This is a genomic window from Chlorogloeopsis sp. ULAP02 (assembly GCF_038404745.2).
GTDB lineage: Bacteria > Cyanobacteriota > Cyanobacteriia > Cyanobacteriales > Nostocaceae > Chlorogloeopsis.
Genome location: NZ_JAYKTT020000006.1, coordinates 1 through 57,671, shown reverse-complemented (window position 1 = coordinate 57,671; position 57,671 = coordinate 1). Strand labels below are relative to the sequence as shown.

Here is a 57,671-nt window from a genome sequence, read left to right as displayed (position 1 = left end):
TTTAATCACGCCATTTAAAATCGGATCGTTGCCACAATTGTACGCGCCGTTGACTTTGTTGTACGCTCCCATCAGCGAACCCGGATTGCCGCGCTCGATACCGATTTGGAACGCGAGTAAATCAGATTCTCGATGGGCGATCGGATCGATGATCGCATCTAACCAAAACTTGTTAATCTCATTGACATTGAGCGAAACGTGCTTGAGCATCGAGATCACACCTTCGGACTGTGTGCCAATGACATTCTCAGCGCCCATCACACCAGAAAGCCAAGGATCTTCTGAGATGTATTCAAAGTTGCGTCCGTGGCGCGGATCGCGGGGCAGATTGATGCCACCGCCGCAGATCACATTGTAGCCGTGTAGTCTTGCCTCTCGACCGATCACCGCACCCGCTTCCCGTGCCAATGTCGGGTTAAAGGTTGAACCCATACACAGCCCACAAGGTAGGGCGGTTGCCGTATCACCGACTCGACTGCCGAGCGGATTGGTGACGCCAATTGGGCCATCAGTAATTTTCTGGGGTGAAACTCCCAATCGCGGCACCCCTGGAACATAGCCTGCAATCCGTCCAACCTCTTCAGGTAGTCGCTTTTCTCTAACACCCCGCAGCACCACCATCAGACTGAGGATCAGCGAGAAGCGTTCATCATCGGTCATCTGCGCTTCAATCTCAGCAGCCCAGCGATCGGCTTCAGAATCATTCAGTGCTTGTGAAACGGGATGTGATGAAACAGAATCTTGTACCATTCTGATCTCCTTTAGTCGATTAGTAAGCGCGAACTCGCTGAGATTGATAGTGTTGCAATTCCAATCACTCAACCAACCTGGTAATCGCTGAACAAAACGAGCAATTTATACGATTTCCCTAAATTTTGGCTACAGATGGAAAAAGGTTTGTAATTACACTTCAGCGCCACTACAAACTATGTGTAGCCTTAATTTGGAGCATTGGTATTAGATAACGATTAGACAACAATTATTAAGTTGATGTACAGAACAATATCTAAGGCTAAATCAAAGTAAAAATGATTTTGTTAATTCTTATTTAAGAAAGCGAAGTATATGCTTGTTCGTCAATACTCCAGATTGAGATAGCGAAAGCTTTAATGACTTGTTGCTCTATTGAACTCAATGTGTAATTATCAATTTTATAAATGGAAAAGTTGCTTCGTTGCGCCATTTCTGATGACATTGTTTTGAAATTTCTGGGTGTGTTGCTTAGTTTTACATCTACTCTACAAAAATTATTTTACTTTGCAGTCTCAAAATCAAATTACAGAAAAATTGTTTAATAATTGGTGGTATTTACTCCAACCTTTTGGAGTAGAGCAAGTTGCTGCTGAAAAAGCTTTTACTCAACTAGTTACAGCTTACTCAAGTCCAGGTCGTTATTATCACACCCTGGAACACATTGATCATGTTTTAAACACTATACAAACTTTACAAAACCAAGTTCAAGACTTACCAGCGGTTCAATTTGCCGCCTGGTTTCATGATGTTATCTATGATGCTCAAGCACAAAACAATGAAGAGAACAGTGCCATTTATGCTGTTGAAGTCTTAAAATCACTTACTATTCCCTCTCATACAATTACCAAAACCTCCACCCTGATTTTGCACACCAAATATCATCAGGCCCAATCAGATGATTTTGATCCTCAGGTATTGTTGGATGCAGACTTAGCAATTTTAGGTACTCACCCATTAAAGTATCGTCAATATGCCCTGGCAATTCGTCAAGAATATGCTTGGTTACCAGATGCAATATATCTGGCAGGTAGAAAGAAGGTTTTGCAGCGATTTTTGCAACGGCATCGCATTTACTTCACAGATTTGATGTTCGCAAATTTTGAACTCTCCGCTCGTCACAACTTAGAGGCAGAAATTCAGTCTATCGAGCAGATTTCATAATCAAGTCAATCATCGTATCAAGAATGCGATCGCCTTCCATGGATATGATGTCTTTACCGTGCAACACGTCCTGAGTAATATGAAAATGAACTAATGATCCAACTATAATTCTTGCTACAGCCTCTGGGTCGGCGATTTTGAGTTCCGGATGAGAAGCTAGATATTGACTCAGAGTTTCAAATATTGGCTTCATCATGGCACGAACGCAAACTTTTGCTAATTCTGGAAAACGAGCCGACTCTCCAATTAATACGCGCATAAATGCACAATGCTCTTGATCCTCGCCCATCTGCTCCAAAGCTTTGCTGCCTACCTGACGCAGCACCTGAGATGGCTCTCCTTCCAGGGGTTCATTACCAAAAATAGAATCAAATTTTTTACGTGCTAGCCGCTCAATTAAAGCCTTAAATAGTCCTTCTTTATCTATAAAGTGGCTGTAAACTGTAGCCTTGGAAACACCAGCTGTTGCTGCTACCCTATCCATACTTGTACCTGCGAAGCCATGCGTTAAAAACTCCTGCATTGCTCCCTGGAGAATTTGTTCAACTTTCTCAACCGAATTCTCACGTTCTATATCAGTTATTTTTGCACGTACCATTTTTTACTGTTTCCTGCTACTTACCAACCTTTAGCACACTCCAGACACTTTTAATATCCTAGATGATCTAGAGAAACCCGTAGGATTTACGCAAAACTTATATTTAGAAGGTTGGTACTAAGGTCATTTGTCATTGGTCATTTGTAGGGGCGGGCTGATTTAGATCTTTCGTCATCTAGAAAGATTGTTGTTAAAACCCGCCCGTACAGTGGTTAGTAGTTATTCTTCCCCTCTGCTCCCCTGCTCCCCTTGTCCCACTATTAAGGAGAGACACGGACACGATGTATATCGTGTTACCGTGTCGGGCAAAGAAAACTGCAAGGAACGAACTAAACTGTATAGTCTAGTTTTTTCTATTGTAGTACTTGTCAAACTAAACTAATCGGTTTAGTCTAGTAATAACAGAAAACTAAACAGTTTAGTTTAATAACTGAGGGATGCCATGCTGCAACACTCCAAGTTTGAAGGTTCCTTTCCCCCAAAATCAATTTTTCGCCCCTCTATAGCGATCGCAGCAATTGCAGTTTTGAGTGCAGTCGGAATGGGTGTGTATACAGTAAAGCAGTCTCGCAGTGCTGAGATGAAGGCGCAACAAAAGTTAGTTCAACTGCCAGAAGTCAAAACCGTGACAGCCTTAGGGCGACTTGAGCCAAAGGGAGAGGTAATCAAGCTGTCTGCACCTACCTCAGTTGAAGGGAATCGAGTGGAGCAACTACTGGTGAAAGAAGGAGATACAGTCAAGGCAGGGCAAGTAGTTGCAGTATTAGACAATCGCGATCGCCTCTCCTCAGCCCTAAATGAAGCCAAAGAAGCGGTAAAAGTAGCGCAGGCAAATCTGCAAAAGGTGGAAGCTGGTGCCAAGCAGGGTGAAATTCAAGCCCAAAAAGCCGGGATTGCACGCCTGCAAGTAGAACGAGGCACAGAAATAACAGCCCAAAAAGCTACCATCGCTCGCCTACAGGCAGAAAAAGACACAGAAATGGAGGCACAAAAAGCAACTATTGCTCAGTTGCAAGCAGAACTAGATAACGCTCAAGCAGAATACCAACGCCATCAAAGCCTATATAAAGAAGGAGCAATTTCGGCATCATCACGAGATAGCAAGCGTTTAGTTTGGCAAACTGCACAGCAACAGGTAAATCAAGCAAAAGCCAACCTCAGACGTATTCAAACATCTCGCCAGCAACAGTTAAGCGAGGCAAAAGCCAACTTAGAGCGTATCCAAGCATCCCGACAACAACAAATTAAGGAAGGGGAAGCTACGTTAGATCAGATTGCCGAAGTTCGTCCCGTGGATGTAGCAGCAGCCCAAGCCGAAGTGAATCAAGCCATTGCTGCCGCTAAAAGAGCAGAGGCAAATCTGCAACAAGCTTACGTGCGATCGCCACAAGATGGGCAAGTTTTCAAAATATATACCCGCCCAGGTGAATTAGTTGCCAACGACGGTATTGCTGAGATTGGGCAAAGCCAGCAGATGTATGCGGTAGTAGAAGTTTACCAAAGTGATGTTAATAAAGTACGTCCAGGGCAAAAAGTGCAGATAGATAGCGATTCTCTCCCAGGTAAATTATCCGGAACTGTGGAAAGAATTGGTTGGCAGATCCAGCGACAGAATGTAATCAACAGCGATCCTTCCAGCAACATAGACGCCAGAGTCGTGGAAGTTCACGTTCAACTAGATCATGCATCAAGTCAGAAAGCTGCCAAGTTCACCAACCTGCAAGTACAGGCAGTAATTGAAATGTGAAGAATTTTTTGACTCTAACCTTTAACTTGGAGCGAAGCGACAGTGATTGGATTTATTCAGCAACTACAACAACGCACACCACTGGGATGGTTGCAACTGCGCCGCCACAGAAGCCGTTTTTTAGTCGCACTATCGGGTATCGCCTTTGCGGATATGCTGATGTTTATGCAAACGGGGTTTCAGAATGCTTTGTACAACAGCAACACTAGAGTGCATAGCAGCCTAGAGGCAGATATTGTCTTGATTAGTCCCCAGGCGCGGAACTTAGCCTATTTATCTACATTTACTCGGCGGCGACTGTTCCAGGCAATGGATGTACCGGGCGTGAAATCAGCAGAACCGATGTACGTCAACACCGTCTCTTGGAAAAATCCCCAAAGCCGTAAAGAAACAATGGTTTTGGTGATGGGTTTAAATCCTGACAAACCAGCCTTGAATTTACCAGAAGTTAATAGCCAATTGAATACCATCAAGCTACCGGATACAGTCTTATTTGATCGCGGTTCTAGAGGCGATTACCAAGAAGCGATCGCTCAAATTGAAGCAGGAAAAACTGTTACTACCGAAATTGAACGACGAACTATTACTGTTAGCGGCTTATTTCAAGTAGGAGCTTCCTTTATTGCTGATGGCACCTTAATTACCAGCGATCAGAACTTTTTACGACTATTTCCCAGACGAGAAGCAACTAGCGTCAACTTGGGGTTAATTCAAATTCAGCAAGGCTATGACTCAAACCAAGTAAAAACAGCTTTAAAAAGTTATCTTCAGAATGAAAAAGATGTTCAAGTTTTAACTAAAGAAGAGTTTATTAACTTTGAAAAGCATTATTGGCAGACAAACACCGCGATCGGTTTTATTTTTAGCTTGGGTGTATCGATGGGGTTCATGGTGGGAGTAATTATTGTCTATCAAGTTCTTTCCACCGATGTCAATGCTCATATGAAAGAATATGCTACTTTCCGAGCTATGGGCTACCAAAATCGTTACTTATTAAGTGTGGTATTTGAAGAAGCCATTATTATGGCAATCTTAGGATTTATACCTGGATTTACTGTTTCTTTGGGATTATACACCCTAACGAGAAATGCCACCAATTTGCCACTATATATGACTTTAGGACGAGCATTGATGGTGCAGTTACTGACTGTAATTATGTGTATGATTTCTGGAGCTATTGCCACTCGTAAAGTTCTAGAAGCCGATCCGGCAGATATGTTTTAAAAAATGATTAACAGTGCAATTAACTATTAACAATTAACTAATTAATATGGAACCTGCGATCGCTATCCAAAATCTCAATCACTATTTTGGTAAAGGACAACTCCGCAAACAAGTACTATTTGATATCACCCTGGAGATTCACGCTGGGGAAATTGTGATCATGACAGGGCCCTCTGGTTCTGGTAAAACTACACTACTAACTTTAGTAGGTGGTTTGCGTTCTGCCCAAGAAGGTAGTCTGCGGGTATTGGGAAAAGAACTTTGTGGAGCCAACGACAAACAATTAACACTTGCAAGACGCAGTCACGGCTATATTTTCCAAGCCCACAACTTGCATGGCAGCTTGACAGCAATACAAAACGTCAAGATGGGCTTAGAACTGCACCATAGTCTTTCCCCGCAAGAAATGTATACCAAGGCGGCCGAGATGCTGGAGTTGGTAGGATTGGAGAATCGTCTTAATTATTACCCAGATGACTTGTCAGGAGGTCAAAAACAACGGGTTGCGATCGCCCGTGCATTAGTGAGTCATCCCAAAATAGTGCTTGCAGATGAACCCACCGCTGCATTGGATAGTAAATCAGGACGAGATGTGGTAAACCTTATGCAAACACTGGCAAAAGAGCAAGGTTGTACGATTCTTTTAGTAACCCACGATAACCGGATTTTAGATATTGCCGATCGCATTGTGTATATGGAAGACGGCAAGCTAGCGAATGCACATGTTGCTGTTGCTAGTGTTGGATAGAACAAGTGACGATCGCCTAAAAACAAAACAAAGATATAGAGATTGGGGTATGCCTAAAATTGCAATTGTGGGTGCGGGGTCAGGCGGTTTAGCAACGGTAATGCGACTAGCTGCTCAAGGATATACCAGGCTTAAAGTTGACATCTTAAACTATTTAAACTCAAACCTGGGGTTGAAGTTGTTGCTTTATAGTTAAGTCAATAGTTAAGTCATCATCCATACTTAGCTGTCAATTGTTAACATAACTTTTTATGGCAGTTTTTCAAACTTCTGCCCTCAATATTCGGCCGCTGTGTCACACTGGGAGGTGAGAATTAATTCGGCGACCACGTTTGTTTTTAGTATTGACAGGCTTTTTCCTTTTGGTATTTACAGACTTTTCTCCGAAATCTAAATCTCTACACCTTAATGATTTTGGAGACAGTCTATGTCAGTTTACGTAGGTAATCTTTCTTATGAAGTTACAGAAGATACTCTCAATGCTGTATTTGCAGAATATGGTTCTGTAAAGCGCGTTCAGCTCCCCGTTGATCGTGAAACAGGTCGTGTACGGGGCTTCGGATTTGTAGAAATGGGTACAGATGCTGAAGAAAACGCTGCCATTGAAGCTTTGAATGGTGCTGAGTGGATGGGACGTGATCTCAAAGTAAACAAGGCCAGACCTAGAGAAGACAGAGGTTCCTTTGGTGGTAATCGGAGCAACAACAGCTACCGTAATCGCTACTAAAGGTTTGCTTTATAGATCTAGGTGTTTAAGCTAACCTATTAGCCCAGCAAATTAATTGGGTTTAATCGCGGCTCAGGCATTAATGCTTGAGCCTTTTTTATGCAAAATTTATTTCATTTATTTGAATCAAAATTTCTCGTGGAGAGGCAGCGTGTTTTTGGTGGTTCCACACTAGATGACGGCAGGTAAGTGACAAAATAGCTGTAAGCTTTAGAAGTAAAAACCCATTCCTGGAAATTTCTCATGTCAGACTCATCTCCTCCCGTCCAACCCGCTGTTTTAATCACCATCATTACTGAAACAGTGCTACAAGACCGTATAGTCAAGCTATTGAAAAGCCATAATGTTAGTGGTTATACCATTAATCAAGTGCAGGGTGAGGGCAGCCACGGAAAACGCATGGGAGACATAGCAGGCTATAACACTAATATTGAAATCAAGACAATTGTTTCGTTAGAAGTATCTGATGTTATCCTTTCAGGGCTGAAAGAGGTGCAGGGCAAGCACGCTTTGATTGCTTTCCGACACAATGTAGAAGCCTTCTTGTGAAACACAATCTACTACGAACACCAATTTTTTCTGCTTCTATCAACACAGTTTTACATTCCATCAGAGCGATCGCCCTTAGTGCAAAGTGTGGATGTTTTGGCAAAAGAGGATTCTCCAATCAGGCGATCGTTCACTGGGAAATGACTGATTGTGAGTTTTTTTGTGACTAGCTGTTTTGAAACATCGGTGTACTAAGGTAACGTTCCCCAAAGGAAGGCTGAATCATCACAATTAAGCGATCGGCGTTTTCCGGGCGTTTCGCTACTTGTATTGCTGCGCATAAATTGGCACCCGAAGATATACCAGATAACAAACCTTCTTCCTTTGCCAAACGCCGCCCAAATGTCATTGCCTCTTCGTCGCTGACTTTGATCACTTCATCAATTAAATCTGTGCGCAGAACTTGCGGCACAAATCCGGCACCAATACCTTGAATTTTATGTGCTCCTGCTTGACCACCAGATAAAACAGGACTGTTTTTAGGTTCGACTGCGATCGCCTGGAAATTAGGTTTACGTGATTTGATAACTTCGGCGATGCCAGTAATCGTTCCTCCAGTTCCTACCCCAGCTACAACAATATCCACTTTCCCATCTGTATCCGCCCAAATTTCTAGGGCAGTGGTTTCTCTGTGAACTTTTGGATTTGCTGGATTGCGAAACTGTTGCAGCATATAGGCATTAGGAGTACTAGCCACAATTTCTTCGGCTTTACGAATTGCTCCCTGCATTCCCTCAGCCTGGGGTGTTAATTCCAAGGCTGCACCATAAGCTCTCAACATTGCTCGTCTTTCCAAGCTCATGGTTTCAGGCATAGTCAAAATCAAACGATAGCCACGTACCGCCGCTACCATTGCCAGCCCAATTCCCGTATTGCCAGATGTTGGCTCGACTAAAATACTTTTTGCTGGCTCAATTAACCCTGCTGCTTCCGCCGCCTGCACCATGCTTATAGCAATACGATCTTTTACCGAAGCGGCTGGATTCATGCCTTCCAACTTGACAACAATTCTACCCACACATCCTTCAGCTTGGGGAATTTTATTTAATTGAACTAAAGGAGTTCGCCCAATTAGTTCGCTGATGTCACGAGCAATGCGCATTAATTAGCTCCTAAAATACTGCTAGATCGGATACAGAAGAAAAGGATTAGGAATATCTCTTTTTCAATATTTAGTATCTAATCCCTACTTTTTCTGTTACCTATTTAATTTGACAATATAAAATTTTTCTCTTATATTTTTAACTCTATTGTAGGGTGCATTACGGCTAATCTCACTCTCTTAAAAGCTCAAATCCCTACATAGCCGTAACACATCTTACTCTTACTATACAAACTTTCACCATACAAGAAAATATATTTTTTTCAAATTATTTTTACTAGAGTTCAAAACTTGAGAAAAGCCTTATTTATCGCTTCTTCTAGTTTCTAATGAGTACATCAATGCCAGCACCCTACCTCAAAAATAAGGGTACCTACACCCCTAAAATACTAGTACCCATACCCCAAAAAATTTTTTGAGTGTAGATGAGGTAGAAGTTACAGGTTTTGAGTACAAGCTTAATTAATTTAATAATTCTTGATCCAGGGATGAAAAACTATTCCCTTTTGAGGTGGCTGCTATAAAACCTATAGGATTTACGCAGAGATTCCCCTCTATCCCCCCTGCAAAGGGGGGACTTCTTAAGCCCCAACAACTACAAGATCAGATGAAAGGCTTTGAAGGTGTAAGTTCAGTTCTCAAGTTGTAGCTTTGTTATGAATTGAGATGAATTTTGTTAGTAACGTGTATATCAAAAGTTCGTCTCCTATGTGAAAAGATGCTATCTGAGTACACAATGGCTTAACTTCTGGGTGTGCATACCTGAATTAAGATTTCTGAGGCATAGCCTACAGATGTAAGCAAACTTACATTAATTCTAAAAGAGTCTAGCTGACAGGGTGCATACTGCCGAGTTCAGGAGAGCCAAAATGAAATTAAAAATTTTAAAGTTTCTAACAGTTAGTTTGTTGACATTAATAGTGCTTTCTCCAGAGCTAGTCGTATTGAGCGTGGTTTGGGAGCAACATATGCAGCTAGTAGAAACACGAGATTTCATGTATGAAAATAATTCTAGCATTGCTTCCAGTCAAAACGCTCCCACAATGATTTTTCAAAAAAAAAGTGAAAAATATACACAAGATTTAGTTGGTATTAAAATATTTGATGCTAACTTCTTAAAATCACAATTATTTCTTATTCAATTATATAAATATAAAATTATCAGTTTCTTTAAGTGGTTCTTTTTACTGTTCCCTATTTGTCTGGGTATATTAATTTTTTTATATGACAGGTACTTGGTTTATCGCGCTACAGTTTTTCAACGACAAGTAGATATACTAGAGAAATTGTGGCATGAAAGTATTGAACAATAGTTTATTTGCAAGAAAAAATGACACTAACAGAAGAACGCCAAAATCAATATTTTGAATTGATTGATAAATTGCTCAAATGTCCTAATGGAGAAGAACCAGAAATTTTGGAAGCTCAACCAGAATTAATTGATGCAGGTTTAATACAAACAATACTACAAGTGGCAACTGTATTTGCACATCAAAGTAATGAAGAAGGAGCAAAATTTTTAATTCACATTGCTCGTGAATTATCTAAGGAATTGGGTTTGTATCCTGAAGTTCCAAATAAGGAGTAAAGTATAGGAGTAACAATGCTACTGACCGCAACTGATGCAGGACGAATTGCTTTAGAATTTATCTTAGCTGAGTGGAATATCTTAGAAGAAGATAGGGAGTGGTTTGTAATTATTAGCTCTCGTCTCGTTGGTCAGAGTTGGTACATTGTAGAGTTGGCTATTGAAGGCTTTCCTGATCGATGGTATGTCCAAGTCTACGATACAGGAGAGTGCGATCCAAATTATACATTTATCTCGCCTATCTCTGGGTCAGAAGGATATATAGACCTGACAAATATTCCGCATCTAGTGGCAGAAGTTTTAGTATCTGAGCGCAATTCTCGATAAGGAAAATTTACAACCTAATCATAAAATTCACAATTGGTGTTTGCTAAAAAACATTCCTGAAACTTGTGAATTTTATTTTCTAAATATAATGATAAGTAGAAGGCAGATGGCAGATGGTAAAAGGTTGTTTTCGTCTGCTTTTTAGAATTTGACATTTTACGTTTAATTATCTCCATCTCCTTAGTAATTTAAAAGTGCAAAATATACAAAATTAGATTATTTTAAACACTGGTTTATGATTAATTCAATCAAAAATTAATAATTTTCTCTCTTTTTTCGCTAAGATTAAAATATATAAAAATTAGCTTAATTCGCCTAAAAAGTCAAATTTGTATGACAATTTTATGCTATATTAAAATATGTAATTAACCCTACAAAATGTAGATTTTGTCATGATTAGAGAGGATATCTTGGCAAAAGAATTTATCAGGGTAGTCGGTAAATATTACCCAAAAATTGGAGAATTATTGGATGGCTGTCATGTCAAAGTCATTACCAATTATTGGGGACGACCTCCTAAACGCTTGCGATATATAGGGATTTATTGTTCTGATGAAATGATGCCCCACGTGCAAGTTCACAAAGAAGTACTACGAGAATTAGCAGACAACATGGGGTTAGTTCAGGTAGTCTTCTTAAATGCCTCGCGATTGTTGCGCGATCCGATGTCGAAGATTAAGCAAGCAGATCCACGCTTGTGGTTAGATTTGCACTGGGTTGCAACATAGAAATATAAGGCGATCGCAATGAAGACCGGACTATTTTGCAACTACGAAAATCATTACCAAGATGCTCGTCGCGCCATTCAAGAACAAGTCGCCCTCGTAAAACACGTGGAAAGCTTGGGTTTTGATGAGGCGTGGGTGACGGAACAACATTTCAATGAATCCAATCTCAGTCCATCAATCTTAGTATTGATGGCACACCTAGCGGGCGTGACTTCAACGATCCGGTTAGGCTCGGCGGCAGTATTGCTGGCTTTTCACAACCCTATTCGAGTGGCAGAAGACATTGCTACACTCGATCATCTGTGTGGTGGGCGACTTGCCTTCGGAATAGCCAAAGGAGGGCCTTTTCCCGAACACAACAAGCATTTTGCCATACCTATGAGTGAATCTCGCGCCAAAACTCTAGAGGCGATGGCATTGATTCATAAGCTGTTGTACGAAACTGACGTATCGTTTGACGGGAAATACTATCATTGCGATCGCGTCACCATTTTCCCCAAACCCTTGCAGAAAAACATACCAGTGTATGTAGCAAGCGGTGATGAACAGGGCATAGCCTTTGCTGCCCAGCATTGCTTTGGTTTAATGGGAGGGCCACCATTTTCACTAGAGAGATTGAAACATACTATTGCTAAGTATCGGACAATTAATTCGAGTGGTTCGGAAAAACTAATGTTGGCACGCTTCTTTTTGGTTGCTAAAACTTATGAAGAAGCTGTGAGCGAGGCTTTGCCCTTCATCCGCAAATTCAGCCAAAAAATGAAAGCCAATGCTGCTGTGGTGATGCAAAATAACGGCAATCAACAACAAAAACCGTTTGACCGCAACAACATTTGTTTTGATGAGGACTATTTGATTGAAAATTCAATAATTGGTGATGTAGCAACTTGTCGTGACAAAATCAAACTCTTTCAGGATGAACTAAATTTAGATGCAATAGCACTCAAACCCTCATCTTTTAATGTGCAAAAAAACCTGGAAAGTTTGACACGCTACAACCAAGAAATACGGAATTATGTCTGAAATGGTTAGTAGGGGAGCCAGTGTGCCCTTGCGGGTTTCCCGCGTTGTCGCAACTGGCGTGCGGGTTTAAAAGAGAAATTATCGGTTTTAACCGAATAATAATCAATGAAACCCACCCCTACTAACAAATTTGTAAATAGAAAGTGCTGGTATTATGAATAAATCCTTCTTGCATCCAGATGATAGACCACCTACAGAGGTGACGCAACAAGATAGAATGCTACATCTGGAACTAGAACAATCTATTGGTTCATGCTTTTATCAGGCGTGCGATCGCATTACGCAAGTACTGTTGTCTCAATGTCAGTGGTATCTCATGGCAGATGCTAGCAGCATGAAATTAGTAATTGACTGCCCCGACATAGTAACTTATTGGCACATCGTCAACAATATTACCCAAATCGGAACAAAGCTAGAACAATATAGTAGTGACGCAAAAATCCGCGTTTATCCGCCATCTGGCAAAGGAATGCCATTTGAAATCAGCGTCAATGAAATTTCGGCTTATCGAGATTGGCTGTAATTTAACCTGTTTTTGCTCTTAGGTACCTAAACAAAATTAATTACACATTCTCTATGCTGTTCCCTGTTCCCTTGCCTCCACCCGTAACTTTAATTTTGCAAACCACTTAACTTGCTAAGTCTTGTTTTCAAACGTTACAACTTTTATTAAATTTTGCATTTCGTACTAGCAGGATTCTAAGATCGCCATCTAAGACTGAGAATTTGGGAGGGGGCAATTGACTGAAGTCGTAGTTGGCTTAGATCTGGGTACAGGAGGAGTCCGGGCGATCGCGGTTGATTTGCAAGGGCAAATTATCGCTCAGACAACGAGAAGCTATCCCCTGTTAACTCCACAGCTTGGTTGGACGGAACAGAACTCATCAGATTGGGTTGAAGCTAGTCTGGATGCCCTGTTTGATGTTGTTCAGCAGCTAGATGGACACCAAGCGATTGCCCTCGGTTTGTCTGGACAAATGCATGGCATGGTTCCTCTCGATGCAGACGGCACAGCTATAAGACCAGCAATTTTGTGGAATGATCAGCGTACGGGTAAAGCCGTTGAAGCAATTGAAGCCATTATTCCCCGTCAGGAGTTGATCCAGCGCAGTGGAAATCCTGCAATTACTGGGTTTCAACTGCCCAAGCTTGTCTGGCTGCGGACTGAAGAACCGCAAGCCTATGCTCGGCTTTGGCAGGTTCTGTTGCCAAAAGATTATCTGGGATATGTGCTAACTGGTGAACCAGTGACAGAGCCATCTGATGCATCCGGTGTCGGATGTTTGAACCTAGCAAATCGGCAATGGGATACGGATATTCTCAATGCTCTCAATATTAATCCAGCGTTGTTTCCCCCGTTAGTTGAGTCTACCGCGATCGCTGGACAACTGAAATCAGAAATAGCCACCCGCGTGGGACTACCTGCCGGATTACCTGTGGTTGCAGGCGGAGGCGACAATGCGGCAGCGGCGATCGGTTTAGGCATTTCATCGAGCGATCTTAACCGGGGTAGTTTGAGTATTGGCACCTCAGGGGTTATTTTTGCACCCTGCGATCACCCAATTCCCGATCCAAAAGGTCGGGTACATTTGTTCTGTCATGTGGATGGCGGCTATCATCTCTTGGGAGTGACACTGGCTGCGGGTGGTTCGCTGCGTTGGTATCGAGATACATTGGCACCGCATATTCCCTACACCGATTTGATGGATTTGGCACAGCGATCGCTACCTGGTGCGCGTGGTGTTCTATTTTTGCCCCACCTCTCAGGAGAACGTAGTCCCCACCTCGATCCAGATACTCGCGGTGCCTTTGTGAATCTGTCATTAGCTCACACGCAGGCAGATACAACTCGTGCTGTTTTGGAAGGGGTAGCATTTAGCTTACGGGCAGCATTGGAAGTCATCAGTGTGATCACTCCCGTTCACCAACTGTTAGCAACAGGTGGAGGCGCAAGATCCACCATCTGGTTACAAATTTTGGCAGATATTTTACAAACAGAACTCATTGCCCCCAAAGCCGAAGAAGGAGCCGCTTACGGAGCAGCAATTCTGGCAATGGTGGGGGTTGGTGCATATCCCAATTTAGCAGCTGCATTCAAGATGTTGCCACAGGATAGCAATGTAGTACAACCGCAAGCAAATCCTGTGTATGAAGCAGGGTTTGAGCGATTTAAGTTATTATATGATGCGCTTAAAGCTGTTCGTTGATATATAAAGTGTATTTCATCGCGTTTTTGTAAAGGGCGATCGCTGTATAACCTTACAACTAAAATCTGTAACAAAATAATTTTGTTGTCCTACAGCCAATGCGACCGACTACAACCTATGATTTCTACCATCAAGCACCCGCTATCAAAGATCACGAGTTTGTTGTCTTTGTAGGGCCTTCTGGGTGTGGGAAATCGACTTTGCTCCGCATGATTGCTGGACTAGAAGAAATCACCTCTGGTGATCTGCTGATTGATGGACAGAAGGTCAATGATGTGCCTCCGGATAAACGCGGTTTAGCAATGGTGTTTCAAACTTACGCTTTATATCCTCACATGACTGTGGCGGAGAATATGGCGTTTAGCCTCCGGCTTGCGGGTATGCCGAAAGCCCAACGGGATGAAAGAGCGCGTGAAGTCGCTCGTATCTTGCAACTGGAGCCGCTTTTGAACCGAAAGCCCAGAGAACTATCGGGAGGACAACGTCAACGAGTGGCGATCGGTCGTGCTCTAGTTCGCAACCCCAAAGTGTTTTTGTTTGATGAGCCGCTGTCTAACTTGGATGCTGCTTTGCGGGTGCAAATGCGGATCGAGCTTGCTAGTTTACACGATAGCTTGCAAGCGACGATGATTTACGTAACTCACGATCAAGTTGAAGCAATGACCCTTGCCAACAAGATTGTGGTGTTGCAAGGCGGCGTTATAGAACAAGTGGGTTCCCCGCTGGAACTATACCACCATCCCCGCAATCTATTTGTCGCCGGATTTATTGGTTCGCCCAAAATGAACTTTCTCCCGGTGACAGTGACAGCCGCTCATGGCTCTGGTACAACGATCAGATTACCTGGTGACGCAACGGTGATGATTCCGGTTAAGCCCGCCAGCCTGTCGGTTGGGGATAGAGCAACTTTGGGGATTCGTCCCGAACATCTGCGACTCGATCACACTAATGCAACCATGAATGGTGAAGTGTTAGTTGTAGAGCGATTGGGCAAAGAAACCTATCTCTACGTCAAGATTGCGGGTGGTGACACCATAGTTGTACAAACAGACGGAGATAATCCTGCCCAAATACACGATTTTGTTCCTATTTACATTAACGGTGAACTTTGCCATTTGTTTGCTCAAAACGGTGAAGCCATTTCCAAAGCTCGCCGTCATCACCTCACTATGAATGAACCTCATGAACAGCAATATCAGCAAAGGTTCAGCAATCAAGCTGAATGAAGCATCTTTATCTCGTTTAGCGAGTAACGTTCGCGTACCCAATTACGATCGCCACCAAATTACCAATGGAATTGTGCATATCGGTGTGGGTGGGTTTCATCGAGCACATCAAGCATTATACCTTGATAATTACTTTCATCAGTTTCCCGATAATGAATGGGGAATTTGCGGGGTTGGGCTACTGGAATTTGACAGGCGAATGCGGGATGCACTGAATTCTCAAGATTGTTTGTATACCTTAGTTGAAAGGTCGCCAGAAGGCGATCGCGCTCGTGTGATTGGTGCTATTACAAAATATCTGTTTGCCCCAGATAACCGACAAGCAGTAATTGACACCTTAGCAAACCCCAAATGCCGCATCGTCACGCTCACCATTACGGAAGGAGGTTACTACTATATTGAAGGCAGCGGTGAATTCGATGTCAATCACCCGACGATCCAGTACGATTTGCAGCATCCTCATCAGCCAATAGGAGTATATGGCTTTTTAACGGCAGCACTCGATCGCCGCCGCAAACAGGGACTAGCGCCGTTTACGGTATTATCCTGCGACAATCTCCAAGGTAACGGCAACATTGCCCGCAAAATGTTAACCGCATTTGCACAAATGCAGAATCCAGAGTTGGGACGTTGGGTTGCCAAGGAGGTGGCGTTTCCCAATTGCATGGTTGATCGCATTACTCCCGCCACAACCCCAGCAGATATCAAAATGGTGGCGAAACAGTTTAACATCGATGATGCTTTTCCAGTCGTTGCCGAACCATTTCTTCAGTGGGTAGTCGAAGATAATTTCAGCGCAGGTAGACCTGATTGGGAAGCTGTTGGCGTCCAGATGACGAGCGATGTTCATCCCTACGAGATGATGAAAATTCGGCTGCTCAACGCCAGTCACTTGTTAATTGGCTATCTCGGCTCTTTGGCAGGCTACACCTATGTCCATGAGGTGATGACCGATCCATTGCTCCGGCAAGCTGTCGAGCATTTGATGGCAGAAGTAACACCCACACTTCAACCTGTACCTGGGATTAATTTAGACGATTACAAAAAGACCTTAATCGAACGCTTTGCTAATCCTAAAATTCAGGATCAACTCCCGCGTCTTTGCCTCAATAGCTCCGCCAAAATGCCAAAATTTGTTTTAGGCTCAGTCCGTGACGCATTGCAGCAAGAAGGGGCAATTGACTGCATGAGCCTAACGGTTGCTGCTTGGTTCCGTTACCTCAAAGGACAGGACGATCAAGGTAAACCCATTCCCATTGATGACCTAATGGCAGATATCCTGACTCAACTAGCTTGTTCTAGTAGTTCCGATCCCAAACCATTGCTCAACCTAACTGAGATTTTTGGCGATTTGTCGCGATCATCACGTTTTGTCAATGCAGTTACGAACCATTCACATAGTTTGTATGAGTTTGGAGCGAAACAAACACTAGTTCAATTTCTACCTAAAGACGGCGAGAAAGCCAATTCCACGTGCGGGATGGGATAAACACCGCTCGCTGTGTTGGTCATTAGTCATTAATCATAAGTTAATCTACTCTCTTTGCGATCGCTTAAATTGGGTTGTAGGCGATCGCTTTCTGTAAAATATCTGCTATTGATTGCGCTTGATTTACACAGACTTGCATCATCTACTAGTTTTGCGATCACACGATTTTCTAACTCAACCCAGCAAATGGCTATTAGCTTTTCACAATCATCTATCCATACTCCGGTTCATCGTTAAGATTTTCTCTTGTTCTTTCCAACGGTATAGGAATTTTGTTAAACAGTAGTGCAAATATCGTAAATTATGAGCGCTGCCAAACACCCAGCCAATCTCCACTGTATCCGTAAAGTTAATACAGTTATGGATACATTTATACATACTTCCGAGATAGGCTGGCGATCGCGTAACTTAATAACTGCCAGCGTAGCGTTCCCGATAGTTGTGCAAGAAACTAAAGTGTTTAACAAAAGTAGGGATGCTGACTATGAACCAAACAACACAGAATACATTTGGCTCTGGAATGACTGATGAAGATTGGTTTAACTTAGGGAAATCTGATGCTTGGGCTGGAAAACCTAAAGTGCCACCAGAACAAGATTCTCAAGCTGCGAGTATGTATGAACTAGGTTACAGCGAGGGAGAGATTAAACATCCGCCTACTGAAACTAAACAAGTAGATCCTTAGAGTAGCAAGAGTTATCTGATATTTTGGGCAATTGATCGCTGTTTGGGGGCTTAATCCAGTCAGAGGATGATGTGATCAATCACACAACGAGGGCATGAAAATTTGGCTCTTCCTACACCTTTACACCCTTACACCGCCAAACCCATTTTCAAGACAGGATTTATGCACAAAGTTGGCTTATATATATTGGGTGTAAGGGAATCTTCTCGCCTGCAATCTGCGTTACACATAGATTGCCCAGACTATAAAAGATGAATTATGGTTAACTGCCTTCATTTTAGTGGGAACGAGTACTAATTTTGAGATGATTGGTGGGTGTAGTTCAAGTCTGTAATTGTTTGTGAAATTTCAGCTAGAATCGTTACGTTGCAGTAAGTATGAGTGAGATTTTATGGGCAAGACAGGTGATTATATTGACGTGTCTTGTTTACAAGGCGTATCAGAAACGCTTTTAATTCCGTTTATAGCACGGGCGCAGGCATCTACTCTTTTCCCAGATCTCCAATTTCAAGACGCGATCGCAGAAGACATTCTGCCTAAATTAAATATTGATTTCTCTACTTTGCCGCTTGATACAGATTCACTCCGAAAAAATATTATTAGAGGACGCATTTTTGATCAACAATTGCGGCTTTTCTTTGATGCTTATCCAGATGCGACAGCAATTAGCTTAGGGGCAGGTTTATCGACACAGTTTTATCGGGTCGATAATGGACATTTGAAGTGGTTTGATATTGATTTATCAGAAGTAATTAAGATTAAGTCTACTCTTCTTCCGCAGAATAATCGCTACCATTTGAACGGTTGTTCCTTGACTGATCCACAGTGGTTAAATATAGTTTCTTGGTCTACTAATGAGCCAGTAATTATTATTTGTGGGGGTGTTCTCAACTTTATTGAATCGGCAGAAGTTAAAGTATTCTTCCAAATGGTTGCAAAGCATTTTACAACACAAACACAAATTATTTTTGATTATGTTCATCCTTTATTAATTAGAACTGCAAATAAGTCAAAATATGTGCGTAAAATGTCTGCAAAGTTTAGATGGGGAATAGGAAATATTCAGGAAGTTATTGAATGGAGTGAGCGGTTTAAGCTAATAGATGAATTTTCGATTATGAGTGAAATTGGTGGAGCGAAAGGTTGGCTGTCAATGCTGTTTCATCGAATTACTGGAAGTCATCTTTACGCTATTGCTCAATTAGGCTTACATCCTATACCAACCAGCTAAAAAGTCTTTTGGAGCAGGCTGGCAAAGTTTTCTACTGCTGAGTTCTAGATTATTAGTCGCTCCTTAATAGAATCTTATACAAAAATTTTCTAGATGTTTATACACAAATTATATATACAGAATAATTCTATAGTATTACACACAATGAAACTATATAAGCTTTAATATTTATCCTTTTTTATGACGATGAACCTTGACGCGTTTATCAGGATTTTGCTTTCTTACCCAAGCTAGAAATTTCTGCATTTGTGGTTCATTTCTTAATTTTTCTACTGAATTTAACTCCTGTGCCAGACGGGTATTATCAAACAAATTGTGAATTTGCCTATGACAGGCAGAACATATACTTATTTTCGGGCCGTGATGACCTTTTTTCTGTCTAGGAATTAGGTGGTGAACAGTTAAGTGTTCCACCTCTCTTGCACACAATTCACAAGTCATATAAATGTTAGATTTAAAATTTATAATTTAATTTTTCACTGTGTGTGGTTCAAAGATGAGATATGTTCCGCCTAACCCTTCTACAATTGTGCGGGTATTAGCAGTGAGCATTTTTTGATAGGTATCTCCATCACTTCCTAATTCTCCTAAGTTATCAGCAAATAATTGCCTTTTTGAGACTTTTACTTTTGCTTGTTGAATAATAGGATTCAATACACTAGGATTAGTTGTAGTCTCTATAAAAATTCGTGGTACTCTTGCTTGCTTAATAGTTTGAACTAGTGTTTTAACTCTTGTAGCTGGAATTTTTTCTTGATTATTAACACTTTGTAAAGCACTTGTCCATGAAAGATTATAAGCTTTTGCATAATAACCCATTGTGTTATGGACTGTAATTAACTCACGATTTTTAGGAGGAATACTAGCTATTCTCGATTTAATCCAGGTATCAAGTTGTGCTAGTTCTTGTTTGATTTTTTGAGTATTACTTTTGTAGATAGACGCATTCTCAGGAGATACTTTACTAAGATTGGTGCTAATTACTTCTACCATCCTCATCCCATTTTTGGGATTGTGCCAAACATGAGGATCGGGTACGATTCTTCCATCTTTTCTATATTGTAGTGGTTTGGGAACAGCACGTTGAGCAACTGCGATTTTTGCTGCACCATTTTTACTTGCTTTTATAACTTTGAATAAATTTGGTTCAAAATTATAGCCATTAAAGAAAATGATATTTGCTTTATTGATAGCTTGGCGGTCTTCCGTTTTTGGTTGATAAAGGTGAGGATTAACCTCAGGAGGTATTAAGCAGGTAAGAGCTACAGTCTGTGCTGCCACCTGTTTGATTAAATCACATAAAACACTAGTGGTTGCAACAACTCTAGGTAAATTACTGTTTAATTCATCCGAGGTAATAGTAGTTGTAGAAGAAGTGTTGAGCAAATTACTGACATTACTACAGCCAACACATCCAGCAGTTAAAGTAATGAAAATGAGACTTAGAAGTTGGTTATGTTGTAATGTTTTTAACATAAAACCCCGATTAACAGTTGAATTAGAAGTTAGGGGCAGAAAAGATAGTGGGCGTTACCTGAAAGCCAAATTTGCTTATTGATGGATATATATTATTGTTTAGTAGTAGGATTTTTTATAAATATTACTATTTATTCCAAATCAAAATTTAGACTATAAGAAAAATTGGTGATTATTAATAAATGGATTTAGTAATAAATATTAAAAACGCGAAAGTGAGGAGTGAACTAAAAAGTTACTCCTCACCCTTTTACAGAAAAGATTAAAAGTACTCTCGATTAGGGTTAATATAAAAGGTTTGTAAGTGTTAGCTTACCTTCCATTTGGAGTTTAGCTTTAACACAACTAGCACAATTACAACCGAGTTGATCCATGATTGATTTGGAATCACTAGACACCTTTGATGCAACTAATTGGTGAATTGGTTGTGTCGAACTCAGGGTGAAATGGGGTGTAACAGGTGTAGATTGGAAACCTGATGCAACTGCGGGACTGGCAATTAGCAGTATAGAGGCAGTGACTACAGGAAAAGCCAGTAAAATTAGTTTGATTATTTTCATAGTTGAAAAAAAGACGCTATAGCATTACAGCATACCCAATTATTACTGATTGGTCATTAGTTGCTGTTGTTCCCGCTAGTTTAAAAAAGGCTGTCTCGATGAAACAAGTTTCATCGTCAATAATAAAAGTGGAATTTTTACTGTTTCCTGCTATACATTTACTTTGACCAAATTATCAATTCACCATTTTCAGCACCTGCGGCAATTTGGTTACCTTGGGGATGCCATGCTAGACAAGAAAAGCCTTCTGAGTCTCCTGTGAGAATTTGCAATACTTGCTTGGCTTGTTGCCATAAACAAATCCAGCCATCAGCACCAGCAGAAGCAAGCAGCAAGCTGTTGGGTGCAAAAGCGATCGCATTAATTACATCTACATGATTAGTTAACACCGTTGCTTCCCAACCCAGTGATTCATCAGGCGACTTTTCCCACACGATAATACCGTCAACACTACAGCAGGCTAAAAGAGGCGCATTGTTTTGGTTACTAATGTTTGACCATGCAATTTGGCGAATTTTTCCAGGAAAACCCCGCATTACCCAAGGCTGGGGTTCTTTGCCAGAGATTAAGAGCTGAGTTTCAACAACAGTCAGCGTGCGATCCATATTAGCAGAAGCGAGATACTTGCCATCTGGCGACCAAGCCATAGTAATACAAGCAGAAGGTATATCTAGTATGTACGGTTCTTCATACCAATCTTGGCTATTCCATACCTTTACTCCCCGATGACCGCAAATAGCAAGGTACTCCCCGTCGCTAGACCAGTCAATACCCAGTGCTGAAGACGACTCAAAATTTAGGGTAACAACAATCTCACGAAAATCAGCATCCCAAACTTGGACGTAGCGCCCCAAACTAAAAGCTAGCTGGTTGCTGGTAGGGTGCCAAGCCAGTTTGTCAATCCAAGCGGTAGCATTTCCTAAAGTGCTGATTAATTGACCTTTTCGCCATATTTTTACTCGTCCGTCTTGCCCACCTACAGCTAAGAACTGCCCATCATAGGAAAAGGCAAGGCAGTTGAAAGATACATCATTACCAACTTGCAGAGTAGTCAGCTTTTCATTTTCCCATAGTGCAACTTCTCCAAAAGCAGAAGCGGCTGCTAAAGTTTTACCTTGTGGTGACCAAGCGATCGCTGTGATGTAATCTGAAAGTGTCGTGAAAAATAACTGTTCAAACTCTTTAGAGTCAATAGTAGAGGGATTCATAACAATTAAAACTTTAAAATTTTTGAGAAAAAAGTAAAAAGGCTTAAGCCTTTTTACTTTTTATCTTCGCTTACGCCATACAAGCGAGAAAATCTTGTCTAAGTTTGGCTTCATCAAGGTTACGCCCAATGAACACCAGTTCGTTTTTCCGGGTTTCGTTTGCTTTCCAAGGCCGATCAGGTTTACCTTCAAAGATCATATGCACTCCTTGGAAGACAAAGCGATCGTCTTCTCCAGCAATGTTCAAAATTCCTTTCATACGGAAAATATCAGCCCCCTGGGTTCGCAGTAATTCCCCTAACCAACTGTTTAATTTCTCTCCATCTAATGCCCCTTGTTCTACTAAAGCCACAGAAAATACAGTTTCATCGTGTTCGTGGGCGTCTTCCTTCAAGAAATTTGGATCGATTTCCAAAGCACGATCCAAATCAAAGGCTTTCACGCCTAAAAGAGCATCCATTTCTACCTCAGAGTTACGAGTACGATGGATTTTTGCCATCGCATTCATTGAGCGAATCCGCCTCTCTAACTCATCTAGCACGTCTGGTGTCACCAAATCCGTTTTATTTAGTAGGATTACATCGGCAAAAGCAATCTGTTCTTGTGCTTCGTCCGCTTCCCAATGCTCCCAGATATGCTTGGCATCCACAACCGTAACTACCGCATCTAGCTCTATTTTGTCCCGCATATCTTCATCAACAAAGAATGTTTGAATCACAGGTGCAGGATCTGCTAGTCCAGTAGTTTCAATTACTAAATGGTCAAATTTATTACGGCGTTTCATCAAATTGCCGATAATGCGAATTAAATCACCCCGCACCGTACAGCAAATACAGCCGTTGTTCATCTCAAAAATTTCTTCATCCGTATCGATAACCAATTGATTATCGATACCTACTTCCCCAAATTCATTCACGATCACAGCAACTTTCTTACCGTGTTCGTAGGTGAGAATGCGATTGAGCAGAGTAGTTTTTCCTGCTCCCAGATAGCCGGTGAGAACTGTTACTGGAACTACGTCTATTGTCGCAGCACTGACCATATCCCAGATGCCTCTCGCGTTTCAAAATGATAATCAATTTCAATTTAACCACTGATGCCCAGATAGAGAAAAGCAGGGCAACAAATGATTTAAAGAATATAACGGATAAAGACAATAAAGCAGAGGGGCAGGGGAGAACTACATAACCACTGTACGGGCGGGTTTAGAACAAAATTCTCAGTTTGAAAGGCAAGATGATCAACAAAACCCGCCCCTACTAACCACTAACTATTGACTAAAAAGGGTAATATTACCTCTGCTACAGCTTGTGGGTATTCTTCATGCATTCCTAAGGAACCAGGAACAACTGCTGCTTGCACTCCGTTTAACGCTGCCAAAGCATCCATGTCAGCACGTGATTTTGCGGGAGAAGATTCTCCAATTACTACCATCAATGGCACAGACAAATTCCGAACTAGTGCCAGAAAATCAGTTTGGTTATGTACGGCATCAAGAGAACCTGTTACGAAGGCAGCAGGGGCAAATCTACCTCCTGGCTGTTGGGTATTTTGCCACTTGTGTTCGATAAAACTAGGAGTAAGCTTGTTTGCGTCAACGTAAACGTGACGACGGTACATAAAACTTAAAAAAGATGGTACGGTGTTGAGCTTATAGAGAATTTGACCGAGGATAGGCGATCGCACTATTTCCCTAAAAATTCCAGCTAACTGCCGATTAGCTCCCATTGTCGGTAAAGGGCCACGCCAAGTTGGTGCTACTAAAACTATGCGTGAAATTGCGGTTGGATTTTCTTTGGCTAGTTTCAGAACATAAGCTGCACTGTGACCAGCAGCAACTATTGCGATCGGGTTATTAAATACAGAGGTAACAAAATTTTCGAAAAAACTCTGATATAAATTAGGGTCATAACTTACAGGCAAACGCGAAGAGTCGCCAAATCCGGGCCAATCTACTGCTACTACTTGAAAATAGGGAGCTAGTAGCTTTGCAATTCCACTCATTTCCTCTCGTGTGGAAACTGTACTGAAAGCTGGTAGCAGCAGTAGTGGCGAACCACTGCCAAGAGTTTCATACGCAATTCGCAATTGCTGGTTTTTCCAGTTCCAAGAAAGTTCTTTTACTTCTCCACCTAGACCGAAAGTTGTAGGAGTTGATAATAAATTGGTAGACATTGGACAAAATTTTGTAGTTGTTTTGTTATTGGTTGTTGGTTATTAGTTATTTACTCTTAACGCTCCTACTCACCATTAACTAGTTAACAACAGCGGTGAATCTCCTCAAAATATTCATTCTAGATTCTTTAATTTTTAATTCTTAATTCTTAATTTTTAATTCATCTGTAGGGGGTTGACATTCCAAAGCTTTTTTTTGCATGGTTTTGAAAATATTATAAAAACCATTAGCGCGGGAAGGCGTTAAGCTAACATTTAAACCAGTTTCTTGAATAAAATCTGGGGTAAGTTGAACAATTTCATGAGATGTGAGTCCATTTAAACCTTCAATCAACAAACCCACTAATCCTTTGGTTAATTGAGAATCAGAGTCACCCTGAAACACTACTTTCCCATCTTCCAAGATAGCTGTGACATAAACTTGGGAAACGCAACCAGGAACTTTGTTTTCTGGTTGTTTATCAGCTTCGGGAAATTCTTTTAACCGCTGACCGTACCAGATTAGCTGTTCATAACGGCGTTTGGGATCTGTAGCGCGTTTAAAACGCTGGACTATTTTGGCAAGATTAGGTGGTAGTGAATCTATGCTAGAGGACATAACACGACAAGGTAATCAACGCTCCCACCTTGAGTGTAGATTATCTTGAGGGTTGATTGCGCTTTGATTGGACTATTAGGCTAGTAGTTTGCCATAAAAATACAAAATAGAAAACTCAAGACAATTAGACAAGAGCATTCAACACAAGAGTATATAAAATCACAATATGAAAGAGTGGTATAAAGAAGACTTAGCCTATATTCATGATGTAGGTCACAGTGACTTCGCTCTCAAATCTGCCCCTGGAATCTTAGAAATCTTTACTCAGAACAAAGTATGTAATGGTCTAGTAGTAGATTTAGGTTGTGGAAGCGGATTATGGGCGCAAGAACTCTCCAAAGCTCATTATCATGTTCTGGGAGTGGATATCTCTGAGGCGCTAATTGCGATCGCACGAACAAGAGTACCAGATGCTGAGTTTCGAGTCGAATCGCTGTTCAAGACAGATATTCCACCATGTAATGCCGTTACTTCGATTGGTGAGTGTCTCAACTATCTATTTGATCCAGATAATAATTGGCAAATGTTAATTCAGTTGTTTCTTCGTGTATACAGTGCTTTAACTCCAGATGGTGTCTTCGTCTTCGATATTGCGGAACCTGGACAAGTATTACCAGAAAACGTAACTAAAGGGTTTTCTCAAGGAGAGGATTGGGTGGTACTAGTCGAAAAGGAGGAGAACCGAAATCTTCAGACATTAACCCGTAGGATTACTAGCTTTCGGAAAATAGGAAAATATTATAGACAGGCTGATGAAATACATCATCTGCAATTATATAAGTCTATAGATATAGCAAGAGAACTTTGCCGATTAGGTTTCCAGGTTAGCAGGATGAGTAGTTATGGAAGCTACTATCTGCCGAAAGCTCATACGGCGTTCGTTGCACATAAAATAGTATAAGGTAGCAAAAATAACAGGTTGACGACTTGAACAAGCAGATGAGATTACAGGTTTTTTCGTAAATCAGTCAATCACGGGAATATTCCACAAACCTTGCCATGAAAATATCTTTTCCTGTTAAGAGTTCCCTATTTTCAAGTTAGACTCTCATGTAATAGATTACACAACGAGAAAATGAAATCTTTTTCTCTAGCCCCTAGCCTCTAGTCCCTAACCTCTATTTTTAAGTTAGGAATTACGTTGCGTAGGTAATTCTTGTTGCAATTGATGCCGTCCATTGCGGACAATGCGCAACATATCGTGAAGTTGCTCCTCAATATTTTGTAAAACGCTGTCCGCATACTCATCAGCCCCATCTTGAATTGCTTGAGCTTCTGCGATCGCAGTTCTTCGCATTTCTTCTATTTCTTGCTGACATTGGCGACGTTTACGATCAATATCTTCGAGAGTTTCTTGCATCATAGCTTCGCACTCTTGCTGCACTTGTCGCCGCAATTCGGAGGCTTCTCGCTCTGCCTGCTTGAGGATTTCGCTATTATCTAAAATTTGCGCTCTTTTGGCTTGTGCAGCTTCTACAATCTGCTGTCCGTACTCTTCAGCTTGTAGGATAATTTCCTCTTTGTGTATGAGAATTTCTGCTGCTTCTTGAAAAGCTGGTGGCAGAGACAGCCGAACAAAATCAAGCTGTTCGAGCAATTTTTCTTCATCCACTAACGTATATTGCGTCAGTGGAATATGTAAGCTAGTAAGGATAATTTCCTCAAGATGATTGAGTTCCTGGTTAATATCTATGCTTCCTGTTCGCGTAGAGTCTTCAGAGATTCCATCGCGGAACTCTGGCGGGGCGGGAATGCTTCCGTTGCGATCGGATTCGATATGGGCTGGTTTTGGGCGTAGCATTGGTAAATATCCAGGGCGACGTGCGGGGGAACAAGATGATCGACAGAACCACCAAACCTTGCGATCTCTTTTACCACACTACTACTTAAAAAACTATACTCGTTTGATGTTGCTAGAAAAACAGTTTCTATATCGGTAGAAAGAGTTTTATTTGTGTGAGCCATTTGTAGCTCGACTTCAAAGTCTGAAATTGCTCTTAGCCCGCGCAACAGAACAGAAGCTTGCCGCATTTGGGCATAATTAACAGTCAAACCATCAAAGGCATCTACTTCTATATTAGTTAGATGTTTAGTACATTGACGAATCTGTTCTAAGCGTTTTTGCACTGTAAACAGAGGCATTTTGTTAGGATTTCGCAGTACGGCAACAATCACCTGTGAAAATAGCCGACTGCCGCGTTCGATGATATCAAGGTGTCCCAAAGTAACAGGGTCAAAGCTACCTGGATAAATGGCAATCACAATTTTTTGCCTCACAGTTATTTAGGTGATTATATCCAAGCATAGTTTATTCATTGCAATATGCATTTTTACTTTACAATTAACAGTCTATTAATTATTAGCTAATCAAAATTGACAAGTCTACTGCTGCAACAGTGGCATCACTATATCCTCAAAGATTTAATTGGCGATGTCAATATCTTAATCAATAGGTGAGCATGGCAAAATGTTGATGGGGCGATCGCTTCCAGAAGTTATTCTTTGAATCCATCTATCAAAGTATCCTGGGGCAGCGTTAGCACTCCCTTTAAGCCACCCTACTCTGCCTTGAAGGGCTACGCCCAACCACGAAGAGGTACCAACTAGGTACCCTACAAAGACGCCTCTGGCGTCTACAGTAAGGCACACCGTAAGTAGCTTAATCAGTTTTCGGCTGTCTGAGAAGCCGCCAAATTCTATTTGTTTAATGAAGTGTCACAATCAATTTTGTGGCTGTTGCAGTTGCAGCGTGACAGTTTAGAGTTATGAGTGCTGAGTTAGGTACTTCTGCATGGTATTGGATCTTTCCGTCTTACCTTTGGCATTTCAATTTACATCTCCTGGGCCGATTTTTGTGAGAATAGGGCCGATCGCTATCCGCTGGTACGGCTTGTTGATTGCTACAGCAGTATTAATTGGTGTTGCTCTCTCCCAGTACCTGGCAAAGCGCCGTAATGTAAATCCAGAGTTGATCGGTGATTTGTCAATTTGGTTGGTAATTGGAGCGATTCCAGCAGCGCGGCTATATTATGTTTTGTTTGAATGGTCAGAATATGCTCAACATCCAGAGCGAATCATTGCCATTTGGCAAGGAGGTATTGCTATTCATGGAGCAATTCTCGGTGGTCTAGTAGCATCTATAATTTTTGCCAAACTTAAGCGTGTTTCTTTTTGGCAACTGGCGGATTTAGTGGCTCCTTCACTGATTTTAGGACAGGCGATCGGACGTTGGGGCAATTTTTTCAACTCTGAAGCTTTTGGCGATCCCACCAATTTACCTTGGAAGCTTTATATTCCCCCAGAACGCCGTCCCCCAGAACTTGCCAACTTTGAATATTTTCATCCCACCTTTCTATATGAATCTTTGTGGAATTTAATGGTATTTGCTTTGCTCATCACGTTGTTTTTTAGAGGTTTGCGGGGCAAGCCACCATTAAAAACAGGTACTTTGTTTACGTTGTACTTGGCAGCCTACAGTTTAGGACGCTTGTGGATTGAAGGTCTTCGGACTGATAGCTTAATGCTTGGGCCTCTTAGAATTGCACAAGTGGTGAGTTTAGTCGGAATCTTCTTAGGATTAGCTGGATTAGCCTGGCTTTATATTGCTAACCGTCCGTTGCCTGATGTGGTTTCTACCCCTCAAAAGGAAGGACAGAAGGGGAGATAGGAAGAGGGGGAGTGGGGACACGGGGAGGTGGGGACAAGGAGCAGGGGAGCAGGGGAGAAGGGAAAAGACTAATGACTATTGACTAATGACCAATGACTATCCCAATAAAAAATGCCCCAGAGTGTTCTCCAGGGCTTAACCAGGGTGCATCTACCAATCACCTCTACTAGATATAGAGGGTTCATCCGGAAAGATACTGAGAAAAACTCAGAAAAATTTTTTGAAAGATTAATTTCTGCCCATTATATGCGTGAAAATACTAGTAATTTTAGTAATGATAAACATCTTGATTTTATAAAACCATCTGTGTACATTGTGGGGGCAGGGCCGGGTGATCCAGATTTATTAACAATTAAGGCACAAAAACTGCTAATGGCTGCGGATGTAGTTTTATTTGCTGATTCTCTAGTGCCACAACAAATTTTAGAATTTTGCCGGGAAGACGCGGAAATAATTCGGACAGCAAACAAGACTTTAGAAGAAATATTGCCGATGATGATAGAACGGGTACGATTGCAAAAGTCTGTCGTTCGTCTTCACTCCGGTGATCCCAGTCTTTATAGTGCTATCCACGAGCAAATGCAATTGTTAGTTGAAGCAGAAATCCCCTTTGAAGTTGTTCCTGGTATTAGCGCCTTTCAAGCTGCCGCCGCCAAACTGAAAGTAGAACTGACTGTTCCCGGTTTAGTTCAAACAATTATTCTCAGTCGCATCAGCGGACGCACCGAAGTTCCCCCCAAAGAGGAATTAGCTTCCCTGGCTGCCCATCAAGCAAGCCTGTGCCTATACTTGAGCGCTCGCCACATTGAAACAACTCAAGCCAAATTACTGGAACATTATCCAGCCGATACCCCCGTGGCAATTTGTTTCCGTCTGGGCTGGCCTGATGAAAAAATATGGATTGTCCCTCTCAATCAAATGGCAGATTGTACTCAAAAAGAAAAGTTAATTCGCACCACGCTTTATGTAATTAGTCCTGCACTAAAAGAAGCAACAGCGAATTTACCAAACATAGATATAGCGCGATCGCGTTTATATCATCCCGAACACAGCCATATATTTCGTCCTAGAGGATAAATCAGACGCCTGCTTTTCAGTTCCCGCTGTTCGATACACTTAGCAATGGAACACTTAAGTAGATTAATTTATGCTCGACGAACAGGCTAAAAAAACAATGCTACAGAAAATTCCCCACGGATTGTATATATGTGGTGTCAAAGATGGGGAAGAAGTCAACGGTTTCACTCTTAGCTGGTTAATGCAAGCTTCATTTAAGCCTCCCTTAGTCGTAATTTGTGTCAATCAAAATTCCATATCTCATCAAATGATTAAAAATAGCGGCTTCTTTGCTGTCAGCTTTTTGGAAGAAGGACAAAAAGACTTAGCGCAAAAGTTCTTCAAGCAGATGCGCCGGGTTGGTAATAAATTTGAGGATGTAGAATTTTATCTGGGCAAAACTGGCTGTCCAATTATTTCGGACTCCTTGGGATACATTGAGTGTCAGGTTGTCGATGTAGTGGCTCGTGGTGATCACACTATCTTTGTTGGTGAAGTCACAGCTGCTGGCGTTCACCGTGAAGGTAAACAGATGCTACTGGAAACTACAGGCTGGCAGTATGGTGGCTAAATAGTTAGGAGTTAGTAGTTAGTCATTAGTCTTTTCCCATCTCCCCTGCTCCCCTGCTCCCCCTCTCCTTGTCCCCGTGTCCCCTTGTCCTCTTCATTCCCCTCTCCCTAGCCCCTGTTCAAGATTGAGCAGTGCTTCTTTACGACTAACTCCCCAACGGTAACCTCCTAATCCACCATCTTTTTGAACTACGCGATGGCAAGGAATAACTAGTGCGACTGGGTTAGTAGCACAAGCTCTTGCCACAGCCCGTACAGATTTTGGTTGTGCGATCGCTTGAGCAATGTCACTATAGCTAGCTGTGCTTCCGATTGGTATTTTTCGTAAAGCCTCCCAAACTAGAAGTTGAAATACTGTAGCTTGCACGTCTAGGGGTAGACTGGGACAAATGCTTCTTCCGCTGAGGTAGTCCACTAAAGCCTGAGTCCAAGCATAAAGCTCATCGTCACCAGACTGAAGTGATGCACCTGCAAACTCTTGTTTTAACTCCTCTAGTAGTGCTGTTGCTGTTTCCCCCAGCCGTACACAGCATAAACCCCTTGTAGTGGCTGCCACTAATATCTCTCCCAGAGGTGAGGAGGCGATCGCATAACGAATAGTTTCGCCCTGCCCATGTTTTTGATAGGAAGCTGGTGTCATACCTAACTGTTGCGGTGCTTTTTCGTAAAGACGGCTACTTGCTCCATACCCAGTTTCATAAAGTGCATTAGCGATCGTATCCCCTTGTTTCAAGCGTTTTTTAAATCTTTCCATTCGGCAAACATCTGCATATTGAAATGGCGTTACACCAGTTATCTGCTTGAATATTCGTTGCAAATGCGCGGGACTTGTAGACACATGAGCGCCTAATTCGGCAAGTGTAGGGATATGCTCTACTTGCGCTTCAATATAACGACAAGTTGCTAACACTTTAGCATAAGCAGAATTTGGTGCTATTGAGTATTGTGGTTGACAGCGTTTGCACGGTCGATAACCTGCTGCTTCAGCTTCTTCAGACTTTCTAAAAAAGATAACTTGATTGCGGTTAGGTTTGCGACTAGGGCAACTTGGGCGGCAGTAGATGTGAGTGGAGTGTACACCATAGAAAAACACTCCATCCAAACTTGTGTCTCGACTATTGATAGCCTGCCAAAAAATTTCCTCAGATAATGAAACTTGCTGCATTTTATACTTTATCCTTCCACTATCTTTAAATTTCTGAAGTCGGATGCCATAGACGAGAAATCAACCTTCCATCAATTACGGCAAGGCTAGCAAAAATTAACACCATGCCTCCAAATTCAGTCCATGGCAGTTGCTCGCCCAGAACAAAGATGCCTAAAACTAAAGCGCTAACTGGTATTAAAAATGTTACTAGTAATAAGTTGCTTGCACCTGCTACAGCTAAGATACGGAAATATATCAAGTAGGCAATTGCCGTACTGAATAAAGACAATCCTAAAACAGCCAATTTAGTAACAGTACTCAAATGTAAAATCCAAGGGCGATCTACCAACAATACTAGCGGCAAGACCAGAACTGTTGTACTTGTTAGCATTCCCGCCGCGGTGACAGTAGCAGGCAAAGTTTTGAACCGACGACCGTATATTCCTGCACAACCGTAGAAGCAAGCAGCACCTAAAATAGCTAATTGTCCGAGACTATTTAGACTCAGCCCATGTAATGTATCTAGTCCAATTAATACAATGACACCACATAATCCCAAAAAAACTCCAACTAAACGGTTAGGTGTCAGACGCTCATCTTTAGTAAAAAAGTGAGCTAGCAAAATTGTGAATAAAGGTGTTGTTGCGTTGAGAATCGCGGCGAGGCTACTGTTAATTTGGGTTTGTCCCCAAACAATCAGGCTAAATGGGATTAGGTTATTCAATGCTCCCATCACCAAAAATTCACGCCACAAGCTCAAAGAAGCAGGCATTCGTTTCCTACTGATAAAGACAAAGATAGTTAGCACGATCGCAGCTAAACTAACCCTGCATAGAACAACTGTAAGTGGTGGCAAATCTCTAAGAGCAATTTTAATCAAAAAGAATGAGCCGCCCCATAATACAGAAAGGGTGATGAGAAGTATCCACTCTGAAATGCCCATTGAGAGTTTTTGCATATCAATGATCTCAATAACTTTCTCAGTGACCCTAGATTAGGCGTATTTCCAGATTGGCTTCTATCCGATCCTTGCGATCAAAGTTGGTTAGGGACTAGGAAAGAAGCAGAGGGGCTTAAGGAGCAAAGTGGAAGATTAAAAAACTGGAACTTCGAGATTAGAAGCTCAACTTTCACCTTCAGAAGCTTAATCTCTTTGTCCCCGTGTCTGGGTGTCCCCCCGTCTTTGCCCCTCCTCCTCTTCTTCTATGCCTCTACGGTTCGATAAACTTAACAGTGTTGAATCAAAAAAATTATTATGCCGTTGATTAAAGTCCAAACTTCTGTATCTACACCAGACAAAACTGAAGTTGAAGCAATGCTCAAAGCCTTGTCAGCAAAATTAGCTAAACATACGGGAAAACCAGAGTCTTATGTCATGACAACTTTTGAAGGTGAGGTTCCCATGACTTTTGCTGGTACAACAGATCCAGTTTGTTACATAGAAATTAAAAGTGTTGGCACAATGAAGCCAGATCAAACCCAAGCGATGAGTCAAGACTTTTGCCAGGAGGTTAATCAAAAGCTGGGTGTACCAAAAAATCGAGTTTATATTGAGTTTGCCGATGCTAAAGGCTTTATGTGGGGCTGGAATGGCACAACTTTTGGTTGATAAGATTTTAACTACATTTATGATGGGAACACTCAAATAAGTGCAAACCAAAATACTGGGAAAGTTCCTCACACACTTTTACTCCTCGCACGCTATTACCACGTAAGTCTAACCGGGGCGAAAACACTGCTATGCCCATTTGATTTGGGACTACAGCGATAATTCCACCAGAAACTCCACTTTTTGCAGGAAGACCAACTTTGTAAGCCCATTCACCAGCAAAGTTATACATTCCGCAAGTGTACATAACGCTGAGAATATCTTTGATATAACGGCTATCAACTGCTTGTTCTTTTGTGATCGGATTGATGCCTTTATTCGCTAGAGTTGCTGCCATTACTGCTAAGTCGTGGCAATTCACCATTACAGCACACTGCTGAAAGTAAAGGTCGAGTGCTTCATCTATTGGTTCGTCAATCATGCCGAAGTTGAGCATGAGGTGCGCCATTGCCCGGTTTCGATGTCCAGTAGTGCGCTCGGATGTAAATACCGCTATATCAACGAATACATCATGACCAATGTATCTGCGAAACATATCTAACATCCGATTGAGACGCTCACTAGCACCAAACCCTTTGATCAAACTGGTGGTAGCGATCGCACCCGCGTTTACCATTGGGTTGTAAGGCCGTTTTGATTCCTCATCCAAGACGATGGCGTTGAATGCATCTCCTGTAGGTTCTACGCCAACTCTAGTCAATATGTACTCTCGACCATGATCTTCTAGTGCTAATCCATACACAAACACTTTAGATATTGACTGAATAGTAAATAGTTGGTTGTAATCTCCTACTCTATAAACGTCACCGTTAATAGTGACTATGCAGATGCTAAAAGCATCTGGGTTTACCTTTGCTAGTTCTGGAATGTAGTCTGCCACCGCACCCTCTTGCTCTGACTTGTACTTGTCATGCAAGTCATCTAGAAAAGATTGAAGTGGCAATGAGGCTATCTGTAAATATTTTTGGTTAGCCATGAAGTTAATAATCTAAGTGTGAATGATTACGCCTTCTCTACTACACTAGGCTACTTGTGGTATTTATTTGCCGTGGTGACAAAATCATCGAATCACACCAGCAAATATAAGTAATTTTTGAAATGAGTGATGTTCTTTAATCGTGTAAAAAATGTTTCCTTAAATCAGAACAACTCTAAAACTCTGTTTTAAGATGTGTTGTATTTTATTTGACTAAAATTCTTGTATTTATGTGTGACTAGAAAAAGTTAGTGTATTAATTTAGATGTCATAATTGCTACGACTTTTCGCGCTATCCTCTAGCTTCTGAACCGGGAATGTATTTGAGTGAGCTACTGCCTTTCTCAATATTTTGGGAGGAGAAGTTTGCCTGGATGGGTTCCCAGTTTCCAGGCTATAAATCAGTGAGGACAAGAACTGTATTAACTCAGCGCTATTTGGGTGTGACTAAAATAGCGATTTCATTTATCTAGATTTATGATGAGCAATCTCTCTCTAACTTCCAGATTTAATATTTAGCTACAATTTATTATTAGTAACAAATTTTACGTAGAATTATTTTAGATTTACGAGAAAGTATTTTAGGTACAATTACTCTACGTAAGTAATTATTTTATCATTATAGTAAACAACAGCACTCTTTACCATTAAAGAGCTTTTTCGGCAAGGTAAATATATCACGTAATTGATTTAAATACCAAATATCATTAAGGTTTACTAATAAAATTTCTAATCCATCAAAAAAAGTGTTACCAAAGCGAAATCCGCTTTTGAGCAAGGTTTTGCCCCTGAAATTCAAATTTAATTTTGATAAATTTACCTATTCTTACGCTAAAACCCTGATCCCCAAGCTCAAAAGTTCATGTTAGTCTGTTGCAGTTACAAAGCAAAAAGTGAAAGCGGAACGAGTTCGGTTGTTGGGCAAAGTCACTCTTAGTAGTACAAACCCACGAATCATGAAATCTCTGTTCTACAGTTGCTTTAATATTGGACGCATGAATCAAAAACATTTGTGGACTGTTGTCGCTGTTGCTAGCACCGTTTTGGGGACACCGTTAATTGGACGTTCTGAAACCGCACAAAAAACGGCTCAACCCTCTCCTACTCAGCCTTCTGGTGATGTGGTAAAAGTGGGAGAATACAAATCTCCAACAGCGAATCCTGTTTCTAGTGCGGCTCTGATCGCGAAGATTCACACGCATGAAATGGCAGGTCGCCCAGCGGCAACTCTCTATATCCGCGATATCCCCGTTCTCACCTTTACAGGCAACAAGCCAGTAGCCAGCACAGAAACGAAAGTTGGTGAAATCGCTAACGTGAACGGGGTATACAAAACTCTTGATACCAGCAGCACTACCAAGGTGGCAACAACTGGCGGAACAGTCGCGGTTGTAGGCAATCAAGCAAACTCTGCTCAAAACGACCCAGTGCAAAGAGCTAGTGTAGTAGCAGCGAAAGTTAACCAGTTAGTCCTGGACAATGTGGACTCTGACAAGATTACTGTCAGTTGGAAAGCAAAAGATGCATCTACAGCAGCATCAGGAAGCCAGAACAAAAGCCTAGCTGCTCAAGATTTGCTTAACGGTCGTTTTGTGATCAAAGCCAATAACAAGGAACTCGTAGAAATTAATGAGGATACGCGGTTAGCAGATACGACCAAAGATTTAGCACAAGACGCACTACAAGTAACCAATCGTCTGCGCAGACTCATAGGTAACGCATCTCCCTTAAATAAAATTGCCGACTTACCACCAGTTCGCGTACCTATGTCAATACCAAAGTTGCCACAGAAAGTAGCTGGGCAAGTGCTTGCTAGCTTCAGAGGCATAGCTTCCTTTTATGGCTACGATTTTGCTGGCAATCGTACTGCTACAGGTGAGAGATTCAATCCAGAGGCAATGACAGCTGCCCATCGCAGCTTACCCTTTGGAACGCGAGTACGTGTTACCAACACCCGCAATGGTCGTTCCGTTGTTGTACGCATTAATGATAGAGGGCCATTTATTCGTGGTCGAGTTATTGACCTTTCCACGGGTGCAGCAAGGGTTTTGGGAATGCTCGGTAGTGGACTTGCGCCAGTCAGAATAGAAGTCTTAGGCAGGTAAGTTAAACGATGAGAAGCTAGTAGTTAGTTGGTGGTTTTTCTAACCAATAACTAACTACAAACTACTCTGAACTTTACAGATATAGACTGGCCATAGACATTTGCAATTCAAAATCTAAAATTTCAAACGGATATAACCACTTCCTCTGTTCCCTTATTTATTTAATCTTTTTATCCTCTAGTTAATACTCTCTTCGGTACGTTTTCAGATATAAACTAACTGGGGAGAGCAACAGAAAGACTAGGGGTATTTTTGTGCGCCTGTTGACAACAGTTGCAGCATTGCGCTGCTATCTAGCTAAACGCCGCTTAGACAATTTGCTTTTAGAGCAACAGCAACAATCAGAATTTGAAGTGACTGACAGATCCTTGACGGCGATCGGTCTAGTTCCCACGATGGGAGCTTTGCATCAAGGTCATTTAAACTTGATTCAAAGGGCGCGTCAAGAAAATGCTGTGGTAATTGTCAGTATTTTTGTCAATCCTCTGCAATTTGGCCCCAATGAGGATTATCAACGTTATCCCCGGACTTTAGACCAAGACAAACAACTGTGCGAAAAAGCTGGAGTAGATGCAATTTTTGCGCCTAATCCGGAGGAAATGGGAGTTGATCTGAAAAATTTACAAGAATTAAAGGTTACACAAGTCATTCCGCCATCTGCTATGATTTCAGGTTTGTGTGGCCGTTTTCGGTTAGGCCACTTTCAAGGTGTTGCCACGATTGTGACTAAGCTTTTTAACTTGGTACAGCCAGATCGAGCCTATTTTGGTCAAAAAGATGGGCAGCAACTGGCTGTTATTAGACGGCTGGTAGCTGATTTAAATTTTGCGATTGAGATTGTTGCTTGTCCAACGGTAAGGGAAGCATCAGGCTTGGCTTTAAGTTCTCGCAACCAATATTTAAGTGCAACGGAAAAACAGCAAGCAACGATGTTGTATCGCGGTTTGCAGAGAGCAGCTACCAAGTTTTATGCCGGCGAACGTGACGCTCAAACGCTGATATCAACAGTACAGCAAGAACTCGCACTCGCCAGTTCTTTGTCTGTGGAATATATTGAATTGGTTGAACCGACTACGTTGATACCTTTAGAAAAAATTGAGGAGGAAGGAATGCTCGCGATCGCCGCTCGTCTTGGTTCTACACGTTTGATTGACAATATTATTTTACGCGATCGCCAACCAATCATCGCCATTGACGGGCCTGCTGGAGCCGGAAAATCTACCGTTGCTCGTCAAGTGGCAGCAAAACTAGGTCTAGTTTATTTGGATACAGGAGCAATGTACCGTGCTATCACCTGGCTGGTTTTGCAGGAGGGAATTGTCCTTGATGATGAGTGTGCGATCGCCCAATTAGCTCATAGATGTGTAATTGAACTAGCTCCCAGTCAGGATTTACAATCTCCTGTACGAGTTTCAATTAACAATCGTGACGTTACTCAAGCAATTCGCTCGCTAGAAGTAACATCCAAAGTCTCGGCGATCGCAGCACAAACTGCTGTGCGGCAAGCACTGGTGAAACAACAGCAAAACTGGGGTAAAAAAGGTGGGTTAGTTGCAGAAGGACGGGATATTGGTACTCATGTTTTCCCTGATGCAGAAGTGAAAATATTTTTAACTGCATCTGTACAAGAACGAGCACGTCGTCGCCTCAAAGACTATAAAAAGCAAGACCAATCTACAATTTCTTTAGAGCAACTTGAAAAAGATATTGCCGAACGCGATTGGAAAGATAGTACCCGCAAGGTTTCTCCTTTAAAGAAAGCACCCGATGCTATTGAAGTTAACACTGACGGTCTTTCTGTAAATGAAGTGACTGAAAAAATAGTGGGCTATTACCAGCAACGTTTATCTAGGGACTAGGGACAAAGAAGAGGACAAGGAGCAGGGGAGACAACAAGACTTGGGGCAAGAACGTACTGATCGATTCTCCGTGTCCCCGCGTCCCTTTGTCCCCGTGTCCTCTTCCCAGTCCCCAATTTAAAACTTTGGTCGAACAGCTAGCAAAATGCTTGCTTTTTCGCTATTTAAAGGTTGTGAGAATAAATAACCCTGTGCTTGGTCACATTCTAACAACCTTAGTTGTACTAACTGATTCATTGTTTCTACTCCTTCAGCAACTACACTCATCCCTAAGTTACAAGCCAAGGTAATAATGGCTCGAATAATTGCTAATTGTTCACCATCGTTGTCAAGTCGAGCGACAAAGGAACGGTCAATTTTTAAAACATCAATCGGAAAATAGTGCAAATAAGCCAAAGACGAGTAACCTGTGCCAAAGTCATCAATACACAATTGCATCCCCAAAGCTTTTAGTTGTCGAAGAACAGTAGCAGCTTTTTCAGGGCTTGCGATAATTGCACTCTCGGTAATTTCTAACTTTAAACAGCTCGGAGCAAGGTTAGTTTCTTGTAAAATTTGGTCGATCTGCTCAACTAAATAAGGTTGGGCAAACTGTTTGCCAGAAAGGTTGACGCTGATACTCAAAGGCTCGATCTCAGGAAATTGTAACTGCCATTGTCGTAATTGTTGGCAAGACTCACGTAATACCCATCTACCAATCGGCACGATTAGTCCAGTTTCTTCTGCGACTGGAATAAACTCAGTAGGAGGAATTAGCCCTCGTTCTGGATGCTGCCAGCGAACAAGTGCTTCAAATCCCATAATCCTACCTGTTGCAACTGATACAATTGGTTGGTAGAACACTTGCAACTCCTGTCGCTCAATTGCCCATCTTAAATCCGTTTCTAACTGCAAAAGTGCAACTGCCCGGTCATACATGGTAATATCGAAAACCATATGCCAAGCTTTACCTTGCTCTTTGGCATGGTAAAGGGCAGTATCAGCATCTCTAAGCAAGTCTGCGGCTTGAGCGTACTTGGCTGTACCTAAGACGATGCCAATGCTGGCAGTTGTAAATACTTCATATCCGTTTAAGTTAAATGGTGATTTTAGTACCTGATGAATATTTTCTGCTACGCGAATTGCGTCATCAATAGACTGGATGTGAGAAAGCAAGATAGTAAACTCGTCTCCACCTAAGCGAGCCACAGTATCGTTATCGTCAGGGTGCAAGCAATTTTGGAGCCTTTGGGCAATTGTCACCAGTAGTTGATCGCCAACTAAATGCCCAAGGCTATCATTAACAAGCTTAAAACGATCAAGGTCTAGAATTAATACAGCAAATAGGTCATCTGGGTAAAGTTTTATTCGTGCGATCGCTTGCTCTAGTCTATCCATAAACAAAACTCGGTTGGGCAGTCCAGTAAGAGCGTCGTAGAAGGCATGGCAGACTAACTTTTTTTCCATGCGTTTGCGATCGGTGATGTCAGTAACCATCCCCAACGCTCCAGTATAATTTCCTTGCTCATCTAACAACGGCGCACAAGAAACCATTGCCCATAAATCTGAGCCGTCTTTACAACGAAATTTGAAATCGTGTGTCTCGTTAATACCCTGATGACGATGTGAAAGCAGAGTAGTGGCGATCGCTAGCCCTTCTGAATCCATAAAACAGAACAGCGTTTTACCTAGCATCTCATCGATTGTGTAGCCCAACATCGTTGCCATTTGGTGGTTGACAAAGGCAGTGGTATTGTCTTTATCGAGTACCCAAATTCCCTCAGTAGCAGTTTCCACAATCTTACGATACTGTTCTTCTCGCTCCCGCAAAGCCTTAATAGTTTCTAGCCGCTGAGTAATATCGTTTTGAACACCAATAAAATGAGTTAAGCAGCCAGAGGCATCAAACACTGGAGCTAAGTAAAGTTCGTTCCAAAATGGTGTACCATCCTTACGATAGTTCCGTAAAATTACGTGGCACTCTCTTTGTTCTTGAATAGCAGTACGTAATTCCTCAACAGCTGCTTGATCCCGTTCATTTCCCTGTAAGAAACGGCAGTTACGTCCAATGACTTCACAAGCACAATAGCCTGTCATCTTTTCAAAGGCTGGATTAACATAAATGACAGGATTATCTGGTTGATTGGCATCTGTCAAAATAATCCCATTACTGCTAGCAGAAAGCGCACGTTCCATCAAATGCAAACGTGCTTTTAAATGTTGGTATCTAATTGCTAATGCTGGGATTGTAGAGCCTGTGGTAGTTACAAAATCAGAGTTTATGTTTTCTGATTCTGCTTGGGTACTTATATCTTCAGTTGTATCCCCAAGCAAGGCATTTATATGTTTTGTTCTAGGCTGCTCATTGAATATGAATAGTGCTGCTAGTTTATCTTCGTAGTGAACTACTTTAGCTGAAATAAAGGCTTCAAAAATATCTCCATTAATTTTTTTTAACTGTACTGCAAAGTTTCTAACAGGTTCACCATTGTCAAGCTTATTAGTCAATTGAGTCCATAAAGCAGTATGAGCATAAAATTCAGAAGTTATTTTATCCAGCTTTTGATATGAATCTGTTCCAAATAAAGAATCTAAAAGTTGATTTTTAAATAGAATCTTACCGCTTTCAATACATACAATCACAACAGGAAATGGGCTAAGTTCTGCTAAGGAGTAAAATAGTTCTTGCTGTTCTAATATTGATTGCCTATATTCTTGTCGTAAGTCTCGATTCGTATCTTTACAACTAGTAAGATTTTCCTCAATCGTAGATATCAACTTGTTTTTATTATTGTTTAGCTGATGCTGATTTGCGTATACCTTGCCACGAGTAAAAACCATTGCCAGAGTTGTATAAACTGCCAAAGAAACCAAGCTAAACATCCCATCATTTCAAGAAGCGTTGACAAGTGACCTCATCTTGCTTCTATGTCACTAGAAGAGGAAGGCTATTATTTTGCTTTTACAAGTTTGTATAAATGCTAATTATTGATAGCGGTAATTTAAATATATTTACTGAAAATGTTTTAGCACCTATAGTTCACACAATAAAAACAGGATCATCGTTTTGAGTTGATTGTGTATATTTCTTTAACTATTTTTTACTTTACCCCTTTAGATAGATATAGTTACATTTTTCACTAAAAATTTACAGTCACATAACATTTCTTAAACTTTGTCAAGCCAATGATTATGTTATAAATTATACTAAATTCTTGTTGTGATTACGCAATTTACTGTAATCATTGGTTTTAGCGCTTAATTCTGTAATTGAAAAATTTATTACTGGTTTACATACAACAGCAGTAAAGAAATATGATTCAAAAAGACAAAAAAGTTACGTCTGATTAGCCTCATAACCTTCTGCCTCTTGCACTAGAGACTACTGGATAAACTCGCTATCCTATAGAAAGAGCAAGACGATACTTAAGAAATGAGCTTTAAAACCTTTGAGTGGAATCTGTATCATCTCCGTCCTTGGCTTATATTCATAGCAGTTATATGGTTGCTAGGGTCATTGGGCTTAGGCTGGTTGGTTAATTCCTTGCTGATTATTGTTGGGCTACTTTTGTTAGCACCCATTCTTGCGTTTTTCGGATTCCGGTGGTGGCTGCAACGTAACCTAGTTACTGATCGCTGTCCCGTGTGCGATTATCAATTTACGGGTTTAAATAAGACGCAGTTACAGTGTCCTAACTGTGGGGAGCTTTTGTTAGTGCAACAGGGGCATTTTCAACGCTTTACACCAGAAGGCACAATTGATGTCACAGCAGTTGAAGTACCAGCCAAATCACTGGAAGATTAGTCAAGAGTCATTAGTTGTTGGTCAGTACAGACGCGATTAATCGCGTTTGTACAATTAGTGGAGTGGTAAGCAGTGTGATTTTGAGGAGCCACTTTAGTGGTGAAACAGCACTGTGGAAATGCTTCTTTGAAGAGAACCACTAACCACTGTAAAGGCGGGTTTTGCCGATGATTGTTCGGTTGAAACAGACAATTTATTTTCTAAACGCGCCCTTAAAGTGGAGAGTTGTGTGTTTTGGAGCGAGTGCGGTGGTGAGACAATTCGCTTTTGTGTGTTTCCCGTTGTAATAACTGTGTACTCCTACTCTACGAAAAGGGCTATGCCCAATGGAGAACTCATAGAGTACCCGTTCCCCCAGAGGGGTTTGCCGAAGGCAGGATTAGTAATTAATGACTAATGGCTAACTATAACTACTATCTACTAACTAATTACTCATAATTACATTACTAAAGTCATCAATATCCTTATTTATTAAATTATTAACAGTAGAGAGAAATTCATGCTCTAAATAAGGTTTAGTCAAGTAAGCGGTTGCACCTAATGCTTGTGCCAACTGACGATGTTTATCAGCACTACGAGAAGTAAGAATTAAGACTGGTTTATTTGCTAGATTTTGGCTTTGCCGAACATTATTTAATAACTCAAAGCCATTCATTCTCGGCATTTCAAGGTCAGAAATTACAAGCGAAACTTCAGGATGTCGCTGTAACTTTTCTAAAGCATCTACACCATTTTGAGCTTGTAGTACTTGATAGCCAAATTTTTGGAGAGTTAAAGAAAGGGTTTGGCGGAGACTAATTGCATCATCAACCACTAATATGACTTTTGCTGTTTTGTAATCTGGTTCTAGAGACTTATTGATTGTGGTTGTTGAAGAATTTGTGGAATCAGAAGCAGCTGGTAGCAGTGGAGATTGAATAGTGATTCCAGATAACGGCAAAGCTTTTTGATGGAGTGAATGGACGATTGGTAAGGTTACAATCTCAACTGTTGCTTGCATCTCCTGAGATTCCAACAACATAACACTATCAATCACTAAAATCAGGGTACCATTTGCCAATGTTGTGCAACCATAAATATATTTAGGAGGAGCGATCGCACTACCTAAAGGTCTAATTACTAGCTCTTGCTCGCCGATTATTTGGTCAACTTCTAAACCTAAAATTTCTCGATTATGACGAAGCAAAAGCACGGGTTTATTCATTTCCCCAATATCATTAATTGTGAGCCGATGAGATGATAGACTACTTCGGTTGAGCGAACTATTGTATTGCATTAGCTCTGAAAGTTGGCGTATGCTAACTATACATTCATCGTTGTTTGTATTCCAATACAAAGTTTTTCTACCTTCCAATTCTTTGATTTGGTCTGCACAGGGAAGTAAGATTTTTTCAATACTGTCTAAAAGCAAGGCATAAACAGCTTCTCCTGCTTGGACTATCATTAATTGTTCAGTAGTCATAGAAAAAGGAAGTTTGAGTGTAAATGTTGTTCCTTGATCGGATACAGATTGAACTGCAATTGAACCGTTTAATGCCTCTAGCTGAGAGCGAACAATATCTAAACCGATACCGCGTCCAGAGATTTCGCTGACTTTGCCCGCGGTAGAAAATCCAGGTGCAAATAATAGCTCTAACAGTTTTTCTGAACTTGTAGTATTATTAGCTGGTAAAAGACCAAGTTCAATCCCTTTAGCACGAATTTTTTCTAAATTTAATCCTTGACCATCATCCCGCACTTCAATTAATGTTTGATTACCCTGATGATAGGCACAAATTTCAATTAAACCTTGTTCTGATTTGCCTCTTTCCTTACGAACTTGTGGAGTTTCTATGCCATGATCAAAAGCATTACGTAGTAAGTGTAATAAAGGCTCATAAAGTTTTTCGGCGATCGCCTTATCGATTAGCACCTCTGTACCGATGAGCTTCAATTCTACATTTTTACCATAAACATTTCCTAAATTTTTTATCATCTGGGGAAAGCGATTTAAAATCTTTCCCAGAGGTAGCATTCTTGCTGTAACCAAGTTATCTAACATACTCAGCACTAAACGCTGTTTTTTGTCTTTAATTTGATGTTCTTGCTTAACGAGTAAGTTAATAGAATCAACTGTTTCTTGTAGTTGTAGTGTTTCTTCTAATACTTCGTGTAAAACTAAATTAAATTCTGAATACTCATCCATTTCTAAAGAATCAAAATTTACTGTTGCAACATTTTGTAATTTTTCTTTATTAGCGATATATTGTGTTTTGAGTGGCAATTCTCGTAAATTATTTAAATTTTCTAAATGTCTAGATAACTGTTGAAATAAATTTTCAATTAATTCTGTAATATTCTCGTCATTCAAAGCAACTTGTTTTTGAAAAATCAGTAATTCCCCTGCTAAATAGTTAAGGCGCTGTAATGCTTTAACATCTACTCTAACAGATGTATTATGAAAAGCTTTTTCATTCTGTAATGAGGAGGTTTGTTCTGGATTTTGAAGTTTTTTTATAATATTTAACTCAGGAATAACTTCAATAATTGTTTCAGATGTTTCTTCTGTTTTCTGCTCAAATATATTCAGTTGTTCATAATGTTCAGTTGAATGAAAAGTTTCAATTTCTGCTTCAGTGGTTAGCAATTGACTGTCAAGGTTGGCATTCTCTTCTTTTCCCCAGATTGCCTCTAACAAAGGATTTATTGTTTGTGAAGAGGTAGAGGTAGATATTTCTTTGACTACCAGTAAGTTTTTTAACTTGATGTTGTTAATCCAATTTTTTTCTTGAGCAGTTAGAGGAGAACATTGTTTATATTCTTTTGCTAATTTGTCAACTTTACTTTTGAGGACTTGGATGACTTGATTATCGGTGTCAGTGGAGTACTGAAATCTAGTGATCGCCAGCAAGATATTTACGATCGCACCCTGGCGATACAGACATAGGTTATAGCTATCATCTTGATGTGGCAAAAACTCCCAAAAATCTTTTAACCAATTTTCAATATAATTAATAGTATTTTCTGGCGAAGAATTAGGAATTAATAGAGATAAAGTAAATTCTTCTTCTGGTATCTCTCGATAATGATTAAACCAACCTAAAAGATAGCGAATAACCACTAGGTAAAATTTAGCAAGTATTGGCTTCAAAGGTTTTTTACGAGATTTACTGTTAGTTAAAAAAATATAAAATTCTTCTAATTCTAGGCTCAAAAAGTTATTATTGACGGATTTATTGACTATTTCATCTACCAGTTCTACAGATAAATCGCTAGTTTGATTTATGATTTCATCCATTACCTTTGTTAATGCTTGCAAAGCAGAAGAAGTTTCACCACCACGAATGCGATCGCCTGCTATTACCTTGTCTCTAGCTTGTTGCAAATCTACAAAAGCAATTTTTCCAATTTTGAGTGCTTGCTTGGGGTTAACTGTAAGTGCAGTAATAATGTTCTGAGCAATTTCTCCAAAGCCTGGTAAGTTTAGAGATTCTGCCAAGCCGAGAAAAATCTCAGCGTGAGAGCGTAATATCTCTACTAGTTCAAGAGTATTTGATGGAGCTTTAATTATTTCAGCAATACTTTCTAGGCGTTGTGTTACTCCGGTTTCAAATATAGATAGGACAATATCAAATCCTAGTTCTTCGGATGTGGGAATATGAGTATCGGCACCAAAAGCATCTCCTAATTTTTCTTGCAACAGGGCAAATACAGAAGTTGCTCGTTGTAAAATCTCATCATTATTAATATTACTTTGATTCTGTTCTGACACTAATGCGATTTGGAGACACTCGTAAGCTTGAAATAGTAGCGATCGCAATTCATTATCAATTTCTAGTTCAGGATTATAAAGAGTCTTAAATACATCTTCTAATGAATGAGCAATCTTGTTAATTAATTCTAGTCCAACGTTAGCAGCACCTCCTTTTAAAGTATGAGTGGCTCGCATTAAATTATGCACTTTTGTAACACTATGTTCTTCCAAGCTAAAAAGCTCTTGTTCAATAATTTGTAGTAATTCTGGAGCTTCAGTTAGGAAGTAGATATAGCCTTGTTCGCGGATAGAAGGATCGCTAATCATATTTTGGCTGTTCAATTTTAAATTTTAGATATTCGACTAAGAGGGAGCAGTAAAGAGGACAAGGGGAGGACAGTCGTGTACGGAGGTTCCCTCCGTTGTAGACGCGTTCACCGTAAGGCGTTGCGTTAGCTAGCAGCTTCCGCAGGTGCGAACTGTCCGTTGACACGGAGAAGGATTTTCTCCCACTCTCCCACTCCTCTTCAAGCGTCCCTAATCCCCAGTCACTGTTCCCTAATTATTCGACTTTAAACTTGCTGGCATTTGCTAATAAATCTTGGGACATGTTTGATAAATGTTGGAAAATAGCAGCAATTTCATTTACTTCAGTAGTAGTTTTATTTGCAATTTCTGCTACGTCTTTTATTGACGTTGTTACTGATGTAGATTGCAGGGTTTGGGTTTGGGTTGCTTCAGTAATCTGTTGCAGCAATTTGGTAATTTCAGCAGTTGCAGCAACTATAGCGTTGAGATTTTGGCGTGTTTCACTCACAAGATTTGTACCTTCTACAACTTGCTTAATACCTGTTTCCATTGCCATTGCTACTTCACCAGTTTCTGCTTGAATTTCCTGGACTAATTTTTCAATTTCAATCGTCGCAGCAGCAGATTGGCGAGACAAAGAACGAACCTCATCAGCTACCACTGCAAAGCCTTTTCCATATTCGCCAGCACGGGTGGCTTCAATAGCTGCGTTCAACGCCAGCACGTTTGTCTGTGTGGCAAAGTTACTAATCAAACTCACCACTTTCGAGATTTTTTGTGATGATTCGCTGAGGCGTTTAATCTTTTTGCTGGTTTGGGCAACGGTTTCGCGAATTGCCTGAATTGCTTCTACAGTAGAGTTCATCGCTGTATCACCAGAGACTACTGTTTGGTTAGCTTGTTGCACAGCTATTTGCACCAATTCAGCGCTAGTTGCTACAGCTTTGCTAGAGTCTAGCATTTGCTGAATCTCCCCTAATGCCTCAGTTATTTCCCTAGACTGTAAATTTGCTAAATTTTTCAGTTCTCCCAAAGAAGTATCGCTGCGACGAGAAGTGCTTGCCACTTGTTGGGCAGCGGCTTGTACCTGGATAACAATTTGGCGCAAAGCTTGGAGAGTATTATTGTAAGCATCAGCGATCGTACCTAGTTCATCTTCAGTAAGCGGCGCACGTACTGTTAAATCGCCGTTGAGAGCCGATCTAACTGCTGCTAATAGCTGCACTGCGCCTTTTTGCAATAATTCCTTGGCTGCCTTTTCCCTAGTTGCGGCTTCTGCAAGTTGCACCGACTGTGTTTGTAGTTGTTGCAAGTATTCCCCTTTTTGTAGGGCGATGCTAAACTGCTCGGCAATTTGTTTAACTAAAGTAATCTCTTCATCCTGCCATTCTCGTGGGGCGCTACAGTGATGGATACACAATAAACCCCATAATTCATCTCCCTTAATCAACGGCACAATCAAATTAGCCCTGATATGAAATTGGGAAAGAATATCAATGTGGCATTGAGTAAAATTGGCATTATAGATGTCTGTAACAGCTTGAATTCGACCTTCGCGATAGCCAGCAGCATACTGTTCTCCAAAACAATGATCGTGTATCTGTGCTTTCAAAACTGACGAATATCCCGGAAGCGCGTCTTCAGCAACAAATATTCCATCGTTGTAACCAGATTCAGGAAGAAAACGAAATACTGCTACTCGTTCAGCGTTAAGCAAACTGCGAACTTCCCTCACCGTTGAGCGGAAAATTGTATCCAAGTCTGATGATTCGCGAATGCGCTCAAAGATTTTGGACATGAGTTGCACCCGCTCGATCGACAATTGTTGTTCTTGTGACTGTACTTGTAGTTTTGCTAAGGTGTCTGCTTGTTGTATCGCAACTTCTAATAGCACACCAATCTGAGTCATGACATTCACTTCAAACTCTTCCCAGTGACGTGGTTCAGAGTTTTGATATGCTGCCAGCAATCCCCACAGTTGATGATCTTTAAAAATAGGCTCTGTGAGATAAGCTTTTACTTCAAATTGTTCTAAAAGCTCCATATAACAAGGAGGAAAGTTTGCTTTGTAGATATCATCTACAACAAAAGTAGTTTTCTGTCGTGAATAACCCGCTTTTGTGCTTTGTGAATAAATATCTCTAGGTTGGTACAATTGTGAAAGATGGCGGAGAGCGTCGCAATGGCCATTCTCTTGCAGCAAAGCTATATCTATTTGTTTTTCTTTCAAAGGAATCCAGTTTTTATCAACAGATTCGGCAACAAATTCACCACTCCAATCTGGATTAAAGCGATAGATAATCACTCGATCTACTTTCAATAATCGCCTAACTTCTAAGGCTGTTGTCTGGAGAATACTCAAAGTTTCTGAAGATTCACTTTTTCCTGCTAGTGCTTCTCCGATTTTGCGAGTCAGGAAAATTAGATTTTGTTGGCGTTCTGTGATCGCAGCTAATTTTTGAGATTGTTGTTGAGTATTTTGGAAAGATTCTACATGGGATATAGCTAAACCAAATTGTACGCCAATTTGGGTTAACAAATTGACTTCCCAGGTTTGCCAAGCACGAGGGCTAGAGTTCTGATAAGCCGCGAGCAAGCCCCATAACTTGGATCCAGAAAATACAGGAATAATCGCATAGGCTTTAACTTGCAATTGTTCCAAAACTTCGATGTGACAGGAAGCGTGTCCTACCTGATAAATGTCATTAACAACAAAAGATTCACCCTTGGCATAACGTCCTCCCTGGGTTTCTTGCAAGTGAGTATCTTCCCAGATAGTTTTAATATCGGGGCCTACCAGTTGCACCCAACCACTAGTGACAGACTCAGCAATAAATGCGCCACTCCAGTCAGAATTGAAGCGATAAATTGCGACGCGATCGCATTGTATTAATTGGCGTACTTCTTGAGTAGTTGTTCTGAAGATATGATCTAAATCTAGGGATTGGCGAATACGATTAACTACCTTGTTTAAAGCTTTTTCTTGTTCAGCTATCTGAGTTAACTGTTCAGATTTCCATCGTACTTGTTCTAAATATTCTGCTTGAGATAATGCAATGCCAAATTGTAAACCAATCTGAGTTAGTAAGCTGACTTCCGAATTTTGCCAAGTACGAGGACTAGAATTTTGATAAGCTGCCAATAATCCCCATAATTTTGAGCCAGAAAATACAGGAACAATTACGTAGGCTTTAACTTGAAATTGTTCTAAAACTTCGATATGGCAAGAGGTATGTCCTACCTGATAAATGTCATTAACAATAAAAGTTTCATGATAGCGATAACGCCCTCCTTGGGTTTCTTGCAAGTGAGTATCTTCCCAGACAGTTTTAATATCGGGGCCTACTAGTGATACCCAACCACTTGCAACAGACTCAGCGATAAATGCGCCACTCCAGTCAAAATTGAAGCGGTAGACTGCAACGCGATCGCATTGTAATAATTGGCGCACTTCTTGGGTAGTAGTTTTGAAAATAGTATCGACATCTGATGCTTGTCGAATTTTGTCAATGACTTTGATTAATGATTTCTGCTGCTGTTGTTGCTGTAGTAATTTGCTTTGAAATTCAAAACTTTGTAATCTGTAAGTCAACTCTATGGCAATTTGAGATAGTAAGGTAATTTCTACCTCTTGCCATTGCCTTTGTGCCAAACAATTATGAGCTACTAGCAAGCCCCACACCTTATCTTCAACAAATATTGGTTGGCTCAAACTAGTTTTGACTTGAAGTTTTTCAAACAGTTGTAATTGATAAGGGGCAATATCTACCTCTGTTGTATTATTAATAATTACAGTTTCTAAATAATCTTTATTATTAGCTAATCCAAAGGTAATAGCTGGAATGTTCTCACCAATTGCAGGAGTCCAACCTGCTGTTTTTGATTCTACTAAAACAGTTCCAGTTTCCGCAGAGGTAAATCGATAAATCAAAACGCGATCACAAACTAATTTTTCCCTAATATCTCTAGCAACAAATTTAAATAATGCATCAATATCAGAAGCTTGCCGCATTTCTTTAACAATATCTTGCAACTGCTGCCGCCAATTTTTTAATTGCTGCTCGATACTGTCAATAGAATCCACTATATTCATATTGTAATTGCTTTTTACCCAATGTTCATCATCAACATTATGATGAAAATTTTCTTTATATACACTTGTCATTTTCAATTCCTTAACATCTAAAGTAAAAATCATTTTATCAATTTTAAACAGCCGAGACTTTCATTAATTATGAATGTCCCACATAGGTGATTGAAGAATTGCATTAGCATTCAAATTAATAATCATTTCCTCTCTATCATTAATAAAGTATCCATGTAATAGATGTGAAATATCTGGCGAAAATAACTCAGAATTGGTTGGTTTTAAATTATTGGCATCTAATTGTTCAATGTCCATAATTTGACGCACTAATAATCCTAAGTATTTATCTTCATTGTTTACTACAATAGCTATCATTTTTGAGAGTAAATTCACTTCTTTTTGAAGAGGGATATAGCCCAACATCTCTTCTAAATTAACTAACCAAAGCATATTTCCACGCCAATTATAAGTACCAAAAACAGAACTATGCATTTGAGGAATACAACATATCTCTGTTAATGATACTTGCAATATTTCTGTAATATTTTGTAATGCAATTACAGCTATACCTTTTGTACCTAAATTAAAGCTTAAAAACTTTTGTCTTAAACTCAAAGACTTTTCTCCTAATTCTAAATATCGAAAATAGTGAATTACAAACTCCTATATTTAATCTTATGAGTCATAGATATCAAAGGAGTTTTTATAACCTATCTATTTGTTTAATTGATTTAAAGTGATAGTTAATTCTTGTCGATCAATTGGTTTAGATATATAGGCATCAGCACCAAGCATAGTACCCCACATTTTATCAACATCACTATTTTTTGTTGAACACATAATAATTGGAATATCGCTAGTTTTAGGATCACTTTTTAGTTCACGACAAATTTCATAACCACTTTTACCCGGTAAAATAACGTCTAGAAATATTACATTCGGCTGATTTTGATTGATAATTGTTTGAACTTCTTCACTACTTTTAGCCCTGATTACGTAATAGCCTTCATTTTGTAAATACTTGCTAATAATCTCCATATCAGTCAAGCCATCTTCAACAACTAAAGCTGTATTCATATTTATGACCTGTAAATATCACTGAGCAACGGTAAATAAAAAATTCAGAAAACTGAATTTTTTATGCAATTAAACATCTAAAATGATTGTTCTATTTTAATTCTGTGTTATTAAATTAGCGAATGCTTCAGTAAAAATACTAATGAATTATATTTTTACTGGAACTGAAATATACTTTTTAATTACATCAATAATTTTATCAGCTGCTATTAGTTTGCTCATAAAACCTGTTGAACCAACAACTTTAGCTCGCACTCTATCCAAAAGACCATCGCTACCAGTTAAAATAATTATAGGTGTGTTAGCAAATAGAGAAATACGTCGTAGTTGAGCACAAATTTCGTAACCATTAACGACTGGCATAATCAAATCTAAAAAAATAATGTCTGGCTTATGCTCGATGAGAATTGGTAAAGCTTGTAAAGCATCTTGAATTTGAACAAATCTTAATCCTTTAGGGACGAGAATTTGTTCCATTATCTGACAAACTTGAGAACTATCATCTATGCATGCAACCAGTGGTATACTTGATATTTTTGCTTTACTATTGTTAGATTGGTTGTGAACTTTAATAATGGGCAAAGGCAAATCAGAAATTTCAACTAATTCAATTGTTCCTTTGAGGATATAAGGGAGCAATGAACGAGTAACAGGCAAAACATTCTGCTTCATCTTGAGAGCTAATTCACGAAGAGTATGCTTGCCATTAATTAAAGTGATAAAGTTTTTATATACACTAGGGCTAACCTGATTTTGAAGTAGCTCTGGTCTTATTAAGATTGGTGCAAAATTAGGAGAAAAATTTGCTAAACCAGCTTCTGACCAGTTTTTCCAAGAGTCTCGCATCTGCTTAAGAGATGTATCTGCACTAGTGAAGCTCATTGGCGTTTCTAAAATAACTTTTTGACTACGTTCACAACTAATTGAGGAAAAATTTGCTTGTTGAGCTAAATCAAACAACAATTCTGCAAGAGTATTTTCCACAATTAAATTAACTTGTTCTCGCTTAATTTGCTGTTTTTCATATAAATTTTCAAGTAGGCAATAATCCCAATAATCTCTTGAAATATCTTGAGAGGATAATTGTATTTTTTCAGTCTCAAGACTGGGACAATATTGAGCTATAAGTCTGCGCCATCGTCGAAAGGGATGATTTCCTCCTGTTGCCCACACTATTCGTCCCAAACGATAATAAAAAGTCCATTTAACTCCCTTAGCGCTTTGTGTATGTAATTGACCGCTATATTGTATTTGTGTACAATTTTGAAATTCATTTATTAAACCAGTGGCTACTATTTTTTCCATATTTCTTCATTATTGTTAGTTTTATTAAGTGGAAGGCAGCTACTTATAAACTTATAGTCTTGACAATATAGCCAACTACTTAGCCGCCACAAAATCTTTTGCCGATTGCAAAAGTACAAATATTATTTATTTAGCAATCTATGAAGATGCTCTTAAATTGTGTTTTTATTAATTAATAAGTCAAACCAGCTGCATAAACTATCAAAAATATAATCAATACTTAGATAGTTTTAATATAAGGTATTAAGTTATATTTTTACAACAGTGTTAATACTTAGAGATTTAAGTGAGTTGTTTCTATAAGAGGCTTTTTTGTCTTAAATCAATTACCTAATCGCAATTTTATATGGTAATTAATTTTACATAATATAAATATAGATGACAAATTAATTAAAAAAGGTGTGTTACCCAGGATAACACACCTAAATAAGCCATTTAAATTCAAATTTTTTGTTTCAATTTATTATCAAATAGTTAATTAACTGATTGTAGTTGGTAACCAGTTTCTGCTTTTTTTTGTTTTGCTTGTTGTTGCTTTAAAGCTTCCAGTTGTGCTTCTAATTGTGCTTTCACTTCATGACGGAAGGTGAAGAAATGTTCGCCAACACTTAAAGCAACAAAATAGTCATAAAGTAAGTTTGGCTTTTGAAGTGCGATCGCAAGCAACTGCCACCAGAAACGGAAACGAGTCGAGCGAAGCACGCCCTGTCGCCAACAAATCCTTGGAAACAGACGCAACTCATGCCAACCAATATGGCGTTTGCTCTGTGGGCGCTTACCCTCTATCATCTTAAAGTGACGAAAAGTGCGTTTGAGATAGGGCATCGGCTCATACAAATTCCAGAAAGCATCAATATACTCTCTGACAATTTCTTCGATTGGACGAGTAGGAATAAAGTTGATCAGGGATTTTTGGAAAGTAAAGTAATTTCCTAACTCTTCTAACAATCGCCCTTCTTGTTTGAGGCGAGTCCACATTGCTGTATTGTGTAATGCTTGCAGTAAACTGAGATGAGCTTGAGGAATGCCGATATCTTCAATAAACTGCTGAATACGCCGTCCAGCTCCTGGCTTTTCACCATCAAAGCCAATGATAAAGCCAGACATGATTTGCAATCCGGCTCTTGTAATCTTATGGCAAGAGTCCATCAATGACTGACGAGTATTCTGTTCTTTGTGAATTCCTACCAAACTTTCTACATCTGGCGTTTCAATGCCCATAAATACCATTGTGAATCCAGCCTGCACCATCAGTTCGATTAACTCATCATCTTCTGCTAAATTCAGGGATGCTTCGGTGAGCAAAATAAACGGATAGTTGCGTTCTTGCATCCAAGGAATCAGAGCCCGGAGAAAGACTTTGGCGTTGCGTTTATTGCCAATAAAGTTGTCGTCCACGATAAATATTAATCGCCGCCAACCCATTTGATACAAAACTTCTAACTCAGCCAGCATCTGCTCTGGCGTTTTTGTGCGCGGCTTGCGACCAAATAGGTTGATAATATCGCAAAACTCGCACTGGAACGGACATCCTCGCGAAAATTGCACCGTGATTGCCAGATAACCATCTAAATCCAGCAAGTCAAAGCGTGGTATTGGTGTTTGAGTGACATCAGGTTTTTCTGTTGCCCGGAAAATACCTCGTTCTTCTCCTTGTGCCAAAGCTTCTAAAAACATGGGAATTGTGCATTCTCCCTCATCTAAAATAAGGTAATGCGCTCCTGCTTCCAGGGCAAACTCCGGTACTGAAGTCGGAAAAGGGCCACCCACTGCCACTTTCTTACCTAAAGCCAATCCTTTTTCAATTAACTCCCAGAAATCTGTTTTCTGGATAATCATTGCAGAGATAATAACAATGTCACACCATGCCCATTCGTCATCTCTCTCTAGGCGGACATTACGATCTACTAGACGAATTTCCCAGTCATTAGGTAGCATTGCCGCAATTGTGATTAGACCCAATGGTGGATTGGTCGCACGCAAGCCAGCTAAATCGAGCGTTTCTTGGTAAGACCAAAAGGAATTGGGCATTATAGGCCAGAGTAGTAAAGCTTTCATGCAAATACCCCGGAATCTAAGAAAATACTTAATTACTTCCAAGGTTAATGCGACTCTGTTTGACCAGAATTTAATTTTTGTCGAGTTTTGTAAACTAAATCTATGCGATCGCTCTCAAGTCAAAAACTTTTTGAGTATTGACTATTGACCAATGAATATTAACCATTAACTATTGACTACTAAAGTTAAAATTTATGGGTAGGCAACGAGTACTTTCTGGTGTTCAACCAACTGGCAATCTACATTTGGGCAACTACTTAGGTGCAATTCGCAACTGGGTAGAAATCCAAAGTCAGTATGACAATTTCTTTTGTGTGGTGGATTTGCATGCAATTACCCTGCCGCACAATCCAGCAACGCTAGCGGCAGATACCTACACGATCGCTGCTCTTTATCTGGCGTGTGGTATCGATTTACAATACTCCACCATTTTTGTACAATCCCACGTTTCTGCCCACGCTGAACTGACTTGGTTGCTCAACTGCATCACACCTTTAAATTGGCTAACTGATATGATTCAGTTTAAGGAAAAGGCTGTCAAGCAGGGTGAAAATGTTGGTGTAGGTTTGTTGGACTACCCGGTGCTGATGGCATCTGATATCTTGCTGTACGAAGCGGATAAAGTTCCAGTAGGTGAAGACCAAAAGCAGCACTTAGAATTAACACGAGATATTGTGAACAGGTTTAATCACCAATTTGCCGAACCAGATCAACCAGTGCTGAAGTTGCCAGAGCCTTTAATTAGAAAGGAAGGGGCAAGGATTATGAGTTTGACGGATGGGACTAAAAAAATGTCCAAATCCGATCCTTCTGAGTTGAGCCGGATCAATTTGCTAGATCCTCCAGATGAGATTAACAAAAAAATTAAGCGCTGCAAAACCGATCCGATTCGTGGTTTGGAGTTTGACAATCCAGATCGCCCGGAATGTAATAATTTGTTAACGCTGTATATGTTACTTGCTGGCAAGACTAAGGAAGAAGTAGCGGCTGAGTGTCAGGACATGGGCTGGGGACAATTTAAGCCATTATTAACAGAAACCGCGATTAATGCCCTCAAACCCATCCAAGAAAAATATGAGGCGATAATAAACGACAAAAGCTATTTAGAGTCAGTATTACGGCATGGGAAGCACAAAGCAGAGGCGATCGCAAACCACACTCTTACAAAAGTAAAAACTGCTATGGGGTACTCTCTGCCATTATGAGCTTTTCTGAATGGGGTGACATGTGCTATAGCTTTACCCAATGACAGAAAACTTCTTTGTTATGCTGGCTACGAGAAATCCAATTCCTTTAACTTCTTTCCGTGCAGCTGCGAAAGCAGGTGAGTTCTTGATTACGGCCGAGGTGGCACCACCAAAAGGCGGTAATCCAGAACAGATGTTAAAAATGGCGGCTACCCTTAAGGGGAGGGTGCATGCCGTCAATATTACCGATGGTAGCCGAGCAGTACTACGGATGAGTTCTGTAGTCGCATCGGCGATTTTGCTACAACATAATATTGAACCGATTTGTCAGCTCGCCTGCCGCGATCGCAATCGTATTGGTTTGCAAGCTGATCTTATGGGCGCGCATGCTCTCGGTATCAGGAATATCTTGGCTTTGACAGGTGATCCTGTGAAAGCAGGCGATTATCCTGAATGCAAAGGTGTATTTGATCTAGAGGCTGTACGCCTGCTACAAGTTATTCAGAAATTGAATCATGGTGTTGACTGTAATGAGCAACCCCTATCTGATGGAGCGCTGGATTTATTTCCAGGTGCAGCAGTTGACCCCCAATGTGCTAGCTGGTCAGGTTTGCAAACACGATTTGAACGCAAATTAGAAGCAGGAGCGCAATTTTTCCAAAGCCAAATGATTACGGATTTTGAACTGCTGGAAAAGTTTATGGACAAAGTTGCCGCAGGCTGTAATAAGCCGATTTTAGCGGGAATTTTCTTGTTGAAATCGGCAAAGAATGCTCAGTTTATTAATAGATGCGTTCCGGGTGTAAAAATTCCCCAGCACATTATTGATAGATTGGCTCAAGCTAAAGATCCGTTAGCAGAAGGCGTGAAAATTGCCGCAGAGCAAGTCCAAATTGCACGGCATTTGTGTCAGGGTGTCCATATGATGGCAGTCAAGCGCGAAGATTTGATTGTGCCAATTTTGGAGATGGCTAGTGTCGTACCAGTTAGCCAGGTGGCGCTAAGGTAAATAGAGTAACTTCATTTCTTGTTCAAGCAGCTGGAGTAAATCCGCTGCTTTCTTTGTTTTTGATGGCAAGATGCTTAAATAGACCTACAAAACTGGGTTATAACTTATAAAAAAGAAGCTATCCTGGAGCATTAATAGAACCCTATGCCAGCTTCCTACAACAATGATCTTCGCCAAAAAGCGATCACCCTAGTGAAAGGAGAAAGTGTGAAACAGATGTAAGTTAGTAAGATGTTAAACCTGAAGAGGTGAGGAGAAGGCTAAAATAGTTGATGTACGAGGATGTAACGATTTTGCAGTAGAAAAAGATAGGTCGTCTCAATCATTGCTCGACCTATCAAACATATGCTTCCAAAATGTACTGACAGCCATGCAGTATACAATGCTGTAGGTATTAGTATTGCTGTTACAATTCCATAAAATTGCAACGATAGAAAAACTAGCAACTTTGTTTGCTCAACCAATACTATTTAAGAACCGACGTCGCAGTATACAAAGATTCTTACTGCTGCCGCAGTTAAGTATTGGATATCTCTGGTTTCCCCTAATAAAACGATTGATCAGGATTTTACTTATTGCCATTGCCTATACTTGTGCAATTTTTGTTAGACGCCAATACTGAAATATAGGACTGCAAAAATACCTGGGACGTTTGAAGGAGTTGAAGTGTTTGCATCAACGTCATAGTACTTTTTGGATTGATTTATATGGTGAGCCAGTGCGCTGGGCGGCTCTGCCGACTTGTAAGCGCGTTCGCCGTCAGGCGTTGCGTTAGCTAGCGACGTATCCATTAGTAGCGACTGGCGAACCCGTAAGGGTTGTTTATGGGTAGGAGCAATGAAATTTTGGTGGAATTTAGCTAGCGAATTGATTGTGTTTAAAAAAAGCTAAACTGCCCTATTTTCACAAAGGTCTACGCGCCATACCTTATTCAGTAAGTTTTGCAGCCTTCGTGTCACTCCGTCAGGTAGTACAGGTTAACGTCGCTTGATACGATTGGCAC

General features: G+C 40.5%; 54 protein-coding genes (1 of these 54 running past the window's edge). 30 read left to right on the top strand and 24 right to left on the bottom strand.

The annotated features are described in order from the left end of the window. A protein-coding gene (locus U2718_RS05570; protein WP_341995226.1) for a beta-glucosidase crosses the window boundary here: on the bottom strand, positions 1-750 show its beginning. The gene continues 1,407 nt to the left of window position 1, outside the view; 750 of the gene's 2,157 nt are visible here — the first part of the coding sequence; its start codon is at positions 748-750; its stop codon lies beyond the left edge, outside the window. Positions 751-1,257: 507 nt separating this feature from the next. On the opposite strand from U2718_RS05570, the gene U2718_RS05565 reads away from it, so the two are divergent. Continuing rightward, a complete protein-coding gene (locus U2718_RS05565) occupies positions 1,258-1,914 on the top strand; it encodes a hypothetical protein (RefSeq protein ID WP_341995223.1) in 657 nt (218 codons plus the stop codon). Here the strand turns inward: U2718_RS05565 and U2718_RS05560 are convergent. After that, a complete protein-coding gene (locus tag U2718_RS05560) occupies positions 1,895-2,512 on the bottom strand; it encodes a TetR/AcrR family transcriptional regulator (protein ID WP_341995222.1) in 618 nt (205 codons plus the stop codon). The genes U2718_RS05565 and U2718_RS05560 overlap by 20 nt on opposite strands. A 442-nt stretch (positions 2,513-2,954) precedes the next feature. On the opposite strand from U2718_RS05560, the gene U2718_RS05555 reads away from it, so the two are divergent. From U2718_RS05555 to U2718_RS05525, 7 genes are all read left to right on the top strand, one after another. Beyond that, positions 2,955-4,259, top strand: coding sequence for an ABC exporter membrane fusion protein (locus U2718_RS05555; RefSeq protein ID WP_341995219.1), 1,305 nt, complete (start codon positions 2,955-2,957; stop codon positions 4,257-4,259). A gap of 42 nt (positions 4,260-4,301) precedes the next feature. After that, positions 4,302-5,483, top strand: coding sequence for an ABC transporter permease DevC (devC, locus tag U2718_RS05550; protein ID WP_341995217.1), 1,182 nt, complete (start codon positions 4,302-4,304; stop codon positions 5,481-5,483). Positions 5,484-5,529: 46 nt separating this feature from the next. Beyond that, positions 5,530-6,231 (top strand): DevA family ABC transporter ATP-binding protein, encoded by a 702-nt coding sequence (locus tag U2718_RS05545; RefSeq protein WP_341995215.1) that lies wholly within the window; start codon positions 5,530-5,532, stop codon positions 6,229-6,231. Between the two features lie 49 nt (positions 6,232-6,280). Continuing rightward, positions 6,281-6,427, top strand: a complete 147-nt coding sequence (locus U2718_RS05540) for a hypothetical protein (protein WP_341995213.1) — start codon at positions 6,281-6,283, stop codon at positions 6,425-6,427. A 231-nt stretch (positions 6,428-6,658) separates the two neighbouring features. Then, on the top strand, positions 6,659-6,958 hold the full coding sequence (locus U2718_RS05535; RefSeq protein ID WP_341995210.1) for an RNA-binding protein: 300 nt from the start codon (positions 6,659-6,661) through the stop codon (positions 6,956-6,958). A gap of 243 nt (positions 6,959-7,201) precedes the next feature. Then, the gene (locus U2718_RS05530; protein WP_341995208.1) at positions 7,202-7,507 is read left to right on the top strand and encodes a P-II family nitrogen regulator; all 306 of its coding nucleotides are present in this window, start codon (positions 7,202-7,204) and stop codon (positions 7,505-7,507) included. Continuing rightward, on the top strand, positions 7,504-7,677 hold the full coding sequence (locus tag U2718_RS05525) for a hypothetical protein (protein WP_341995206.1): 174 nt from the start codon (positions 7,504-7,506) through the stop codon (positions 7,675-7,677). The genes U2718_RS05530 and U2718_RS05525 overlap by 4 nt, the downstream gene beginning before the upstream one ends. On the opposite strand, the gene cysK is transcribed toward U2718_RS05525, so the two are convergent. Next, the gene (cysK, locus tag U2718_RS05520) at positions 7,674-8,609 is read right to left on the bottom strand and encodes a cysteine synthase A (protein ID WP_341995204.1); all 936 of its coding nucleotides are present in this window, start codon (positions 8,607-8,609) and stop codon (positions 7,674-7,676) included. The genes U2718_RS05525 and cysK overlap by 4 nt on opposite strands. 869 nt (positions 8,610-9,478) lie before the next feature. Here cysK and U2718_RS05515 point away from each other — a divergent pair. From U2718_RS05515 to U2718_RS05475, 9 genes are all read left to right on the top strand, one after another. Beyond that, on the top strand, positions 9,479-9,922 hold the full coding sequence (locus U2718_RS05515; RefSeq protein ID WP_341995203.1) for a hypothetical protein: 444 nt from the start codon (positions 9,479-9,481) through the stop codon (positions 9,920-9,922). 17 nt (positions 9,923-9,939) lie between these two features. Then, entirely contained in the window at positions 9,940-10,197 is a 258-nt protein-coding gene (locus U2718_RS05510; RefSeq protein WP_341995201.1) for a hypothetical protein, read from the top strand. Positions 10,198-10,212: 15 nt separating this feature from the next. Further along, positions 10,213-10,524 (top strand): hypothetical protein, encoded by a 312-nt coding sequence (locus U2718_RS05505; protein WP_341995199.1) that lies wholly within the window; start codon positions 10,213-10,215, stop codon positions 10,522-10,524. A gap of 392 nt (positions 10,525-10,916) precedes the next feature. Continuing rightward, positions 10,917-11,252 carry a hypothetical protein gene (locus U2718_RS05500; RefSeq protein WP_341995197.1) on the top strand — a complete coding sequence of 112 codons (336 nt, stop codon included), beginning with the start codon at positions 10,917-10,919 and terminating at the stop codon, positions 11,250-11,252. Positions 11,253-11,270: 18 nt separating this feature from the next. Next, a complete protein-coding gene (locus tag U2718_RS05495; RefSeq protein WP_341995195.1) occupies positions 11,271-12,275 on the top strand; it encodes an LLM class flavin-dependent oxidoreductase in 1,005 nt (334 codons plus the stop codon). 154 nt (positions 12,276-12,429) lie between these two features. Beyond that, complete coding sequence (locus tag U2718_RS05490; protein WP_341995193.1) at positions 12,430-12,798, top strand: hypothetical protein; 369 nt, start codon at positions 12,430-12,432, stop codon at positions 12,796-12,798. 217 nt (positions 12,799-13,015) lie between these two features. Next, on the top strand, positions 13,016-14,482 hold the full coding sequence (gene xylB, locus U2718_RS05485) for a xylulokinase (RefSeq protein WP_341995191.1): 1,467 nt from the start codon (positions 13,016-13,018) through the stop codon (positions 14,480-14,482). Between the two features lie 98 nt (positions 14,483-14,580). Next, complete coding sequence (locus U2718_RS05480) at positions 14,581-15,708, top strand: sn-glycerol-3-phosphate ABC transporter ATP-binding protein UgpC (protein ID WP_341995189.1); 1,128 nt, start codon at positions 14,581-14,583, stop codon at positions 15,706-15,708. Further along, entirely contained in the window at positions 15,665-17,197 is a 1,533-nt protein-coding gene (locus U2718_RS05475; protein ID WP_341995187.1) for a mannitol dehydrogenase family protein, read from the top strand. The genes U2718_RS05480 and U2718_RS05475 overlap by 44 nt, the downstream gene beginning before the upstream one ends. Before the next feature lie 29 nt (positions 17,198-17,226). Here the strand turns inward: U2718_RS05475 and U2718_RS05470 are convergent, their stop codons facing one another. Further along, positions 17,227-17,358, bottom strand: coding sequence for a hypothetical protein (locus tag U2718_RS05470; protein WP_341995185.1), 132 nt, complete (start codon positions 17,356-17,358; stop codon positions 17,227-17,229). A 199-nt stretch (positions 17,359-17,557) separates the two neighbouring features. On the opposite strand from U2718_RS05470, the gene U2718_RS05465 reads away from it, so the two are divergent. The 3 genes from U2718_RS05465 to U2718_RS05455 all read left to right on the top strand — a co-directional run bounded on the left by U2718_RS05465 (position 17,558) and on the right by U2718_RS05455 (position 19,113). Next, entirely contained in the window at positions 17,558-17,725 is a 168-nt protein-coding gene (locus U2718_RS05465) for a hypothetical protein (protein ID WP_341995184.1), read from the top strand. Further along, positions 17,718-17,882, top strand: coding sequence for a hypothetical protein (locus tag U2718_RS05460; RefSeq protein WP_289792962.1), 165 nt, complete (start codon positions 17,718-17,720; stop codon positions 17,880-17,882). Before U2718_RS05465 ends, U2718_RS05460 begins: the two co-directional genes overlap by 8 nt. Positions 17,883-18,273: 391 nt before the next feature. Continuing rightward, the gene (locus tag U2718_RS05455; protein ID WP_341995179.1) at positions 18,274-19,113 is read left to right on the top strand and encodes a class I SAM-dependent methyltransferase; all 840 of its coding nucleotides are present in this window, start codon (positions 18,274-18,276) and stop codon (positions 19,111-19,113) included. 168 nt (positions 19,114-19,281) lie between these two features. Here the strand turns inward: U2718_RS05455 and U2718_RS05450 are convergent, their stop codons facing one another. The 7 genes from U2718_RS05450 to U2718_RS05420 all read right to left on the bottom strand — a co-directional run bounded on the left by U2718_RS05450 (position 19,282) and on the right by U2718_RS05420 (position 25,130). Continuing rightward, positions 19,282-19,554, bottom strand: coding sequence for an HNH endonuclease (locus U2718_RS05450; protein ID WP_341995177.1), 273 nt, complete (start codon positions 19,552-19,554; stop codon positions 19,282-19,284). 27 nt (positions 19,555-19,581) lie between these two features. Continuing rightward, entirely contained in the window at positions 19,582-20,589 is a 1,008-nt protein-coding gene (locus U2718_RS05445; protein ID WP_341995175.1) for a metal ABC transporter solute-binding protein, Zn/Mn family, read from the bottom strand. A 284-nt stretch (positions 20,590-20,873) separates the two neighbouring features. Next, positions 20,874-21,149: a hypothetical protein gene (locus U2718_RS05440; RefSeq protein ID WP_341995174.1), complete on the bottom strand. Its 276-nt coding sequence runs from the start codon at positions 21,147-21,149 to the stop codon at positions 20,874-20,876. A gap of 158 nt (positions 21,150-21,307) precedes the next feature. Next, positions 21,308-22,357, bottom strand: a complete 1,050-nt coding sequence (locus U2718_RS05435) for a WD40 repeat domain-containing protein (protein ID WP_341995172.1) — start codon at positions 22,355-22,357, stop codon at positions 21,308-21,310. Between the two features lie 70 nt (positions 22,358-22,427). Then, positions 22,428-23,399 (bottom strand): GTP-binding protein, encoded by a 972-nt coding sequence (locus U2718_RS05430; RefSeq protein ID WP_341995171.1) that lies wholly within the window; start codon positions 23,397-23,399, stop codon positions 22,428-22,430. A gap of 224 nt (positions 23,400-23,623) precedes the next feature. After that, positions 23,624-24,532, bottom strand: coding sequence for an alpha/beta hydrolase (locus U2718_RS05425; RefSeq protein WP_341995169.1), 909 nt, complete (start codon positions 24,530-24,532; stop codon positions 23,624-23,626). Between the two features lie 142 nt (positions 24,533-24,674). Continuing rightward, entirely contained in the window at positions 24,675-25,130 is a 456-nt protein-coding gene (locus U2718_RS05420) for a SufE family protein (protein WP_341995167.1), read from the bottom strand. A gap of 166 nt (positions 25,131-25,296) precedes the next feature. Here U2718_RS05420 and U2718_RS05415 point away from each other — a divergent pair, with 166 nt between their 5' ends. Beyond that, on the top strand, positions 25,297-26,031 hold the full coding sequence (locus U2718_RS05415) for a class I SAM-dependent methyltransferase (RefSeq protein ID WP_341995165.1): 735 nt from the start codon (positions 25,297-25,299) through the stop codon (positions 26,029-26,031). 228 nt (positions 26,032-26,259) lie between these two features. Here U2718_RS05415 and U2718_RS05410 read toward each other — a convergent pair whose 3' ends face one another. From U2718_RS05410 to U2718_RS05400, 3 genes are all read right to left on the bottom strand, one after another. Next, positions 26,260-26,931 carry a DivIVA domain-containing protein gene (locus U2718_RS05410; RefSeq protein WP_341995163.1) on the bottom strand — a complete coding sequence of 224 codons (672 nt, stop codon included), beginning with the start codon at positions 26,929-26,931 and terminating at the stop codon, positions 26,260-26,262. After that, positions 26,820-27,392, bottom strand: a complete 573-nt coding sequence (gene coaD / locus U2718_RS05405) for a pantetheine-phosphate adenylyltransferase (protein ID WP_341995257.1) — start codon at positions 27,390-27,392, stop codon at positions 26,820-26,822. Before coaD ends, U2718_RS05410 begins: the two co-directional genes overlap by 112 nt. A gap of 180 nt (positions 27,393-27,572) precedes the next feature. Then, positions 27,573-27,779, bottom strand: coding sequence for a hypothetical protein (locus U2718_RS05400; RefSeq protein WP_411813233.1), 207 nt, complete (start codon positions 27,777-27,779; stop codon positions 27,573-27,575). A 142-nt stretch (positions 27,780-27,921) separates the two neighbouring features. Here U2718_RS05400 and lgt point away from each other — a divergent pair, with 142 nt between their 5' ends. From lgt to U2718_RS05385, 3 genes are all read left to right on the top strand, one after another. Then, positions 27,922-28,797, top strand: a complete 876-nt coding sequence (lgt, locus tag U2718_RS05395) for a prolipoprotein diacylglyceryl transferase (protein ID WP_341995161.1) — start codon at positions 27,922-27,924, stop codon at positions 28,795-28,797. 246 nt (positions 28,798-29,043) lie between these two features. Beyond that, a complete protein-coding gene (gene cobM, locus U2718_RS05390; protein ID WP_341995160.1) occupies positions 29,044-29,874 on the top strand; it encodes a precorrin-4 C(11)-methyltransferase in 831 nt (276 codons plus the stop codon). 70 nt (positions 29,875-29,944) lie between these two features. Continuing rightward, positions 29,945-30,424, top strand: coding sequence for a flavin reductase family protein (locus tag U2718_RS05385; protein WP_341995159.1), 480 nt, complete (start codon positions 29,945-29,947; stop codon positions 30,422-30,424). Positions 30,425-30,517: 93 nt separating this feature from the next. On the opposite strand, the gene ada is transcribed toward U2718_RS05385, so the two are convergent. After that, positions 30,518-31,588 (bottom strand): bifunctional DNA-binding transcriptional regulator/O6-methylguanine-DNA methyltransferase Ada, encoded by a 1,071-nt coding sequence (ada, locus tag U2718_RS05380; RefSeq protein ID WP_341995156.1) that lies wholly within the window; start codon positions 31,586-31,588, stop codon positions 30,518-30,520. Between the two features lie 25 nt (positions 31,589-31,613). Next, entirely contained in the window at positions 31,614-32,528 is a 915-nt protein-coding gene (locus tag U2718_RS05375; protein ID WP_341995154.1) for a DMT family transporter, read from the bottom strand. Between the two features lie 297 nt (positions 32,529-32,825). Here U2718_RS05375 and U2718_RS05370 point away from each other — a divergent pair, with 297 nt between their 5' ends. Next, positions 32,826-33,179: a phenylpyruvate tautomerase MIF-related protein gene (locus U2718_RS05370; RefSeq protein WP_341995152.1), complete on the top strand. Its 354-nt coding sequence runs from the start codon at positions 32,826-32,828 to the stop codon at positions 33,177-33,179. Positions 33,180-33,186: 7 nt separating this feature from the next. On the opposite strand, the gene glsA is transcribed toward U2718_RS05370, so the two are convergent. Further along, positions 33,187-34,164, bottom strand: coding sequence for a glutaminase A (gene glsA, locus U2718_RS05365; RefSeq protein ID WP_341995255.1), 978 nt, complete (start codon positions 34,162-34,164; stop codon positions 33,187-33,189). 947 nt (positions 34,165-35,111) lie between these two features. On the opposite strand from glsA, the gene U2718_RS05360 reads away from it, so the two are divergent. Together U2718_RS05360 and U2718_RS05355 are read left to right on the top strand one after the other, a co-directional pair. Beyond that, positions 35,112-36,260 carry a septal ring lytic transglycosylase RlpA family protein gene (locus U2718_RS05360; RefSeq protein ID WP_411813232.1) on the top strand — a complete coding sequence of 383 codons (1,149 nt, stop codon included), beginning with the start codon at positions 35,112-35,114 and terminating at the stop codon, positions 36,258-36,260. Between the two features lie 254 nt (positions 36,261-36,514). Further along, entirely contained in the window at positions 36,515-38,119 is a 1,605-nt protein-coding gene (locus U2718_RS05355) for a bifunctional pantoate--beta-alanine ligase/(d)CMP kinase (RefSeq protein ID WP_341995150.1), read from the top strand. 117 nt (positions 38,120-38,236) lie between these two features. Here U2718_RS05355 and U2718_RS05350 read toward each other — a convergent pair whose 3' ends face one another. After that, positions 38,237-40,981, bottom strand: a complete 2,745-nt coding sequence (locus tag U2718_RS05350; protein WP_341995149.1) for an EAL domain-containing protein — start codon at positions 40,979-40,981, stop codon at positions 38,237-38,239. A 550-nt stretch (positions 40,982-41,531) separates the two neighbouring features. Between U2718_RS05350 and U2718_RS05345 the strand changes: the two genes are divergently transcribed. Next, a complete protein-coding gene (locus tag U2718_RS05345; protein WP_341995148.1) occupies positions 41,532-41,903 on the top strand; it encodes a hypothetical protein in 372 nt (123 codons plus the stop codon). A 424-nt stretch (positions 41,904-42,327) separates the two neighbouring features. Here the strand turns inward: U2718_RS05345 and U2718_RS05340 are convergent, their stop codons facing one another. From U2718_RS05340 to U2718_RS05315, 6 genes are all read right to left on the bottom strand, one after another. After that, positions 42,328-45,963, bottom strand: a complete 3,636-nt coding sequence (locus U2718_RS05340) for a hybrid sensor histidine kinase/response regulator (protein ID WP_341995251.1) — start codon at positions 45,961-45,963, stop codon at positions 42,328-42,330. Between the two features lie 235 nt (positions 45,964-46,198). Next, a complete protein-coding gene (locus U2718_RS05335) occupies positions 46,199-50,110 on the bottom strand; it encodes a GAF domain-containing protein (RefSeq protein ID WP_341995146.1) in 3,912 nt (1,303 codons plus the stop codon). Positions 50,111-50,173: 63 nt separating this feature from the next. Next, positions 50,174-50,647, bottom strand: a complete 474-nt coding sequence (locus U2718_RS05330; protein WP_341995144.1) for a chemotaxis protein CheW — start codon at positions 50,645-50,647, stop codon at positions 50,174-50,176. Between the two features lie 99 nt (positions 50,648-50,746). Next, complete coding sequence (locus tag U2718_RS05325; protein WP_341995143.1) at positions 50,747-51,109, bottom strand: response regulator; 363 nt, start codon at positions 51,107-51,109, stop codon at positions 50,747-50,749. A 147-nt stretch (positions 51,110-51,256) separates the two neighbouring features. Then, complete coding sequence (locus U2718_RS05320) at positions 51,257-52,414, bottom strand: response regulator (protein WP_341995140.1); 1,158 nt, start codon at positions 52,412-52,414, stop codon at positions 51,257-51,259. A gap of 474 nt (positions 52,415-52,888) precedes the next feature. Further along, positions 52,889-54,472 carry a B12-binding domain-containing radical SAM protein gene (locus tag U2718_RS05315; protein WP_341995138.1) on the bottom strand — a complete coding sequence of 528 codons (1,584 nt, stop codon included), beginning with the start codon at positions 54,470-54,472 and terminating at the stop codon, positions 52,889-52,891. Positions 54,473-54,666: 194 nt separating this feature from the next. On the opposite strand from U2718_RS05315, the gene trpS reads away from it, so the two are divergent. Continuing rightward, entirely contained in the window at positions 54,667-55,677 is a 1,011-nt protein-coding gene (gene trpS / locus U2718_RS05310) for a tryptophan--tRNA ligase (RefSeq protein WP_341995137.1), read from the top strand. 61 nt (positions 55,678-55,738) lie between these two features. Beyond that, positions 55,739-56,668 carry a methylenetetrahydrofolate reductase gene (locus tag U2718_RS05305; RefSeq protein WP_341995135.1) on the top strand — a complete coding sequence of 310 codons (930 nt, stop codon included), beginning with the start codon at positions 55,739-55,741 and terminating at the stop codon, positions 56,666-56,668. The last annotated feature ends 1,003 nt before the right edge of the window (positions 56,669-57,671 follow it).

What these genes read in the sequence shown, in the direction of transcription:
- U2718_RS05375 (WP_341995154.1), bottom strand. Translation starts at nt 32,528, where the DNA reads ATGCAAAAACTCTCAATGGGCATTTCAGAGTGGATACTTCTCATCACC.
- U2718_RS05345 (WP_341995148.1), top strand. Translation starts at nt 41,532, where the DNA reads ATGAGCTTTAAAACCTTTGAGTGGAATCTGTATCATCTCCGTCCTTGG.
- U2718_RS05445 (WP_341995175.1), bottom strand. Translation starts at nt 20,589, where the DNA reads ATGTTAAAAACATTACAACATAACCAACTTCTAAGTCTCATTTTCATT.
- U2718_RS05460 (WP_289792962.1), top strand. Translation starts at nt 17,718, where the DNA reads ATGACTGATGAAGATTGGTTTAACTTAGGGAAATCTGATGCTTGGGCT.
- ada (WP_341995156.1), bottom strand. Translation starts at nt 31,588, where the DNA reads ATGCAGCAAGTTTCATTATCTGAGGAAATTTTTTGGCAGGCTATCAAT.
- U2718_RS05555 (WP_341995219.1), top strand. Translation starts at nt 2,955, where the DNA reads ATGCTGCAACACTCCAAGTTTGAAGGTTCCTTTCCCCCAAAATCAATT.
- U2718_RS05305 (WP_341995135.1), top strand. Translation starts at nt 55,739, where the DNA reads ATGCTGGCTACGAGAAATCCAATTCCTTTAACTTCTTTCCGTGCAGCT.
- lgt (WP_341995161.1), top strand. Translation starts at nt 27,922, where the DNA reads ATGGTATTGGATCTTTCCGTCTTACCTTTGGCATTTCAATTTACATCT.
- U2718_RS05340 (WP_341995251.1), bottom strand. Translation starts at nt 45,963, where the DNA reads ATGATTAGCGATCCTTCTATCCGCGAACAAGGCTATATCTACTTCCTA.
- cobM (WP_341995160.1), top strand. Translation starts at nt 29,044, where the DNA reads ATGCGTGAAAATACTAGTAATTTTAGTAATGATAAACATCTTGATTTT.
- U2718_RS05350 (WP_341995149.1), bottom strand. Translation starts at nt 40,981, where the DNA reads ATGTTTAGCTTGGTTTCTTTGGCAGTTTATACAACTCTGGCAATGGTT.
- U2718_RS05360 (WP_411813232.1), top strand. Translation starts at nt 35,112, where the DNA reads ATGAAATCTCTGTTCTACAGTTGCTTTAATATTGGACGCATGAATCAA.
- U2718_RS05475 (WP_341995187.1), top strand. Translation starts at nt 15,665, where the DNA reads ATGAACAGCAATATCAGCAAAGGTTCAGCAATCAAGCTGAATGAAGCA.
- U2718_RS05410 (WP_341995163.1), bottom strand. Translation starts at nt 26,931, where the DNA reads ATGCTACGCCCAAAACCAGCCCATATCGAATCCGATCGCAACGGAAGC.
- U2718_RS05480 (WP_341995189.1), top strand. Translation starts at nt 14,581, where the DNA reads ATGCGACCGACTACAACCTATGATTTCTACCATCAAGCACCCGCTATC.
- U2718_RS05435 (WP_341995172.1), bottom strand. Translation starts at nt 22,357, where the DNA reads ATGAATCCCTCTACTATTGACTCTAAAGAGTTTGAACAGTTATTTTTC.
- U2718_RS05430 (WP_341995171.1), bottom strand. Translation starts at nt 23,399, where the DNA reads ATGGTCAGTGCTGCGACAATAGACGTAGTTCCAGTAACAGTTCTCACC.
- U2718_RS05325 (WP_341995143.1), bottom strand. Translation starts at nt 51,109, where the DNA reads ATGAATACAGCTTTAGTTGTTGAAGATGGCTTGACTGATATGGAGATT.
- U2718_RS05420 (WP_341995167.1), bottom strand. Translation starts at nt 25,130, where the DNA reads ATGTCCTCTAGCATAGATTCACTACCACCTAATCTTGCCAAAATAGTC.
- U2718_RS05385 (WP_341995159.1), top strand. Translation starts at nt 29,945, where the DNA reads ATGCTCGACGAACAGGCTAAAAAAACAATGCTACAGAAAATTCCCCAC.
- U2718_RS05455 (WP_341995179.1), top strand. Translation starts at nt 18,274, where the DNA reads ATGGGCAAGACAGGTGATTATATTGACGTGTCTTGTTTACAAGGCGTA.
- U2718_RS05515 (WP_341995203.1), top strand. Translation starts at nt 9,479, where the DNA reads ATGAAATTAAAAATTTTAAAGTTTCTAACAGTTAGTTTGTTGACATTA.
- U2718_RS05440 (WP_341995174.1), bottom strand. Translation starts at nt 21,149, where the DNA reads ATGAAAATAATCAAACTAATTTTACTGGCTTTTCCTGTAGTCACTGCC.
- U2718_RS05320 (WP_341995140.1), bottom strand. Translation starts at nt 52,414, where the DNA reads ATGGAAAAAATAGTAGCCACTGGTTTAATAAATGAATTTCAAAATTGT.
- U2718_RS05540 (WP_341995213.1), top strand. Translation starts at nt 6,281, where the DNA reads ATGCCTAAAATTGCAATTGTGGGTGCGGGGTCAGGCGGTTTAGCAACG.
- trpS (WP_341995137.1), top strand. Translation starts at nt 54,667, where the DNA reads ATGGGTAGGCAACGAGTACTTTCTGGTGTTCAACCAACTGGCAATCTA.
- U2718_RS05510 (WP_341995201.1), top strand. Translation starts at nt 9,940, where the DNA reads ATGACACTAACAGAAGAACGCCAAAATCAATATTTTGAATTGATTGAT.
- U2718_RS05425 (WP_341995169.1), bottom strand. Translation starts at nt 24,532, where the DNA reads ATGTCTACCAATTTATTATCAACTCCTACAACTTTCGGTCTAGGTGGA.
- U2718_RS05370 (WP_341995152.1), top strand. Translation starts at nt 32,826, where the DNA reads ATGCCGTTGATTAAAGTCCAAACTTCTGTATCTACACCAGACAAAACT.
- U2718_RS05490 (WP_341995193.1), top strand. Translation starts at nt 12,430, where the DNA reads ATGAATAAATCCTTCTTGCATCCAGATGATAGACCACCTACAGAGGTG.
- U2718_RS05450 (WP_341995177.1), bottom strand. Translation starts at nt 19,554, where the DNA reads ATGACTTGTGAATTGTGTGCAAGAGAGGTGGAACACTTAACTGTTCAC.
- U2718_RS05495 (WP_341995195.1), top strand. Translation starts at nt 11,271, where the DNA reads ATGAAGACCGGACTATTTTGCAACTACGAAAATCATTACCAAGATGCT.
- U2718_RS05415 (WP_341995165.1), top strand. Translation starts at nt 25,297, where the DNA reads ATGAAAGAGTGGTATAAAGAAGACTTAGCCTATATTCATGATGTAGGT.
- U2718_RS05535 (WP_341995210.1), top strand. Translation starts at nt 6,659, where the DNA reads ATGTCAGTTTACGTAGGTAATCTTTCTTATGAAGTTACAGAAGATACT.
- U2718_RS05530 (WP_341995208.1), top strand. Translation starts at nt 7,202, where the DNA reads ATGTCAGACTCATCTCCTCCCGTCCAACCCGCTGTTTTAATCACCATC.
- U2718_RS05315 (WP_341995138.1), bottom strand. Translation starts at nt 54,472, where the DNA reads ATGAAAGCTTTACTACTCTGGCCTATAATGCCCAATTCCTTTTGGTCT.
- U2718_RS05465 (WP_341995184.1), top strand. Translation starts at nt 17,558, where the DNA reads ATGGATACATTTATACATACTTCCGAGATAGGCTGGCGATCGCGTAAC.
- U2718_RS05335 (WP_341995146.1), bottom strand. Translation starts at nt 50,110, where the DNA reads ATGACAAGTGTATATAAAGAAAATTTTCATCATAATGTTGATGATGAA.
- cysK (WP_341995204.1), bottom strand. Translation starts at nt 8,609, where the DNA reads ATGCGCATTGCTCGTGACATCAGCGAACTAATTGGGCGAACTCCTTTA.
- U2718_RS05545 (WP_341995215.1), top strand. Translation starts at nt 5,530, where the DNA reads ATGGAACCTGCGATCGCTATCCAAAATCTCAATCACTATTTTGGTAAA.
- U2718_RS05500 (WP_341995197.1), top strand. Translation starts at nt 10,917, where the DNA reads ATGATTAGAGAGGATATCTTGGCAAAAGAATTTATCAGGGTAGTCGGT.
- U2718_RS05560 (WP_341995222.1), bottom strand. Translation starts at nt 2,512, where the DNA reads ATGGTACGTGCAAAAATAACTGATATAGAACGTGAGAATTCGGTTGAG.
- U2718_RS05505 (WP_341995199.1), top strand. Translation starts at nt 10,213, where the DNA reads ATGCTACTGACCGCAACTGATGCAGGACGAATTGCTTTAGAATTTATC.